Annotated in this window: 48 protein-coding genes and 3 rRNA genes; 11 read left to right on the forward strand and 40 right to left on the reverse strand. The window is 71.4% G+C overall.

Going from position 1 to position 57,671, the window contains the following annotated elements:
• Nucleotides 1-277: 277 nt before the first annotated feature.
• From NI17_RS12550 to NI17_RS12595, 10 genes are all read right to left on the reverse strand, one after another.
• Complete coding sequence (locus tag NI17_RS12550) at nt 278-1,375, reverse strand: glycosyltransferase family 4 protein (RefSeq protein ID WP_234402033.1); 1,098 nt, start codon at nt 1,373-1,375, stop codon at nt 278-280.
• Nucleotides 1,372-2,991: a murein biosynthesis integral membrane protein MurJ gene (gene murJ / locus NI17_RS12555; RefSeq protein ID WP_068692751.1), complete on the reverse strand. Its 1,620-nt coding sequence runs from the start codon at nt 2,989-2,991 to the stop codon at nt 1,372-1,374. Before murJ ends, NI17_RS12550 begins: the two co-directional genes overlap by 4 nt.
• Before the next feature lie 66 nt (nt 2,992-3,057).
• A complete protein-coding gene (locus NI17_RS12560) occupies nt 3,058-4,008 on the reverse strand; it encodes a hypothetical protein (protein WP_068692750.1) in 951 nt (316 codons plus the stop codon).
• 13 nt (nt 4,009-4,021) lie between these two features.
• Nucleotides 4,022-5,059, reverse strand: a complete 1,038-nt coding sequence (locus NI17_RS12565; protein ID WP_068692749.1) for a copper transporter — start codon at nt 5,057-5,059, stop codon at nt 4,022-4,024.
• Nucleotides 5,056-6,261, reverse strand: coding sequence for a putative cytokinetic ring protein SteA (gene steA, locus NI17_RS12570; RefSeq protein WP_199860119.1), 1,206 nt, complete (start codon nt 6,259-6,261; stop codon nt 5,056-5,058). Before steA ends, NI17_RS12565 begins: the two co-directional genes overlap by 4 nt.
• A gap of 100 nt (nt 6,262-6,361) precedes the next feature.
• Entirely contained in the window at nt 6,362-8,059 is a 1,698-nt protein-coding gene (gene recN / locus NI17_RS12575) for a DNA repair protein RecN (protein WP_068692747.1), read from the reverse strand.
• 66 nt (nt 8,060-8,125) lie between these two features.
• Complete coding sequence (locus tag NI17_RS12580; protein ID WP_068692746.1) at nt 8,126-9,097, reverse strand: NAD kinase; 972 nt, start codon at nt 9,095-9,097, stop codon at nt 8,126-8,128.
• 116 nt (nt 9,098-9,213) lie between these two features.
• The gene (locus NI17_RS12585; protein WP_068692745.1) at nt 9,214-10,014 is read right to left on the reverse strand and encodes a TlyA family RNA methyltransferase; all 801 of its coding nucleotides are present in this window, start codon (nt 10,012-10,014) and stop codon (nt 9,214-9,216) included.
• 103 nt (nt 10,015-10,117) lie between these two features.
• A complete protein-coding gene (locus tag NI17_RS12590; RefSeq protein ID WP_199860118.1) occupies nt 10,118-10,291 on the reverse strand; it encodes a hypothetical protein in 174 nt (57 codons plus the stop codon).
• Nucleotides 10,288-11,076, reverse strand: coding sequence for a hypothetical protein (locus NI17_RS12595; RefSeq protein WP_068692744.1), 789 nt, complete (start codon nt 11,074-11,076; stop codon nt 10,288-10,290). Before NI17_RS12595 ends, NI17_RS12590 begins: the two co-directional genes overlap by 4 nt.
• Before the next feature lie 193 nt (nt 11,077-11,269).
• On the opposite strand from NI17_RS12595, the gene NI17_RS12600 reads away from it, so the two are divergent.
• The 3 genes from NI17_RS12600 to NI17_RS12610 are packed head-to-tail and all read left to right on the forward strand — an operon-like array spanning nt 11,270 to nt 14,011.
• Nucleotides 11,270-11,620: an SCP2 sterol-binding domain-containing protein gene (locus tag NI17_RS12600; protein ID WP_068692743.1), complete on the forward strand. Its 351-nt coding sequence runs from the start codon at nt 11,270-11,272 to the stop codon at nt 11,618-11,620.
• Nucleotides 11,621-11,669: 49 nt separating this feature from the next.
• Nucleotides 11,670-13,010, forward strand: coding sequence for a DUF1015 family protein (locus NI17_RS12605; protein ID WP_068692742.1), 1,341 nt, complete (start codon nt 11,670-11,672; stop codon nt 13,008-13,010).
• Nucleotides 13,007-14,011, forward strand: coding sequence for an HAD-IIA family hydrolase (locus NI17_RS12610; protein ID WP_119267830.1), 1,005 nt, complete (start codon nt 13,007-13,009; stop codon nt 14,009-14,011). The genes NI17_RS12605 and NI17_RS12610 overlap by 4 nt, the downstream gene beginning before the upstream one ends.
• Before the next feature lie 8 nt (nt 14,012-14,019).
• On the opposite strand, the gene NI17_RS12615 is transcribed toward NI17_RS12610, so the two are convergent.
• Complete coding sequence (locus NI17_RS12615) at nt 14,020-14,439, reverse strand: single-stranded DNA-binding protein (protein WP_068692740.1); 420 nt, start codon at nt 14,437-14,439, stop codon at nt 14,020-14,022.
• 202 nt (nt 14,440-14,641) lie between these two features.
• Here NI17_RS12615 and NI17_RS12620 point away from each other — a divergent pair, with 202 nt between their 5' ends.
• Together NI17_RS12620 and NI17_RS12625 are read left to right on the forward strand one after the other, a co-directional pair.
• Nucleotides 14,642-15,637 (forward strand): MBL fold metallo-hydrolase, encoded by a 996-nt coding sequence (locus tag NI17_RS12620; protein WP_068692739.1) that lies wholly within the window; start codon nt 14,642-14,644, stop codon nt 15,635-15,637.
• Nucleotides 15,638-15,914: 277 nt separating this feature from the next.
• Nucleotides 15,915-16,892, forward strand: a complete 978-nt coding sequence (locus tag NI17_RS12625; protein WP_170163039.1) for a GNAT family N-acetyltransferase — start codon at nt 15,915-15,917, stop codon at nt 16,890-16,892.
• Here NI17_RS12625 and NI17_RS12630 read toward each other — a convergent pair.
• From NI17_RS12630 to tyrS, 6 genes are all read right to left on the reverse strand, one after another.
• On the reverse strand, nt 16,861-17,292 hold the full coding sequence (locus NI17_RS12630) for an NUDIX domain-containing protein (RefSeq protein WP_068692737.1): 432 nt from the start codon (nt 17,290-17,292) through the stop codon (nt 16,861-16,863). The genes NI17_RS12625 and NI17_RS12630 overlap by 32 nt on opposite strands.
• A 165-nt stretch (nt 17,293-17,457) precedes the next feature.
• The gene (locus NI17_RS12635; RefSeq protein WP_068692736.1) at nt 17,458-18,648 is read right to left on the reverse strand and encodes a tetratricopeptide repeat protein; all 1,191 of its coding nucleotides are present in this window, start codon (nt 18,646-18,648) and stop codon (nt 17,458-17,460) included.
• A 153-nt stretch (nt 18,649-18,801) separates the two neighbouring features.
• Nucleotides 18,802-18,918 (reverse strand): 5S ribosomal RNA (gene rrf, locus NI17_RS12640).
• An 86-nt stretch (nt 18,919-19,004) separates the two neighbouring features.
• Nucleotides 19,005-22,092, reverse strand: a 23S ribosomal RNA gene (locus NI17_RS12645).
• A 370-nt stretch (nt 22,093-22,462) separates the two neighbouring features.
• Nucleotides 22,463-23,996, reverse strand: a 16S ribosomal RNA gene (locus NI17_RS12650).
• Together the 16S, 23S and 5S rRNA genes form the textbook arrangement of a ribosomal RNA operon.
• A 1,227-nt stretch (nt 23,997-25,223) precedes the next feature.
• Complete coding sequence (tyrS, locus tag NI17_RS12655) at nt 25,224-26,522, reverse strand: tyrosine--tRNA ligase (protein ID WP_068689073.1); 1,299 nt, start codon at nt 26,520-26,522, stop codon at nt 25,224-25,226.
• Nucleotides 26,523-26,704: 182 nt separating this feature from the next.
• Between tyrS and NI17_RS12660 the strand changes: the two genes are divergently transcribed.
• Genes NI17_RS12660 through NI17_RS12670 form a run of 3 tightly spaced genes read left to right on the forward strand, consistent with a single transcriptional unit; the run spans nt 26,705 to nt 28,672 of the window.
• The gene (locus NI17_RS12660) at nt 26,705-27,517 is read left to right on the forward strand and encodes an alpha/beta fold hydrolase (RefSeq protein ID WP_068689071.1); all 813 of its coding nucleotides are present in this window, start codon (nt 26,705-26,707) and stop codon (nt 27,515-27,517) included.
• Nucleotides 27,510-28,097, forward strand: a complete 588-nt coding sequence (locus tag NI17_RS12665; RefSeq protein WP_068689069.1) for a TetR/AcrR family transcriptional regulator — start codon at nt 27,510-27,512, stop codon at nt 28,095-28,097. The genes NI17_RS12660 and NI17_RS12665 overlap by 8 nt, the downstream gene beginning before the upstream one ends.
• A complete protein-coding gene (locus tag NI17_RS12670; RefSeq protein WP_068689067.1) occupies nt 28,097-28,672 on the forward strand; it encodes a permease in 576 nt (191 codons plus the stop codon). Before NI17_RS12665 ends, NI17_RS12670 begins: the two co-directional genes overlap by 1 nt.
• Nucleotides 28,673-28,783: 111 nt before the next feature.
• On the opposite strand, the gene NI17_RS12675 is transcribed toward NI17_RS12670, so the two are convergent.
• From NI17_RS12675 to NI17_RS12755, 17 genes are all read right to left on the reverse strand, one after another.
• The gene (locus NI17_RS12675; RefSeq protein ID WP_068689065.1) at nt 28,784-29,134 is read right to left on the reverse strand and encodes a DUF742 domain-containing protein; all 351 of its coding nucleotides are present in this window, start codon (nt 29,132-29,134) and stop codon (nt 28,784-28,786) included.
• Nucleotides 29,131-31,149, reverse strand: coding sequence for a sensor histidine kinase (locus tag NI17_RS12680; protein WP_068689063.1), 2,019 nt, complete (start codon nt 31,147-31,149; stop codon nt 29,131-29,133). Before NI17_RS12680 ends, NI17_RS12675 begins: the two co-directional genes overlap by 4 nt.
• A 104-nt stretch (nt 31,150-31,253) precedes the next feature.
• Nucleotides 31,254-32,186 carry a sirohydrochlorin chelatase gene (locus tag NI17_RS12685; RefSeq protein WP_068689061.1) on the reverse strand — a complete coding sequence of 311 codons (933 nt, stop codon included), beginning with the start codon at nt 32,184-32,186 and terminating at the stop codon, nt 31,254-31,256.
• 94 nt (nt 32,187-32,280) lie between these two features.
• A complete protein-coding gene (locus NI17_RS12690; RefSeq protein WP_068689059.1) occupies nt 32,281-32,913 on the reverse strand; it encodes a GTP-binding protein in 633 nt (210 codons plus the stop codon).
• A complete protein-coding gene (locus NI17_RS12695) occupies nt 32,894-33,277 on the reverse strand; it encodes a DUF742 domain-containing protein (protein ID WP_068689057.1) in 384 nt (127 codons plus the stop codon). Before NI17_RS12695 ends, NI17_RS12690 begins: the two co-directional genes overlap by 20 nt.
• On the reverse strand, nt 33,274-33,696 hold the full coding sequence (locus NI17_RS12700; protein WP_068689180.1) for a roadblock/LC7 domain-containing protein: 423 nt from the start codon (nt 33,694-33,696) through the stop codon (nt 33,274-33,276). Before NI17_RS12700 ends, NI17_RS12695 begins: the two co-directional genes overlap by 4 nt.
• Nucleotides 33,697-33,881: 185 nt before the next feature.
• Nucleotides 33,882-36,230 carry a sensor histidine kinase gene (locus NI17_RS12705; RefSeq protein WP_068689055.1) on the reverse strand — a complete coding sequence of 783 codons (2,349 nt, stop codon included), beginning with the start codon at nt 36,228-36,230 and terminating at the stop codon, nt 33,882-33,884.
• Between the two features lie 449 nt (nt 36,231-36,679).
• A complete protein-coding gene (gene argH / locus NI17_RS12710; RefSeq protein ID WP_119267821.1) occupies nt 36,680-38,110 on the reverse strand; it encodes an argininosuccinate lyase in 1,431 nt (476 codons plus the stop codon).
• 116 nt (nt 38,111-38,226) lie between these two features.
• Nucleotides 38,227-39,426, reverse strand: a complete 1,200-nt coding sequence (locus NI17_RS12715) for an argininosuccinate synthase (protein ID WP_068689053.1) — start codon at nt 39,424-39,426, stop codon at nt 38,227-38,229.
• 66 nt (nt 39,427-39,492) lie between these two features.
• Entirely contained in the window at nt 39,493-40,026 is a 534-nt protein-coding gene (locus tag NI17_RS12720) for an arginine repressor (RefSeq protein ID WP_068689051.1), read from the reverse strand.
• On the reverse strand, nt 40,023-41,234 hold the full coding sequence (locus tag NI17_RS12725) for an acetylornithine transaminase (RefSeq protein WP_068689049.1): 1,212 nt from the start codon (nt 41,232-41,234) through the stop codon (nt 40,023-40,025). The genes NI17_RS12720 and NI17_RS12725 overlap by 4 nt, the downstream gene beginning before the upstream one ends.
• A complete protein-coding gene (argB, locus tag NI17_RS12730; protein WP_068689047.1) occupies nt 41,231-42,139 on the reverse strand; it encodes an acetylglutamate kinase in 909 nt (302 codons plus the stop codon). Before argB ends, NI17_RS12725 begins: the two co-directional genes overlap by 4 nt.
• Nucleotides 42,136-43,287: a bifunctional glutamate N-acetyltransferase/amino-acid acetyltransferase ArgJ gene (argJ, locus tag NI17_RS12735; protein ID WP_068689045.1), complete on the reverse strand. Its 1,152-nt coding sequence runs from the start codon at nt 43,285-43,287 to the stop codon at nt 42,136-42,138. The genes argB and argJ overlap by 4 nt, the downstream gene beginning before the upstream one ends.
• Nucleotides 43,284-44,312: an N-acetyl-gamma-glutamyl-phosphate reductase gene (argC, locus tag NI17_RS12740; RefSeq protein ID WP_068689043.1), complete on the reverse strand. Its 1,029-nt coding sequence runs from the start codon at nt 44,310-44,312 to the stop codon at nt 43,284-43,286. Before argC ends, argJ begins: the two co-directional genes overlap by 4 nt.
• Before the next feature lie 288 nt (nt 44,313-44,600).
• Nucleotides 44,601-46,043, reverse strand: a complete 1,443-nt coding sequence (locus NI17_RS12745; protein WP_119267789.1) for an NAD(P)/FAD-dependent oxidoreductase — start codon at nt 46,041-46,043, stop codon at nt 44,601-44,603.
• Nucleotides 46,044-46,203: 160 nt separating this feature from the next.
• Complete coding sequence (locus NI17_RS12750; protein WP_068689041.1) at nt 46,204-46,698, reverse strand: MarR family winged helix-turn-helix transcriptional regulator; 495 nt, start codon at nt 46,696-46,698, stop codon at nt 46,204-46,206.
• 141 nt (nt 46,699-46,839) lie between these two features.
• The gene (locus tag NI17_RS12755; protein ID WP_068689039.1) at nt 46,840-47,718 is read right to left on the reverse strand and encodes a phytanoyl-CoA dioxygenase family protein; all 879 of its coding nucleotides are present in this window, start codon (nt 47,716-47,718) and stop codon (nt 46,840-46,842) included.
• A gap of 184 nt (nt 47,719-47,902) precedes the next feature.
• Between NI17_RS12755 and NI17_RS12760 the strand changes: the two genes are divergently transcribed.
• From NI17_RS12760 to NI17_RS12770, 3 genes are read left to right on the forward strand one after another with little or no spacing between them, the layout of a single operon-like run.
• Nucleotides 47,903-48,577, forward strand: a complete 675-nt coding sequence (locus NI17_RS12760; protein ID WP_068689038.1) for a response regulator transcription factor — start codon at nt 47,903-47,905, stop codon at nt 48,575-48,577.
• Nucleotides 48,574-50,037, forward strand: a complete 1,464-nt coding sequence (locus NI17_RS12765) for a sensor histidine kinase (RefSeq protein WP_068689036.1) — start codon at nt 48,574-48,576, stop codon at nt 50,035-50,037. The genes NI17_RS12760 and NI17_RS12765 overlap by 4 nt, the downstream gene beginning before the upstream one ends.
• Nucleotides 50,034-50,696 (forward strand): hypothetical protein, encoded by a 663-nt coding sequence (locus tag NI17_RS12770; RefSeq protein WP_068689034.1) that lies wholly within the window; start codon nt 50,034-50,036, stop codon nt 50,694-50,696. The genes NI17_RS12765 and NI17_RS12770 overlap by 4 nt, the downstream gene beginning before the upstream one ends.
• Before the next feature lie 46 nt (nt 50,697-50,742).
• Here the strand turns inward: NI17_RS12770 and pheT are convergent, their stop codons facing one another.
• From pheT to rpmI, 6 genes are all read right to left on the reverse strand, one after another.
• Nucleotides 50,743-53,238, reverse strand: coding sequence for a phenylalanine--tRNA ligase subunit beta (gene pheT / locus NI17_RS12775; RefSeq protein ID WP_068689032.1), 2,496 nt, complete (start codon nt 53,236-53,238; stop codon nt 50,743-50,745).
• Complete coding sequence (pheS, locus tag NI17_RS12780) at nt 53,238-54,356, reverse strand: phenylalanine--tRNA ligase subunit alpha (RefSeq protein WP_068689030.1); 1,119 nt, start codon at nt 54,354-54,356, stop codon at nt 53,238-53,240. Before pheS ends, pheT begins: the two co-directional genes overlap by 1 nt.
• A gap of 121 nt (nt 54,357-54,477) precedes the next feature.
• Nucleotides 54,478-55,569: a sensor histidine kinase gene (locus NI17_RS12785; protein ID WP_068689028.1), complete on the reverse strand. Its 1,092-nt coding sequence runs from the start codon at nt 55,567-55,569 to the stop codon at nt 54,478-54,480.
• A 410-nt stretch (nt 55,570-55,979) separates the two neighbouring features.
• Nucleotides 55,980-56,804, reverse strand: coding sequence for a TrmH family RNA methyltransferase (locus NI17_RS12790; protein WP_068689026.1), 825 nt, complete (start codon nt 56,802-56,804; stop codon nt 55,980-55,982).
• A gap of 18 nt (nt 56,805-56,822) precedes the next feature.
• Nucleotides 56,823-57,200 (reverse strand): 50S ribosomal protein L20, encoded by a 378-nt coding sequence (rplT, locus tag NI17_RS12795; protein ID WP_068689024.1) that lies wholly within the window; start codon nt 57,198-57,200, stop codon nt 56,823-56,825.
• A gap of 201 nt (nt 57,201-57,401) precedes the next feature.
• Nucleotides 57,402-57,593: a 50S ribosomal protein L35 gene (rpmI, locus tag NI17_RS12800; RefSeq protein WP_068689021.1), complete on the reverse strand. Its 192-nt coding sequence runs from the start codon at nt 57,591-57,593 to the stop codon at nt 57,402-57,404.
• Nucleotides 57,594-57,671 lie beyond the last annotated feature (78 nt).

Below are 57,671 nucleotides of genomic sequence, written 5' to 3' on the forward strand. Positions count from 1 at the left end.
GTTGCGGTGGCCGCCCTCACTCGCGCGGACACGACAAGAACCGGAGGTCTCTCCCGCCCACGGGGCACAGGTGTGGGCCGACGGCACCGGGAACGCGCCATTGCGTTCCGTGATGACGACGCCGCCGCGAAGGGATACTCCCCTACCGAACGGTGCAACGAAGCGGAGGCGAGAAAATTCCGTCCACTTTTGACACCGGGTCCATGATGCCACCACCGCGGAGCGCGGAGAACCACCGGTTCCGCCATTTTCGCTTGGAGAGAAGGTGAGGCTGGCCTCACCTGAGCGCTCGCCCGTTGACGAGCTCCGCGTAGTAGCCGATGACCTGGTCGCAGTCCTCCCCCGGCAGGGGCAGCGCGGCTCCCGCCGCGCGTGAGCGGGCCCGCATCCGCGCCGCGAGCGCGCCGTCGTCCAGGATCCGCGACACCGCCCCGGCCAGCGCGGCGGCGTCCCCCCGCGGCACCAGGGCCGCGGCGTCCCCGGTCAGCTCCGCGACGCCCCCCACGTCCGTGGCCACCACGGGGACCCCGGCGCGCAGCGCCTCCTGGACCACCAGCGGCTGCCCCTCCCACACGCTCGCCAGGACGAACACGTCGGCGGCGGAGAGCAGGTCGGCGACGTCGCTGCGCCGCCCCAGCAGCCGCACCGGAAGGCCCTCGGCGGCGATCCGCGCGGCGGTCCGCTCCCGCAGCGGTCCCTCCCCGGCGACCGCCACCAGCGGCGGCGGCGTGCGCCGCGCCCACGACCGGGCCGCGTCCAGCAGCACCGGAAGCCCCTTCTGCTCGGCCAGCCGGGCCACGGTCACCAGCAGCGGCCGTCCCGGCTCCACCCCCAGACCGGCGCGGACCTCGGCCGGGTCCCGTCCGGAGGCGGCCATGGCGGGCGCGGGCACCAGCGCCCGTCCCACCCGGCGCGCGCCCCGGGCGCGCGCCCGTTCCACCAGATCGCCGGAGACCCCCAGGACCAGGTCCGCGCGCCGCGCCAGAACCCGCTCCAGCGCCCCGAACAGCAGGGCGCCGCCACCGGCGGGCGGCGCGTTGTGCAGGGTCGCCACCAGCGGCGCGGCCGGACGGGCCAGCGCCGCCAACGCTCCCGCGCGCACCCCGTGCGCGTGCACCACGTCGGCGCCCGCCAGCAGCGCGCGCAGCCGCAGCAGCGCCGCGGCGTCACCGAGCGGGCGGGGACGGTCCCCCACCTCCAGCGGGGCGAAGCGCACGCCCGCTCCGGTGAAGCCGAACCGCTCCCCGGTGGCCGCCGGGCCGACCACCGCCACCCGGTGGCCCCGCTCGCCCAGCCCGGAGCACAGCGACCGCACGTGGCTGCCCACGCCCCCGCTGCTGGTGGCCAGCGCCAACACGATCCGCAACCCGTTCACTCCGACGTCTCCTCCGTGGTGTCTCGCGCGCCGACACGGCGGGTGAGCGCCGCGCGCAGCGCCGCGGCGTCGACCACCGCCACCGCCGCCCCGTATCCCAGTACCGCCGCGGCCCCGCCGAGCAGCGCCGCGGCCGCGGCGAGCAGCGTCGAACCGGTGGGCAGCAGCGCGGTCGTGCCCGCCCCGCACCCGTATCCCACCGCCGCGCCCAGCGCACAGGCCGCCGTGGTACGGCCGAGAGAGGTGAACGCGGCCCGTCCGCGTACCCGCAGCACCGCCGCTGCCAGCAGCACCGCGCCCACCCCCAACCCCAGCGACGTGCCCGCGCCCAACGCGGCGACCGTCTGCCCGGGCGGCCACAGCGCCACCGCGCCCCCGGCCGCGACCACCGCCACCGCCCACCCGCTCACCTGCGCCACGGCGGCGGCGCGCCCCTGGTGGACGGCGTACAGGGCGCGGCTGAGCAGAGCCGTCATCCCGAAGGCGACGACCCCGGGCGCGTACGCGAGCAGCGCCACCTCCAACGGGTAGGCCCCGTCGTGCGCGAACAGCCGGGCCACCGGTGCGGCCGCCGCGGCGAGCGCGACGGCCGCACCGGTGACGGCGATGAGGCAGGCACGCGTCCCGACCGACAGGACCCGGTCGTAGCCGTCCCGGTCCCGCTCCCCGTGGCGCTCCGCCAGGGCGGTGAACGCACTCGTCGCGATGGGAACGGCGACGATGCCGTAGGGGAGGGTGAACAGTGTCCAGGCGTAGCTGTAGAGGACCCCCGTCCCCCCGCCGCCGCCGTGGTTGGCCAGCCACATCGACACCAGCAGGGTCACCTGCATGGCGGCCAGCGGCAGCAGCGCGGCGACGGCCAGGGAGCGCACCCTGGGCGCGACTCCGGGCGGGAAGGACAGGGCGGGCCGCAGTCCCAGCCGCATCCGCAGCACCGGGACGAGCGCGGTGAGGAACAGCGCGACCACCCCCGCGGTGGTGCCCGCCGACAGGGCGAGTTCGGCCGCGACGGGAAGCGCGCCGACGTCGTCGGCTCCCCCGCTCAACGGGAGGAAGGCGAGGTAGGCGCAGATGACGACGAGACTGGACAGCAGCGGCGCCAGCGCCGGGGCGAGGAAGCGCCGGTGCGCCTGCAGGACGCCGTACAGCACCGCCGCCAGACCGTAGAAGAGGACCTGCGGGGCGAAGACCACCAGGAAGCGCGCGGCGAGCGCGAGAAGTTCGGCGGAGGCACACCCCGGTGTCCCGGCCAGCAGCAGCCGCGCCGCCGTCTCCGAGGCCGCGGCGAGCAGCAGGCTCAGCGGCACGGCGACGACCACCACCCAGGTGACGAGCGCCGACGCGGTGCGGCGCACGTACTCGGCGTCTCCCCGGCGGGCCGCGGCGGCCAGCACCGGCACGACCACCCCCGACAGCGCGCCGCCGATGACGATCTCGTACAGCACCGTCGGCACCTGGTTGGCGGTGACGTAGGCGGTTCCCAGGCAGTTCTCCCCGACCGTGTGCGCGAACACGACGGTGCGGCCGAACCCGGCGATGCGCGCGAAGACCGTGGCGACGCCGATGAGCACCGCGGCTCCCGCCAGGGAGGCCGCTGTTCCCCGTTCCCTGACCACCGCCGGTCCGCTCCCTTCCGTCAGTCGGCCGCACCGGTCACGGGCGTTGCCCGCGGTCCGGCGCGCTCACCCCGGGCGCAGCGCCGGCACGGGCCGGGGGACGGGGACGGGAGGCGGCCTGCGCCCCCACTCGTCGAGGCGGCGCAGCGGCGGAGTCGTCGCGATGACCCTGGTGAAGCTCACGAACTCGCTGGCCGCGGTCAGGCCGACCACTCCGGCGAGCAGTCCGACGCGGACACGCCGCGACAGGCCCGCCGCGGCGGCCACCCCCAGCAGTGCGCCCAGGGCGTTGGCTCCCGCGTCACCGAGCATCGCCCGCTCCCCCAGGTCCTCGGGGAGCAGGGCGGCGGTCGCCCCCAGCGCCGGGGCGGCGACCGCCGCGGCGGCGGGACGGGCCAGCGCCGAGGCTCCCGCCAGCAGCCCCACCTTGGCCGCGCGTCCCGGCCGCAGGTCGAACAGGTTGAGCAGGTTGGCGCTGCCCGCGATGAGCGCGCCGTTGACGAGCACGTCCACGGGGTCGCGGGTCAGTGCCGCGGCGGCGGCCAGTCCGCTCGCGCCGATGCCCGCGATCTTGACCGCCCCGGTGGTCACACGGCCGCGGGCCAGCGCCCGCAGATGCCCCCCAAAGCCCCGGGAGTCCTGCGAGCCGTACAGGTCGTCGTAGGCGCCGAACGCCGCCGCGCCGCATCCGGCGAGCACGGCCGCCGCACGCAGCCCGGGGCGCGCCCCCGGAGTGAGGGCGATCCCCGCGCACGCTCCGGCCGCCAGGGCGGGGCCCTCCAGCAGGGTGACCCGTTCGCCCCGGAAGTTGACGCGGTGCCAGGGGGTGCGGGAGGCGTCGCCTTCCGCACCCCACCGGCCGGTCAGCACCGTGTACAGGCCCCGGGCGGCGACCGCGCCGACGGCCGCGCCCGTCAGGTTCGCGGCCGTGCGCGCCCGTCGGCGCGGCGTGTGGCCGCCCCGCCGCCCGGGACGTGCGCGGTGGGCGGCGGAGAGCGGAGAGAGCAGAGAGGACATGGGTGAGGACTCGCTATGACTCGTTGCCGGTCGAGGAGACGTCGTCGGTCGAGACGCCGCCGACCGACGGCTCGGGGGTCGGGTCGGGACGGGGGGTGGGCAGCGAGGCGGGCAGGAAGCCCTCGACCCCCGCGCCGATCCCGTAGTGGCCGTTGCGGCCCTCGTCGGCCAGCGCCAGCGCCAGCACGGTGACGACGTCGCCCGCGGGGGTGCCCGCCGTGTCCACGGTGGTGAACCGGGCCTCCTCGGCCCGCGCCTGCCGGATGACGCCGGTGGGGCCGTCCGCGTTCGGCGCCCCGGCCAGGACGGTGCCGCCGCCCGCCCGCTCGAGGGCGCGCGCCAGCGCCAGCACCATCGCGTTCGCGGGAGGGGTGGCGTCGCTGTCCTCGCGGCCGTCGGAGAGCGCGAAGGGCTCGGCGGGGGCCAGCAGCAGTGCCGTGTCGGCGCCCGAGGCGGGCTCGCCGTGCACGGCGAGCAGTCCGGCCTCGACGTATTCGTCGATGAGCGCCCGGGGGTCGAACCCGTCCCCCCGCCGCGCGCCCTCGGTGTCCTCTCCCCCGGCGAGCACCGCCCGCGCGATCCCGGCTCCGGCCCGCTCGTAGGGGTTGCCTTCGGCCTCGTCGCCCTCTTCGCTCCACCGGTCGGCGATCTCCTCGACGGCGTCGGACTCGCCGGGGTCGAGGTAGCTGTCGGTGAGGACCAGACGGCCGGTGACCGTTCCGCCGGCGCCGCGCACCAGCTCGGCGATCTCCTCGCGGGAGGCGGCGTCCACCCCGGGGGGCTCCACCACCACGACGCGCACGCCGGTGAGCCGACGGTCGAGCATCGCCTCCGCGTAGGCGGCGACGAGTTCGGCGTTGCCCGCGTTGAGCCGGTCGGCGCGGTCCTTGTCCGTGCGCAGCCGCTCGCTCTGTTCGCGCAGTTGCGAGGTCTCGGCCTTGAGCGTGTGCAGCAGCGGATCCTGCAGCATGGTGGTTCCCAGCACGATGCCGACGGTGAGCGCCAGGAAGATCGCGACGGTGGAGACCAGGTGGTAACGGAAGTCGATCACGCGAAGAGCCCCGTGAGCCAGTAGAGGAACGCGTCCCACCGCACGGCGAGGAAGGTCATGTAGACCTGGCCCGCCGGAGAGCTGTAGGCCGCGACGACGATGGTGAGCAGGCTGGCCGCCACGAGCAGCAGCAGCGTCCACGGTGAGATGCGGCTGCGGTGGAGGCGGCTGACGCCCTTGGCGTCGACGAGCTTGCCGCCGACCCGGAGGCGGGTGAGGAAGGTGCTGGCCATCCCCGCGCGTCCCTTGTCCAGGAACTCCTCGAGGGTGGCGTGGGTTCCGACCGCGACGATGAGCGCGGCTCCGGCGTCGTCGGCGAGCATCATCGCCACGTCCTCACTGGTCCCGGTGGCCGGGAAGACGACGGCCTCGTACCCCAGTTCGGTGAGGCGGCGCAGCCCGGGCGCCCGCCCGTCCCGGTAGGCGTGCACCACCAGTTCCGCGCCGCAGGCCAGTGCCCGGTCGGACACCGAGTCGAAGTCGCCGACGATGATGTCGGGCCGGTAGCCGGCCTCCAGGAGCGCGTCGGCGCCGCCGTCCACCCCGATGATGACGGGCTGGTACTCGCGGATGTAGGGGCGCAGCGCCGCGAGGTCCTCCCGGTAGTGGTAGCCGCGCACCACGATCAGGACGTGCCGTCCCTCGATCTGCGTGGCGAGGTCGGGAACGCCGACCCCCTCCAGCAGCAGGGTCCGCTCGCGTCTGAGGTACTCCATGGTGTTGGCGGCGAACGCCTCCAACTGGACCGCGAGCCCGGCGCGCGCCTCGATCATGGCGGCCTTGACCGATTCGTCGTCCTGTTCGGTGCCCTTGGCCACGACCGTGTCGCCGCGCATCAGGACGCCGCCCTCCAACCGGAGCCGCTCCCCCTCCTCCACCTGGGCGAAGATCTCCGGTCCCACCTCGTCGACCAGGGGGATTCCCGCCTCGACGATGAGCTGCGGGCCGAGGTTGGGGTAGCGGCCGCTGATGCTCCTGGCGGCGTTCACCACCGCCGACACCCCGCACTCCACGAGGGCCTCGGCGCTCACCCGGTCGATGTCGACGTGGTCGATGATCGCGATGTCGCCGGGTCTGAGCCGCTTGGTGAGGTTCTTGGTGCGGCGGTCCGCTCGGACAGGGGCGGTCACGCCGGCCATCCCGGTGGGCTTGGCGCGACGGAGCCTCGGAAGTCGCGCGCTCAGCGCGGTCGGAACCTTCATCGCCCGCATACTGCCACGGAAGGAGTCGGGCAGGTGACACCGCGTCACCGCTCGGCGTGTCGGGGTGCCCGGCGGGCCGCCCGGTCCGCCGGACGCGGGCTCAGGCGCGGTCGGCCGCCGCGAGCGTGAGCAGCTCCTCCGCGTGGGCGCGGCCGAGCTCGGAGTCCTCCATCCCGGCCAGCATGCGGGAGAGCTCCCGCACCCGCCCCGCACGGTCCAGGCGGGTCACCCCGCTCTCGGTGACCATGCCGTCGTTGGACTTCTCCACCACCAGGTGGGCGTCGGCGAAGGCCGCGACCTGCGGCAGGTGGGTGACCACGATGACCTGGGCGCGGCGGGCCAGCCGGGCCAGGCGGCGACCGATCTCGACCGCCGCCTTGCCGCCGACTCCGGCGTCCACCTCGTCGAACACGAAGGTCGGCACGGGATCGGCTCCGGCGAAGACCACCTCGATGGCCAGCATGACCCGGGACAGCTCACCCCCGGAGGCTCCCTTGTGCAGCGGCAGCGCCGGAGCGCTGGGGTGCGGCGCGAGCAGCAGTTCGACGTCGTCGCGGCCGTGCGGCCCGAACCCCTCGCCGGTGCGGATGCGGACCGTGACGCGGGCGTGCGGCATGGCCAGCGCGGTGAGCTCCTCGGTGACCGCCGCCCCGAACCGCTCGGCGGCCGCCGTGCGGGTGGCGGTGAGCTGGTCGGCGAGCTCGGTCATCCGCTCCCGCAGCCGCTCCTCCTCCACGGTGAGCGCCTCGATGCGCTCGTCGTCGCCCTCCAGTTCGGTCAACCGCTTGGCGGCGTCCTCGGCCCAGGCCAGAACGTCCTCGACGGTGTCGCCGTACTTGCGGGTGAGCTGGGCGAGCACCGCGCGGCGCTCCTGCACCGCGGCCAGCCGCATCGGGTCGGCGTCCACGGACTCGGCGTAGGAGGCCAGTTCGGTGGCGGCGTCGCTGATCACGTAGCTGACCTCGTCCAGGCGGTCGGCGAGGGAGGCGAGCGCGGCGTCGTGCTGGCGGACCCCCGACAGTGCCTGGCGCGCTCCCGCCAACAGGGCGGTGACGTCCACCTCCACGTCGCCGGCGGGATCGCCGGCCAGGGCCTGGTGCGCGGTGGTGGCGGCCAGGCGCAGCGCGTCGGCGTGCGCCAGGCGGGTCTCCTCCGCCAGCAGTTCGGCGTCCTCGCCCGGCCTGGGTTCTGCCGCGGCGATCTCCTCCACCCCGAACCGCAGCAGGTCGGCCTCCTGGGCGCGCTCGCGGGCCCGGGTGGTCAGCTCCGCCAACTCCGCCTCGACCTCCTGGTGCTTGCGGTAGGCGGCGGTGTAGGCGGCGAGCGTCGTGCTCAGCCCCTCACCCGCGTAGCGGTCGAGCGCGGCGCGCTGCCGGTCGGTGCGCAGCAGCCGCTGCTGGTCGGACTGGCCGTGCACCGCCACCAGGTCGTCGGCCAGGTAGGCGAGCAGACTGACCGGCGCCGAGCGTCCGCCGAGACTGGCCCGTGAACGCCCCTCCGCGGACACGCTACGCGAGACGATCAGCACACCGTCGTCGAGTTCACCGCCGGCCTCCTCGACGCGCTGGGCGACCCTGCTGCCGGCCTCCACCGTCAGCCGCCCCTCCACGACCGCCCGCTGGGCGCCGGGACGCACCCGCTGCGGGTCGGCCCGCCCGCCGAAGAGCAGCCCCAGACCGGTGACCACCATCGTCTTACCCGCACCGGTCTCGCCGGTGACCACGGTGAATCCTGGAGACAGCTCCAGAACCGCGTCGTCGATCACGCCGAGGCCTTGGATTCGGACTTCTTCGAGCACCGGTCTCTCTCCCGTAACCACCACTGCCGAGACGCCGCGCGGTCCAGCCGCCCACGCCCGGACCGCCTATCCGCCGTCGCGCTCGGCCCGTCCCCGCCAGCCTGCCACCGGAAGGCCGAACTTCGCGACCAGTCGATCGGTGAACGGCGCGTGCTGCAACCGCGCCAAGCGCACCGGCGTGCCCGACCGCGAGATCTCGATCCGCGCTCCGGCCGGCAATTCGACCATACGGCGTCCATCACACCAGAGCACCCCGTCGGTCGTGTCCGGCAGCACCTCGAGTGCGATCACCGCGTCGGGCGAGACCACCAGGGGCCGGGCGAACAGCGCGTGCGCGCTCAACGGCACCACCAGCAGCGCCTCCACGGAAGGCCACACGATGGGGCCGCCCGCGGAGAACGCGTGCGCGGTCGAACCGGTGGGCGTGGCACACACCACCCCGTCGCATCCCCAGCGTGACAGCGGACGCCCGTCGATCTCCAGTACCACTTCCAGCATGCGCCCCGCCTCGAGCTTCTCGGCGGTGGCCTCGTTCAGCGCCCATGTGCGCACCGGCGGCCCCATGCCGCCACGGCCCTCGCCGTAGACCGCGACGTCGATGGTCATGCGCTCCTCCACCGAGTAGTCGCACTCGACCACGCAGCGGACCGTGTCGGACAGGTCGTCGCGTTCGGCCTCGGCGAGGAAGCCCACGTGCCCCAGGTTCACGCCCAGCAGCGGGACTCCGGTGGGGCGGGCGAGTTCGGCGGCGCGCAGCAGGGTCCCGTCACCGCCCAGGACCATGATGAGCTCGGCGCCCAGCGCGGCGTCCACACCGGGCTCGACGATCTCCACCGGGTGCATCCGCGCCCCGGTCTGCTTGATCGCGTCGAACTCGGAGGCGAACATCCGCACCCTCACCCCGGCCCGGGTGAGGCGGTCGTGGACCAGCCTGGCGCTACGCACGGCGGCGGGCCGCCCCGTGTGGGCCAGGAGGAGCACGGTACGGCCGGTCTCCCCGCCCACGTCGACGGACGTGTCCTCACCTGCGCCGGTCATCGGAAAAGGCCCTCCTCGTCGCCGTGCCCGGCCACCGTCTGCGGTGGCGGCCGGATCTGCCGGTGGCCGAGTCACGTTATCCGACCCCCGGGGCCGGACGGACGCGCGGTCCACGACTACTGCGGCCCCTCCGCGATCGCCCCGCGCAGTCGGGCCTCGTCCAGGGGCGGGGCGCCCGAACGCAGCCACAGGAAGTACTCGACGTTGCCGGACGGGCCGGGCAGCGGGCTGGCGGCCACGCCGCACACTCCCAGCCCGAGTGTCCGGGCGTGGTCGGCGACGCCGCGCACCGCCTCGGCACGCAGTTCGGGGTCGCGGACCACGCCGCCGGAGCCGACCCGTTCCCGCCCCACCTCGAACTGGGGTTTGACCATCAGCGCGAAGTCGGCGCCGGGGGTGGCGCAGGCGGCCAGCGGGGCGAGCACCAGCCGCAGGGAGATGAAGGAGAGGTCGCCGACCACCAGGTCGGGGGCGGGCTCTCCGACGTGGGCGGGCGTGAGTTCGCGGACGTTCTGTCGTTCCAGCACCGTCACCCGGGGATCGCACCGCAGCGACCAGGCCAACTGGCCGTAGCCCACGTCGACCGCGATGACGTGGGCGGCTCCGCGCCGCAGCAGCACGTCGGTGAAGCCTCCCGTGGAGGCGCCCGCGTCCAGACAGCGGCGTCCCGCGACATCGATACCGAAGGCGTCGAGCGCGCCGACGAGCTTGTGGGCGCCCCGGGAGACGTAGACCGGTTCGTCGTCGGCCTTCACCACCACGATCGCCTGGTCGGCGCCGACCTGGGTGGCCGCCTTGGTGGCGGTGCCTCCCGCGACGCGGACCAGTCCCGCGTCGATGAGTTCGGCCGCGTGCGCCCGCGAGCGCGCATGGCCGCGCCGTACCAGTTCGGCGTCCAGTCGGCTGCGTCTGGCCATGTTCCGGTGTCCGTCTCCTCCGCCGTCACGGTTGCTGCTCACCCCACCGTACGACTCCGGGGCGGGTGCGGCGTACAGCGGTCCGCCGTGCGCCGCGGCGGGGTCACGGTCGGCGGTCCCGGCCGTGGACGTCGAGGACGGAGAGCACCTCGGAGAGTTCCCGGTGCACCGTCTCGAACACGGCGACGTGCTCGGCGGTGGGGAGCCCGTCGAGGGACTCCAGCCGGCTCCGCACTCCCTCGGCGGTGCGTTCGGCGAGCGCTTCCTCGTCGGTCATGACCTGTTCCCGTTCCTGGTGGAGCCGCGGCGCGCCGCGGACCGCTTGGTCTGGCTCTTGGTCGGGCGCGCGCGCGTGCTCTTGGTCCTGGCGCCGCGGGCGGCGCCCTTGGAATCGGGGGCGTCGGCGGCCTCCTCGGCCGGCTGCGGCCGCTCCGCCGGGGCCGCCGCCTCGCTTTTGTCCGCCGCCTCGCTTTTGTCCGCGGCCTCGGCCGCGTCCTCGGGGGTGTCGGGGAGCTCGGCGGGTCCGGGGGTTCGGGCGGAGGTCCGGGTTTCGGGCTCCGGCGCCGCCTCCGCGGCCGGGGTGTCCCCGGCGGTCGCGGCGTCCTCGGTCTCGGGCGGCTCGGGTGCGGTGGCCGCCGCGGTCCGCGCGGCGTCCTCGGCCGCGCTCCGTCGACGCTGGGCCGCCGTCACCGCGGCCAGGCGCCGCTCCAGTTCCGCGACCCGGCGGGCCAGCCGGTCGTAGTCGTCCCGGGGGACCACGTCGAGACGGTCCAGCAGCCGCGTGACCTCGCCCTCGACGAGGCGGCCGATCGCGGCGCGGTTGCTCCGGTTGGTCTCGATCAGTTCGGTCGCCAACGCCTGGATGCTGGGCCCCACGCGGACGCCGAGCACCGGCGCCTCACCGCTCTCCGCTCCGTTCCCACCGCCGTCGGCGGCGCGGACCGGCGTACGCTCGTCACTCTCCCTGAGCAGGGTCTTGGCCGCCGCGACCGCTCCCTTGCGGGTGAGTTCGGTGAGACCGCTGGCGGCTTCCAGATAGGCGCGTACCACGTCGACGACCATATTGAACGTGCTCCTCGAAGAATCCAGGTGTGCCGGCGGTGCCCGCTGAGAAAAGCCCCGGGAGAAACCTACCCGTATCCTCCCGGCCGCGGGGCCCGACCTCGCAGAACCGCACCTTCCCACACCCTCTGTCCGGCTTGTCACAGATGCGGCTTGACTTCCGAACGCCGCCTGTTGGGGCATGATGGGGGGTATGGCCAACGTGGAAGAATGCCGTTCCGCCATCGACCGGGTGTCCGACCGGATCAACCGGCTCGACGAGGCGCAGCGGCGCGCGCACATCGTGGAGCGGACGGTCAGCCTCACCGTCAGCGACCTGCGGACCGTCTTCACGATGCGACTGACCCCCCAGGGGCTGGTCGACGCCGCCGAGCACCCCCTCGGCTCCGGGGACGGACGCGCCCAGGTGCGCATCACCGTCGCCAGCGACGACCTCGTGGCCCTGGCCGACGACCGCATGGACTTCGCCAAGGCCCTGCTGACCGGCCGAATCAAGGTGAAGGCAAGCCTCGGTGACATGGCACGGCTGCGCAAACTGCTGTAGTCGCCGCGTTCCCCCGGTCCCGGGAGCATCCGACCGGTATCGTTCTGGGGTGTCGGAATCCGCAGCAGACGTCCTCTCCCTCGTGCCGTTCCGCGGGCTGCGCTACGCGTCCCCCGACGCCCGTCCCCTCCTCGAGACTCCCGACCTGGATCCGGCGCTCGCGCTGGCTCCTCCCTACGACGTGTTGACCGCCGACGCCGTCACCGACCTGGTGCGGGCCGATCCCCGCAACGCCGTCCGCCTGACGCTGCCCCCGGCGGCCGACCCCCGAAGCGGCCTGTCCGGTCCCGACCGCTACGCGCGGGCCGCGCGCACGCTGCACCGCTGGATCGCCGAGGGCGTCCTCGTCCGCGACGCCGATCCCGCACTGTACGTGTACGAGCAGACCGGTCCCGACGGCGTCCGCCAACGCGGCCTCATCGGGGCCCTGCGGCTTCCCCCTCCCCGCGGCCGGGCGGTGCGCGGCCACGAGGACGTCCTCGAGTCCTCCGTCGCCGACCGCGTCCGGCTGATGGAGCGGACCCGCGCGAACCTGGAACCGATCTTCCTGCTCTACCGGGGCGGCACGGGACCGTCGAGGGGAGCGGCGACCACGCTGACCGGTGCCGCGTGCCGGGAGACCCCGCTGACCGACACCGTCACCGGTGACGGCACCCGGCACCGGCTGTGGGCGATCACCGATCCGGACCGGCACGCCGCCGTCGCGGCCGACCTGTCCTCCCGGAGCGCGATGATCGCCGACGGCCACCACCGGTACGCCGCCTACCAGAGGCTGCGGGCGAGGCATCCGGGGCGGCGGTCGTGGGCCCACGGACTCGCCCTTCTCGTCGACTCCGACTCCTTCCCCCCTCGCCTCAACGCGATCCACCGCGTGTTCGACGGGGTGGCCGCGCGACGGATGGCGCGTGCGGCCACCGCGCACGCCCGGGTGGACGACCTCACCGGCCTGTCCCTCGCCGAGGCCGCGGCCCGACTGGCCGATGCGGCCCGGCGGGGCCCCGCGCTGCTGCTGGCCGACACCCGGCACGGTTTCCTCGTGCACGAGGTGGACCGCGCCGCGCTGGCCGCCGCCCTTCCGCACCGCTCCGAGCAGTGGCGCTCGCTGCCCACCGCGGTACTGTGCCACGTGCTCCTCCCACGGTGCGGGCTGCGTGACGAGGACGCCCGCCTGGTCCACGACGACGCGGCCGAGGCCGCCGCGGCGGCCGGGAAGGGCCGGGGGACCGCGGTGATCCTGCCCCCTCCGCGGATCGACGACGTCTACGCGGTGGCCGCCCACGGCGAACTGACCCCCCGTAAATCAACGTCCTTCACCCCCAAACCGCGCACCGGTCTGGTGCTGCGTGTCCTCGAACCCGCCGACGACCCGGACAGTGACGGAAGACGATGACTCTGCTGGCCGCATCCCGCCCTCTGCACTCGGTCTACGACACCGCCCTGATCGACCTGGACGGTGTGGTCTACCTCGGTCCCCGAGTGGTTCCCGCCGCCCCCGACGCCGTGGCCAAGGCCCGCGCCCAGGGGATGCGGGTGGCCTTCGTGACCAACAACGCCGCACGCACCCCCGCGGCCATCGCCGAGCGCCTCACCGCGCTGGGGGTCACCGCGGCGGTCGACGAGGTGGTCACCTCCGCACAGGCCGCCGCCCGGCTGATCGCCGAACGGGTCGCCCCGGGCTCGCCGGTGCTGGTGGTCGGTGACACGGGACTGCGTCAGGCGGTGCGCGCCCAGGGGCTGCGCCCGGTGACGACCGTCCACGACCGGCCGGTGGCCGTGGTCCAGGGGTATGCGCCCCGCTCGGGGTTCGACCTGGCGATCGAGGGGGCGCTCGCGGTGGCCGCGGGCGCCCTGTTCGTGGTGAGCAACAACGACGCCACCGCCCCCATGGGCCGCGGCATCCAACCGGGAAACGGGTCCTTCGCCCGGGTGATCGCCCACGCCACCCGGCAGGAGCCGCTCGTGGCGGGCAAACCGGAACCGCCGCTGCACGACGAGGGCGTGCGCCGCACCGGTGCCGTCGACCCGCTGGTGATCGGCGACCGCCTCGACACCGACATCGAGAGCGCGACCCGGCGCGGCGCACACAGTCTGCTGGTGCTGTCGGGGGTGACCACCCCTCTGGAACTCCTGCTGGCTCCGCCCAAGCACCGCCCCTCCTACCTCGCCCACGACATCGGAGGACTCAACGAGACGCACCCGCAGGTCCTGCTGGACGGCGGTCGGGCGCACTGCGGAGGGTGGACCGCCTCGGTGCGCGGGGGTCGACTGGAACTCCGGGGAGCGGGAGAGCGCCTCGACGGCCTCCGGGCGCTGTGCGTGGCCGCGTGGCACAGCGACCACGTGCTCTCCCCCGCCTCGCTTCGGGAGACCACCGGTCTGCTGGGCTGGTGACCGGAGTCTCATGCCCCTGCCCTGACCCGCCACGCGGTCTTGGCCTCGACCTCGAAGACGCTGGCCGCGCCGTTCGCGGAACGCCAGAACCGCCGCCGCAGCGCACCGGTGACCTGGACGGTGTCGCCGATCCGCCAGTCCCGGGTGAGTTCGACCATGTCCTTGTGGAAGCTGACACAGGTGATGGGATCGACCTGCTGGTTGGAGCGCTGCTCCGACGGAGGCCGGGCCACCGCGATGCGCCAGGTCACCAACTGGTCCCCGCTGGGAAGTTCCCGCACCGAGGGTTCGGCGGTGACCCGGCCGGCGAGCAGGATCTCGTTGCGGTGCCCGACGGCCCGCTGGGCTGCCTGCTCGCGGCGGGGCGCGGTCCGCTCCCCGGACGCGGAACCGTTCGGAGAGACGGGGATCGGCGACGGGTTGTGCATGATCGTCCTCTCAGACTGGGGAACCGGTGACTCCCGTGCCGCGGGAGCCTGCCTCCATTCCAGAGTCGCCCGGTTCCCCGGCGTGACGGAAGCCGAATCCGTCGCCTGTGGACAACGGGAGGACAGCCCTGCCACCGCGGCACAGAAGATGTGAACTAGATTCGGATTCGGCCGGCGGAGAGTCGAGGGAGAGGAACAGAGCATGGTGGAGCAGACAGCGGATGCCGTCAACGACGACATCGTCCCGCTCGGTGACGAGACCTTCGCGATCGACACCAGGATGGCGGGCTACCGGGGCATCACGTCCAGCTACCTGATCCGTTCGGAACGCCCGTGCGTCGTGGAGGTCGGCACCGCCGGATCCGCTCCGGTGCTCCGCGACGCGGTGTTCTCCCTGGGCGTGGCGGCGGAGGAGTTGGCCACGGTGGTGGTCACCCACATCCACCTGGACCACGCGGGCGGCACCGGAGAACTCGCCCGGATGTTTCCCAACGCCGAGATCGTGGTGCACGAGCGCGGCGCCCGCCACCTCGCCGACCCGTCCCGCCTGATGCGCAGCGCCCGCATGGTGTGGGGCGACCGCCTCGACGTGCTGTTCGGCGAGATGTCGCCGACCGAGGCGAACCGGATCCGGGCGGTGAACACCGGCGACGCGATCGACCTGGGAGCGGGGCGCACGCTGACCGCCCACTACTCTCCCGGCCACGCCAAGCACCACGTCGGACTGGTGGACTCCGCGACCGGCGACCTGTACGTGGGGGACGCGGCCGGTATGTACAACCCGTACACCGGTGACGTGCGTCCGGCCACCCCGCCACCGGACTTCGACCTGGAGGCGGCTTTGGGCTCGCTGCGGCTGTTCGGCGACATCCGACCGCAACGGCTGATGTTCTCGCATTTCGGAGCGGTCGACGAGGTCGAGACGACCCTGGAGCGCTCGGTCGAGGAACTGCGTGTGTGGGTGGACACCGTGCGGGAGTCCCACAGCACCGGTGGGGACCTGGACCACGCGGTCGCCATGGTGCGCGAGCGTGTGCTGGACCGGTACCGCCCGGTTCCCGAGGAGGTCCCGGAGGGGACACAGGAGATCCTGGAGACTCTCAGCGGCGCGGAGGGCAACGTCTCCGGCATCGTGCACTGGCTCGACCGGCTCCGGGCGGAGCAGGAGGCGGCCGGGCGGCACGGGTCCGCGGACTGACCACCGCGACCCGGGCGGCTCAGGAGAGTCTCGAGGCTGCCTCGGCCTCAGGAGGAGTTCCGGGCGGCCCGGCCCTGGGGGACGTGAAGCATCAGCCCCGGGGGTGCTGACGGCGAAGCGGTCAGGGCGGCCCGGCGCCGAACCGCGAAAGCCCCGCCCCGCAGCCCCGCCTCCGGAGAAGCACCTCGTCGCGCCCGCAATCTCCCGGGCATCGGCCCTGCCGCCGATGCGGGGAGACTCGTCCTGGCTGTCCGGCGTCGGCCGCTAGAGTCGTGTGGTGGGTCTCATTCTGCGTCATTTCCGTCCCGCCGACGCACCGGCCGTCCTCGACCTCAGTCGACACGTCACTCCCCGTCTGGTCGACACCGCCGTGGCGTTTCGGGAACGGGTGGCTCGCCTGTCGAGCGGCGGACAGGCCCGGTTCGTCGTCGCGGAGCTCGACGGAGCCGTCGTGGGCCACGCCGCGGCCGAACCGGACCGGGAGACCCCGCTTCCCGGTCAGGGTGTGGTGAACGTGGTTGTCGCTCCACACCACCGGCGCAGAGGCGTGGGAAGCGCACTGCTGCGCACCGCCGAGAAGCACGTGGTCGACTCCGGCGGTGTCGTGCTGCGCACCGTTGTCCAGGACACGCCGGAATCGGTGCGGTTCGCCGAGCAGCGCGGCTACGCACGCCGTTCCAGCACCCGGTTCCAGGAGCTGGACCTGGCCGCGCTGCCCCCGGTTCCTCCTCCGCCCGAGGGCGCCCGGCTGTGCTCCTACCGGGACTTCCGGTCCGATCCGCGTTCCCTGCACGCCGTCGAGGAGGTCGCGGCGCGGGACGAGCCCTTCGACATCCCCTATGGCAGCCCCTCCTATCCGGAGTGGCTGGCCGCGATCTGGCGGAACCCGCTGCTGGACCTCGACCTGAGCACCGCGGTGGTGGTGGACGACCGTCCGGTGTGCGTCGTCACGCTGCTGGCCGAGGGGCCGGCGGTGTACTCCGTCATGACCGGCACGTCTCCCGGCCACCGCGGCCGTGGACTGGCCAGATACGCCAAGAGCGCCGCCCTGCACCGCGCCAGAGAGCGCGGCTTCCGGGTCGCTCTCACCGGGAACGCCGAGGAGAACGCGCCCATGCTCGCGGTGAACGAGTGGCTGGGCTACCGGACCCACGCGAGGGAGTTCCTGTACACCAAGTCGGTGCGTCCGCCGGGGTCCCGACGGTGGTCCGGAATCCGAGCTCTCAGGGTGCTCCCGGCAGCCCGAGGGCGGTGAGCAGATGCGCGTACAGGCCGTCGGTGAAGGACAGGTCGGGCGGCAGCACGTCGAAGGCCCGCACCTCCACGGTCTCGTGTTCTCCGGTCAGCGGTGCCAGAGCGGCCAGTCGGGCGTGGGTGACCACGGTCGTGTGCCCGCTGGGCAGCACGTAGTGGCCGACGACGCGCAGGTCCGCCAGTTCCGCCCCGGCCTCCTCGCGTGCCTCCCGGCGGGCGGTGGCCTCGATGTCCTCCCCCGCCTCGGCGTGCCCTCCGGGGAACTCCCAGGCGCGGTCACGGTGGCGGACCATGACGGGCCTGCGCCCGGAGAACAGCAGGACGACGACGGAGTCGTGGACGGTCGGCAGGTCTCCGAGGCGGACGGTGGCTCCGTTCAGCGGACGCGGGTCCACGGTCATGGGCGGGGACTGCCTCCCTTCCGGACAGAGGGCCTCTGCTGTCGAGGCCGTGGTTGCTCCCGCTCCGCCCCGGCCGCGGATCCCGTACCGGTGGGGAGGGACCGGTCCGGTCCCGGTACGTTCCGGAACCGGACCGTGTGCGGGAGAGGGCTGGGACGGGCGGAGCTAGCGGTCCTCCTCGGCCGAGCGGCCCCCCGTCTCCGGTGCCGCGGCCCCGCCGTCCCCCTCGGAGAAGTCGTCGAAGTCGGGCTCCTCGGCGTCGCTCCACACCACGTCGTCGCCGACGTCGACGATCTCCAGCCCTTCCAGGACGGCCAGTCGCTCGTCGGCGTCGGTCACGCCCTCCCGGTCCACGGCCGAGGCACGGGAGAAGTACTCGCGGGCCTCCTCCTTGCGTCCCAGCTCCAGGAGGACGTCGGCGTAGGCGTAGAACAGCCGTGCCACCCACGGCCGGGCCCGCCGTTCCTTGAGTTGCGGGCACTGCAGTTCGACCAGGGCGCCCTGGAGGTCGCCCATGTCGCGCCGCGCTCCCGAGGCGACGATGCGCAGTTCGATCTGGTCGGCCATGTCGAGTCTGTCGGTCCCGGGCCCGTGCGCGATCTCCAGGGCGCGCTCCGGGCGTCCGACACCGCGTTCGCAGTCGGCGATCATGGGAAGGTAGGTGTCCTGCCCCGTGATGCGGCGGGCGGCACGCAGCTCCGAGAGCGCCTCCTGCCACCTGCCCACGGTGTAGGCCGCGACACCGGCCGCCTCCCGCACCGCGCCGACGCGGGACGCCCTGCGACGCGCGTAGAGAGCGTGCTGGTAGGCGCGTTCCGGGTCCTGGTCGAGCAGGTCTCCTGCCGCGACCAGGTGCTTGGCGACCAACTCCGCCAGCGACTTGGGCAGAGTCCGCAGTTCGCCGCGGATCTCGGGGTCCAGGCGGTGGACGAGCGCGTCCTCCGGAAGTTCCGGAGCGGCCTCCTTCGGAGTGGCCGTCTCCTCCGCCGGACGGCGGTCCCGTTCCTGGGCACGGTCACGGCCTGAGCGGTCGGAGCGACCTCCACCGGCGCGGGCGGGCTGGCCGCCGCGACGCTGGCCGTACCTGCGCTCTCCTCGGTCCTTCGGGTACTCCCGACGCTCACCGCCCTCGCGGGATTCACCACCGCGGCGCTGCTGGCGCTCGTCACGGCGGCCGTCGTGCTCGGTGTCCCGGTTCCTCCACGAGCGGCGGCTCTGACCGGAGTTCCCCCGACGGCCACTGTGGCCGGACCGGGAGCCGCCCTGTCCTCCCTGACCGTGTCCGCCAGATCGGGAACCTTTCCGGTTTCGGGCTCCGAAGTCGTCGTGCCCTTCCGATCGGCTGTCGTCAGTCATGTTCCGTCCGTAAACAGTCAAAAGCGCTGCCACTTCCCCGTAGCAGCGCGAAGTGATTCCGAAGATGCACCTCAACTCTACGGTATCGGTGAATCTCCCGAGCATACGAAAGAGGGGCCGCCCCTTGCGGGGGCGGCCCCTCTCCAACACTGTGTACGGCGGCGACCTACTCTCCCACCCCACCAAAGAGGCAGTACCATCGGCGCTGGACGGCTTAACTACCGGGTTCGGAAAGGGACCGGGTGGACCCCGCCCGCTATGACCGCCGTAACCCTCACACCCACCCACACACCCAACAAAAGCATGCAAGCAGGAAACCTCAACATGAACAACGTGCGCGAGCACCCAGCATCTGCGGTGGACAAGCCCTCGGCCGATTAGTACCGGTCAGCTCCACCCCTCACAGGGCTTCCACATCCAGCCTATCAACCCCATCATCTCTGGGGAGCCTTACCCACTCGAAGTGGAAGGAGACCTCATCTCGAAGCAAGCTTCCCGCTTAGATGCTTTCAGCGGTTATCTCTCCCGAACGTAGCCAACCAGCCATGCCCCTGGCGGGACAACTGGCACACCAGAGGTTCGTCCATCCCGGTCCTCTCGTACTAGGGACAGCCCTTCTCAAGTCTCCAACGCGCGCAGCGGATAGGGACCGAACTGTCTCACGACGTTCTAAACCCAGCTCGCGTGCCGCTTTAATGGGCGAACAGCCCAACCCTTGGGACCAACTCCAGCCCCAGGATGCGACGAGCCGACATCGAGGTGCCAAACCATCCCGTCGATACGGACTCTTGGGGAAGATCAGCCTGTTATCCCCGGGGTACCTTTTAGCCGTTGAGCGACGCCGCTTCCACACGCCGACGCCGGATCACTAGTCCCTGCTTTCGCACCTGCTCGACACGTCCGTCTCACAGTCAAGCTCCCTTGTGCACTTACACTCACCACCTGATTGCCAACCAGGCCGAGGGAACCTTTGGGCGCCTCCGTTACCCTTTAGGAGGCAACCGCCCCAGTTAAACTACCCACCAGACACTGTCCCCGAACCGGATCACGGCCCCAGGTTAGATGCCCGAAACAGCCAGAGTGGTATTTCACCAACGCCTCCACCCGAACTAGCGTCCGAGCTTCACCGGCTCCCACCTATCCTACACAAACCATCCCAAACACCAATGTCAAGCTGTAGTGAAGGTCCCGGGGTCTTTCCGTCCTGCTGCGCGAAACGAGCATCTTTACTCGTAGTGCAATTTCACCGGGCCCACGGTTGAGACAGCGGGGAAGTCGTTACGCCATTCGTGCAGGTCGGAACTTACCCGACAAGGAATTTCGCTACCTTAGGATGGTTATAGTTACCACCGCCGTTTACCGGCGCTTAGATTCCCAGCCTCGACCCGAAGGTCTAACCGGTCCTCTTAACGTTCCGGCACCGGGCAGGCGTCAGTCCGTATACCGCGTCTTACGACTTCGCACGGACCTGTGTTTTTAGTAAACAGTCGCTTCCCCCTGGCCTCTGCGACCCCACCCAGCTCCGGACGCACAGTCCATCACCAGACAGGGCTCCCCTTCTCCCAAAGTTACGGGGACAATTTGCCGAGTTCCTTAACCATGGTTCACCCGAACGCCTCGGTATTCTCTACCAGACCACCTGCGTCGGTTTCGGGTACGGGCCGCCCACACACTCGCTAGAGGCTTTTCTCGACAGTACGGGATCACTCACTTCGGCTCAACGCCTCGACATCACGCCTCACCCCTGTAACGGAGCACGGATTTACCTGCACTCCGGGCTACACGCTTGACCCGGGACAACCACCGCCCGGTAGAGCTACCCCCCTGCGTCACCCCATCACTTACCTACTACCTCCTCGGACCCCACGCCGACACCCACCATCATCCGAAGACAACAGCAGCGCCGGTGGTGGTTAGCATCAGAAGCCTCGGTATCGGGCGCATGCGGACGGGTACGGGAATATCAACCCGTTATCCATCGACTACGCCTGTCGGCCTCGCCTTAGGCCCCGACTCACCCTGGGCGGATTAACCTGCCCCAGGAACCCTTAGTCAATCGGCGCACACGTTTCTCACGCGTGTTTCGCTACTCATGCCTGCATTCTCACTCCCACGCAGTCCACCCCGGATCACTCCACGGCTTCACCCCACGCAGGACGCTCCCCTACCACACCAGGAAAACCTGGCATCCACGGCTTCGGCGGTGTGCTTAAGCCCCGCTACATTATCGGCGCACAATCACTCGACCAGTGAGCTATTACGCACTCTTTCAAGGATGGCTGCTTCTAAGCCAACCTCCTGGCTGTCTCAGCAACTACACAACCTTTCCCACTTAGCACACGCTTAGGGGCCTTAGCCGATGATCTGGGCTGTTTCCCTCTCGACCACGAAGCTTATCCCCCGCAGTCTCACTGCCACGCTCAACTTCACCGGCATTCGGAGTTTAGCTGACCTCAGTAACCTTGTCGGGCCCATCAGCCAACCAGTCGCTCTACCTCCGGCAAGCACCACGCAACGCTGCACCTAAATGCATTTCGGGGAGAACCAGCTATCACGGAGTTTGATTGGCCTTTCACCCCTACCCACACCTCATCCCCCAGGTTTTCAACCCTGGTGGGTTCGGGCCTCCACGAGGTCTTACCCCCGCTTCACCCTGGACATGGGTAGATCACCCCGCTTCGGGTCCACAGCATGCGACTCAAACGCCCTCTTCAGACTCGCTTTCGCTACGGCTCCCCCACCCGGGTTAACCTCGCCACACACCATGACTCGCAGGCTCATTCTTCAAAAGGCACGCCATCACCCACCCCAAAAGACAGGCTCTGACGGCTTGACAGCACACGGTTTCAGGTACTCTTTCACAACCCCTCACCGGGGCACTTTTCACCTTTCCCTCACGGTACTCGTCCACTATCGGTCACCAGGACGTATTCAGGCTTAGCAGGTGGTCCTGCCAGATTCACACGGAATTCCTCGGGCTCCGCGCTACTCGGGAACACATCCAACACCATGCCGACAGGCTTCGCCTACGGGACTCTCACCCACTCCGGTACCGTTTCCCACCGGTTTCGACTACCCACGACACAAGCGCTCCAGGCCGGCAGACCCAGACAGACACGCCCCACAACCCCACACACGCAACGACTGCCGTCTTTACCACGCATGCGGTTTAGCCACCATCCCCTTTCGCTCACCACTACTCAGGGAATCACTGTTGTTTTCTCTTCCTGCGGGTACTGAGATGTTTCACTTCCCCGCGTCACCACCAACTGCCCTATACATTCAGACAGCGGCGACGTGCCATAACGCACGCCAGGTTTCCCCATTCGGACACCCACGGATCAACGCCCGGTTGACAACTCCCCGTGGACTATCGCGGCCTCCCACGTCCTTCATCGGCGCCTGGTGCCAAGGCATCCACCGTATGCCACTCTCGCTTGGCCACCACAGAAACAAGATGCTCGCGCACACTATCCACAAATCAAAACACACACCACACACCCGACCACCACCGAACCCACAACCAGCAACCCCACCCACACAGGCAGAACCACCAAGCCCGGAGTTCGTCGGGATGGCACCCGCGGAAACAACCACCCAGCACCCCACCCACCCGGGCAGGACACCAAGGAAACACGGTTGCTCCCTCAGACACCCAACAGCGCGCCCCCACACCACCACAGGCAGCACAGGGGAAGTTCGCTCTCACAACCGAGTACCACCCGCCCTCCAGCACCAAGCCAGACGACGAGGGTTCCACTTACGAGCTGGTCGGCCACATCGGAAAAACAACCGACACTCAACAGCTCCTTAGAAAGGAGGTGATCCAGCCGCACCTTCCGGTACGGCTACCTTGTTACGACTTCGTCCCAATCACCAGCCCCACCTTCACACGCTCCCTCCCCGAAGGGTTAGGCCACGCGTTTCGGGTGTTGCCGACTTTCGTGACGTGACGGGCGGTGTGTACAAGGCCCGGGAACGTATTCACCGCGGCGTTGCTGATCCGCGATTACTAGCGACTCCACCTTCATGGGGTCGAGTTGCAGACCCCAATCCGAACTGAGACCGGCTTTAAGAGATTCGCTCCGCCTCACGACATCGCACGCCCTCTGTACCGGCCATTGTAGCATGTTTGCAGCCCAAGACATAAGGGGCATGATGACTTGACGTCATCCCCACCTTCCTCCGAGTTGACCCCGGCAGTCTCCCATGAGTCCCCACCATCACGTGCTGGCAACATGGAACAAGGGTTGCGCTCGTTGCGGGACTTAACCCAACATCTCACGACACGAGCTGACGACAGCCATGCACCACCTGTCACCGATCCCCGAAGGACCCCACATCTCTGCAGGATTACCGGTGATGTCAAACCTTGGTAAGGTTCTTCGCGTTGCGTCGAATTAAGCAACATGCTCCGCCGCTTGTGCGGGCCCCCGTCAATTCCTTTGAGTTTTAGCCTTGCGGCCGTACTCCCCAGGCGGGGCGCTTAATGCGTTAGCTACGGCACGGAAACCGTGGAAAGTCCCCACACCTAGCGCCCAACGTTTACAGCGTGGACTACCAGGGTATCTAATCCTGTTCGCTCCCCACGCTTTCGCTCCTCAGCGTCAGGTAAGGCCCAGAGACCCGCCTTCGCCACCGGTGTTCCTCCTGATATCTGCGCATTTCACCGCTACACCAGGAATTCCAGTCTCCCCTACCTACCTCAAGCCTGCCCGTATCCACTGCACACCCGAAGTTAAGCCCCGGGCTTTCACAGCAGACGCGACAAGCCGCCTACGAGCTCTTTACGCCCAATAATTCCGGACAACGCTCGGACCCTACGTATTACCGCGGCTGCTGGCACGTAGTTAGCCGGTCCTTATTCCCCACCTACCGTCAACCCCCAGAACACTGGAAGCCTACGTCAGTGGTAAAAGAGGTTTACAACCCGAAGGCCGTCATCCCCCACGCGGCGTCGCTGCGTCAGGCTTCCGCCCATTGCGCAATATTCCCCACTGCTGCCTCCCGCAGGAGTCTGGGCCGTGTCTCAGTCCCAGTGTGGCCGGTCGCCCTCTCAGGCCGGCTACCCGTCATCGCCTTGGTAGGCCATCACCCCACCAACAAGCTGATAGGCCGCGAGCCCATCCCCAACCGAAACAACTTTCCACCCCCACCCATGCAGGCAGGAGTCATATCCGGTATTAGACCCGGTTTCCCGGGCTTATCCCAGAGTCAGGGGCAGGTTACTCACGTGTTACTCACCCGTTCGCCGCTCGTGTACCCCCGAAGGGGCCTTACCGCTCGACTTGCATGTGTTAAGCACGCCGCCAGCGTTCGTCCTGAGCCAGGATCAAACTCTCCATCAAAGGCCAAACACCACCCACACCCGCCAGGGCGCAGGCAGCAAACCTGAAACAGAGGCTCATCCCGACCAGACACCCAAACCAGGGTGCCGATCAAAGGAACCCCCACCCCCTCACAACCATGAGGAAGTGGCAGGAGCCAAAATCACAAACTCGGCTGTAAAAACAAACACGCGCTGTTGAGTTCTCAAGAAACAACCGCCGACCGTCCACAAGCCACCAGGCTCTTCCCCAGCCGCGGCATTCCCGCTACACCCCCCAGAAACCAACCGACTCGCGTCAGTCCTTGTTTCCGGGGTGTTTCCACTCTACCCCCTGCCCGAGACTCCTCGGACCACCCGGTTCGGAGTGGAACCAGAACCAGCCCGCCCGCGACCCTCGCCGCGTTCGTTCCGCTCAGTTCACTTCCCAGACTACCCGCTCCGCAGAGTGCTCCGCACAACCACCGAACGGACCCTGGACACGCCACCTCACACCCGGGAAACCCCAGGCCATCGGCGACGCCGAAAGACTCTAGCCGACCCCCGCCCATTTGGCGAACCAGGCCGGGCAAACCAGTACAACAGGCATCAGGCCCAGGCTATTCCCGGCCCCCTCCCGAAGGAGGTACCGCCTGCTGACGGCTCCGACTCGGTCCAACAGGATCAGGTCCGGGGTTATTCCCCGACCCCCTCCTACGGGAGGAGGAGCCACCTGCCGGCCGGTCCTACCCGCTACAACAGGCGCAGGCCCCGGATTGTTCCCGAACCCTCCCGCCTGTCCAGCGGACCGAACCAGTCCAACAGACGCCGGGGCCGGACTATTCCCGGCCCCCTCCCGAAGGAGGTACCGCCTGCTGACAGGCATCCAACAGCCACAGGGCCCCGGCTGTTCCCGGACCTTCCCGACTGCTGGGGACCGACCTGTTCCAACAGGCGCAGGCCCCGGATTGTTCCCGAGTCCTCCAGCCCGTCTGGCGGACAAACAGCCCCAACAGCCACGAAGCCCCGGTTGTTCCCCGGTGCCTCCCCTGGACGGAGGACCGCCTGCCGAACAGGGCCGAACTACTCGAACACGCCGCGGTGGCCGACTGTTCCCGAGCCTTTCCGGACCCTCGCCTCGTCTGCCCGCGAAGCCCGCGGCACACGGATCGCAGCGGAGATCCCGGCCCGACGGACGACGACGCCGCCGGAAACACGGGGCACGCCACGCCGTAGGAATCCCCTCCCCCTCGAGGGAGGGGAACGGAGGTCAGCGCAGGACCACTCCGCCGACGTTGCGCTTGCCCCGACGGAGCACCAGGTAGCGTCCGTGCAGCAGATCCTCCTCGGAGACCCGCGCCTCGATGTCGGTGATCTTGGCGTTGTTCAGGTAGGCCCCGCCCTCCTGCACCGCCCGGCGGGCCGCCGACTTGCTGGGCACCAGCCCGGTGGCCGCCAGCAGGTCCACCACGGGCGGCAGTTCGCCCACCGGTCCCGCGAGTTCGACGTGGGGGACCTCGGCCAGGGCCGCCCCGAGGGTTCCCGGGTTGAGTTCCGCCAGCGTCCCCTGACCGAACAGCGCCCTGCTGGCCTCGATGACGTTGCGGCACTCCTGTTCCCCGTGGACCAGGGTGGTCAGCTCCTCCGCCAGCGCCCGCTGCGCCGCACGCGCGGCGGGCCGCTCGGCGGTCTGCCGCTCCAGCTCCTCGATCTCCTCACGGGAGCGGAAGCTGAAGATGCGCAGGTACCGGGAGACGTCCCGGTCGTCGGAGTTGAACCAGAACTGGTAGAAGGCGTAGGGGCTGGTCAGTTCGGCGTCCAGCCACACCGCGCCGCTCTCGGTCTTGCCGAACTTGGTGCCGTCGGCCTTGGTGAGCAGGTTGGTGGTGAGGGCGTGGGCGGGACCGTGCGGCTCGTTGCCGTCCATCCGGCGGATCAGGTCCAGGCCGGCGGTGATGTTGCCCCACTGGTCGCTGCCGCCGATCTGGAGCGTGCAGCCGTGTCTGCGGTACAGCTCCACGTAGTCGTAGGACTGCAGCAGCACGTAGCTGAACTCGGTGTAGCTCATCCCCACACCGTCGAGTCTGCTCCTGACGGTCTCCCGGGCGAGCATCTGGTTGATGCTGAAGTGTTTGCCGACGTCGCGCAGCAGTTCGATCGCGCCCAGCTTCCCGAGCCATTCGGCGTTGTCCACGAGAACGGCGTCGGTGGGCCGCGGCGTCTCGCCCTCGGGGGTGAAGTCCAGGAACGCCGAGAGCTGGCGTCCCAGGTTCCCGACCCACTCCTGGACGGTCTCCACCGAGTTGAGGGCGCGTTCGGCGTTGGGTTTGGGGTCGCCGATCATGCCGGTGCCACCACCGACCAGAGCGATCGGCCGGTGCCCCGCTCGCTGGAAGCGGGCCAGGGTGAGTGCCTGGGTCAGGTGGCCGACGTGCAGGCTCCCCGCCGTGGGATCGAATCCGCAATAGAGGGTGACCGGGCCATCGGCGAGCGCCTTGCGCAGATCGTCAAGGTCGGTGGTCTGCGCGATGAGTCCGCGCCACTGCAGGTCGTCGATGATGTCGGTCATGAGGTCTTTCCGTAGGACTCTCTGGTTCGGTGGCCGGGACGCCTGAGGGTTCGCCGACCGCCTCTCTACGGTATCGGCTCACCGCGTGGACCGACGCGACGGTTCGTTTCCGCACCCCCTTGCGCTCCGTGGTTAATGCTATTAGCCTTCTGGTTATGGACGTTAACCAAGAGGTTGTGACCATGAGATTCCTGCAACGGCGGCACGGACGCGTCGCCTACGACCTCCGCGGAGCCGACAACACCGGACCGCTCGTGGTGTGCGTGCCCGGCATGGGGTCGGTGCGCGCGAGCTTCCGCTTCCTCGCCCCGGCGCTCGCCGCCCAGAACCACCGGGTGGCCGTGATGGACCTCCGCGGCCACGGCGACAGCGACACCACCTTCGACGACTACGGGGACGAGGCGACGGGATCCGACGTCCTCGCGCTCGTCACCGAACTGGGCGACGCCCCGGCCCTCGTGGTGGGCAACTCGATGGGGGCGGCGGCCGCGGCGTGGGCCGCCGCGGAACGCCCCGACCTGGTCTCCGGACTGGTGCTGGTCGGCCCGTTCCTGCGGGACGCGGCGGGCGGAGCGGCACTGCGGCTCCTCATGCGGCTGATGCTGCTGCGCCCGTGGGGACCGGCCCTGCTCAGGGGCTACCTGACCAAGCTGTACTCGGGACGCGTCCCCGAGGGCCACGCCGCACACGAAGCCGCCGTGCTGGCCGCGCTGCGCCCGCGTGACCGCTACCGCGCGATCACGCGGACCGTCACGGGCACCACCCACGCTCCCGTGACGGCGCGGCTGCCCGAGGTGGCCGCCCCCTCCCTGGTGGTGATGGGCGAGGCCGACCCGGACTGGAAGGACCCCGCGGCCGAGGCCGCGTGGATCCGCGACCGGATCGGCTCCGAGGTGCTCATGGTCCCCGAAGCGGGCCACTACCCGCACGAGCAGCGCCCCGACCTGGTCAACCCGGCGGTGCTGGAGTTCGCCGAACGGGTCTGCCGTGGCTAGGGCGGGGCTGAGCGCCGCCTCCGTGGTCGAGGAGGCGGCGCGGGTCAGCGACGAGGAGGGCTACGCGCAGTTGACCCTGGCCGCGGTGGCCAAACGGCTGGGCGTGACCGTGCCCAGCCTGTACAAGCACGTGGCCGGGCTGGACGGGCTGCGCAGCGGGCTGCGTGTCCGGGCCGCGCGGGAGTTCGCCGAGGTGCTGGGGCGGGCTGTGCTGGGGCGCTCGGGACCGGACGCGCTGCGGTCCATGGCCCGCGCCTACCGCGACTACGCGCGCCGCCACCCCGGCCGGTACGCGGCCCTGCAGCAGGCTCCCGCCCCGGACGACCCGGAGGGGCAGGCCGCGGCGCAGTCGGTGCTGGAGGTGATCATCGCCGCGCTGCGCGGCTTCGACCTGCCGGAGGAAGCGGTGATCGACGCGATCCGGGCGACGCGCAGCGCCCTGCACGGTTTTGTCGCCCTGGAGGCCGACGGCGGCTTCGGTCTCCCGCAGGACGTCGACCACAGCTTCGACGTGATGGTCGAGATGTTCGTCCGGGCCTTTCGGACCTGGAACGCGGATCGGGAAAGGACGGTGTCGTGATGCTGGCCGGACACTTCGGGGTCTCGGGAATGGTGAAGGCGTGGCGGCCGGAACTGCCCATGGGGGTGCTCCTGGTGGCGAGCCAGGCACCCGACATCCTGTTCCTCTCCCTGGCCGCCGCCGGAGTCGAGAGCCTGGAACCGGTGGCGGGGCGCTCCGGCTACGGGTCGCTGCTGATCCACGCGCCCTACTCGCACGCGCTGCTCTCCGCCGTGCTGTTGTCGGCGGTCCTCGGGCTGCTGGTCCACCTGTGGGCCCGGGGCCGGTGGGGACCGGACTCCGGATGGGTGGTGGGAGGGGTGGTGTTCAGCCACTGGCTGCTGGACCTGCTGGTGCACCGGCCGGACATCGCGGTGCTGACGGGAGGCGCGGGCGGCCTCCCGTACCTGGGCCTGGGCCTGTGGGAGTTCCCGCTCCTGGCGGCGCTGGTCGAGGGTGCGCTGGTGGTGGCGGGGACGGTGCTGTACGCGTGGCGGACGCTGCGCGACCATCCCCGCCGCACCAGGGCGGTGCTCTACTCGGTCGGCGTGGCGCTGCTGCTCGTGGGCTCGTTCGTCTGGGACCTTCTGGGCTGAGGCTCACCCGGCGCGCTCCGGCGGTCCTCCCGCGCTGCCGGAGCGCGTCCCCGCCACGGCTCGACCGCCGGTCCCGTCCACCGCCCGGCGCTCCCGGACGGGCGGAGGGGTTCACAGCGCGCGCAGTCCCTCCAGGACCGCCTGGAGCATGGAGTCGGTGGGCTCGGCGTCGGGCGGGGCGCCCACGCGCAGCGCTCCCGCCGCGACCATGTCACTCACCAGGAGCCGGGTCAGGCTCGGCGGAGCGGCCAGCGCGGAGGCGACCTCGGCGATGGACCGCGGGGTCGCGCACAACCGCAGCACGGTGGCCTGCTCGGGGCGGAGTTCGTCCTCCTCCCCCGGTTCCCTGGCGGCCACGACCATGCTCGCCAGGTCCAGCACCGGAGTCGTGTCGCCCGCACCGGCGGTCAGGACGAACGGCCGCAGCAGCCGTCCCGGATCGGCGTCGGAGACCGCGGTCATGACGTGGCTCCGTTGCGCACCGCGGCCGTCTCCTGCTCGGCGGGCCGTGTCCCGGTGTCCTCCTCGGCACCGCTGGCCCCCTCCGTCAGGAGGGAGTGCGGCAGCACCACCCGCGCCAGCGCGCCCCCGTACGGCGACGGTTCCAGCCGGACGGTGACACCGTGCCGGGCCGCCAGGCGTGCCACCACGAACAGCCCGAGGCGGGGCTCGTCGGACAGGGTCATCACGTCGAACTCGGGCGGTTCGGCCAGCCTGCCGTTGGCTTCGGCGTACTGCTCGGCGCTCATTCCCAGTCCCCGGTCCGTCACCTCCACGACCGCACCGGCTCGGACACGCCTGCTGTGGACGTCCACCTGTGCGGGGTCCGGGGAGAAGTGGACGGCGTTCTCCACCAGTTCGGCGATCAGGTGGGTGAGGTCCGCGACCGCGTGCCCACGCACTCCGGCTCTGGCCGCCGACCTCAGCCGCACCCGTTCGTAGTCCTCGATCTCGGAGGTCGCCGCGCGCAGCACGTCCAGCAGCGGCATCGGGTCCTTCCACCGGCGGGCCGTCGCGGCTCCGGCGAGGATGAGGAGGTTGTCGGCGTAGCGGCGTCCCCGGGTGACCAGGTGGTCCAGGCGGAGCAGCCTGCGCAGGCTGTCGGGGTTGTCCTCGGCCGACTCGATCTCGTCGAGGAGCCGGAGTTGGCGCTGGATGAGGGTCTGGTTGCGGTAGGCGATCCCCAGGAAGGCCCGGTTGGCGCCCTCGCGGATCTCGGCCTGTCTGACGGCCGCGGCGGCCGCCGTGCGCTGGGCGGTGTTGAAGGCGTCGGCGACCCTGCCGAGTTCGTCCTGTCCGTGGCGCAGCGTGGGCAGCTCGGCGGTCACGTCCACCCGCAGGCCGGTTCCCGCCCTGGCGACGAGCTCGGGCAGGCGGGAGTCCGCGACCTCCAGTGTCTCGGTGTGCAGGCGGTGCAGTCGTCCGGTCAGTCGCCGGGCGGACCGCAGCGCGTAGACGATGGCGGCGATTCCCGCCAGCAGGATGATCAGGGAGCCCACGACGTTGAAGGCGATGGCTCGCACCGCCGAACTCCACGCGGCGTCGAGTGCCGTCTCGGTCTGGGCGGCGACCAACCGTTGGACCACCGGTTCGGTGTCGCCCATGGCCCGGTCCCACTCCTCGGCGTCGACGGGGATCTCGCTGTTGAACTCGGCCTCGCCCGAGGCGTCGATCACCGGGGGCCGGGAGAGGACGCGCAGACTCAGGTCCTGGAGTCGGATCCAGGAGGGGGACTGGTTCAGTGCCTGGTGCTCGGCGCGGGCCGGTTCGCTCAGGTCGGGCCCGGTCCGGTTGAGGATGTCGCGGTAGGAGGCGGTGAGGTAGGTGAAGTGCGCGGTCTCGGAGTACCCCATGGCCCCCGCCGCCATCGCCCCGGACAGCAGCGCGTCGGCCTGTGTGTAGCGGTCCTGGGCGCGCATGAGTTCCAGGACGGTGAAGCCGTCGGGGCGGGAGTCGCCGTGCAACCGGGCCACGACGGCGTCGTTGACCAGCAGGACGGCCGACAGCAGCGCGGTGTAGTCCTGGAGGGCCGCCTCCCGGTCGGTCTCCCCGTTGTCGACCTTCTTCCGCAGGTCGGGCAGGCCGCCCCAGGCGTCGAAGAAGGCGCGGGCGCGCTCAGTGAGCCCGGTGTCGTCGGAGTCGAGCAGAGCCTCGACCCGCTCCCGTTCCCGGGCGAAGGTCGCGTCGGTGCGTTCCCTGCCGTCGAGAAGCGCGTCCTGGGCCGCCGCGGAACCGGCGCCCAGGAACACCTGGGTCAACTCCCGTTCCGTGCGCAGTTCCGCGGCGATCAGGTCCAACGCCGCCAGTCCGGCCTTCCCCTGCTGGACCGAGGAGGTCAGGCGGAGCGCACCGGTGGTGCCCGCGGCGGTCAGCAGCGCCCACAGCAACAGGAAGCTGACGCTCGGAATGAGCACCATCCGGGTGAGTTGTCCGCGGATGGCGCTTCTTCCAACTGGATTGTGCTTGCACGTGGTCATGGTCTTCCCCCTCAGGGGACGACCGTACCGAAATCCATAGCCCTGAGTCGCCACTTTGTGACAACCGGTCATCGCCGTGTGGAAAACCCCGTGCGGGTGGGGCGTCAGTCCTCCTGCCGGTGCCGGGAACCCACCGGGCGGGGCAGATCCTCCAGCGTCGGCTGCCGCTCCACGCCCAGAGCGTTGAGCATCTCGGCGTAGCGCAGCGCCACGATCTTGGCCGTGATGGTGTTCGCGCCCAGCGGGCCGCCGGAGCGTGCCCCGTGCTTGCTCGCCAGCGCGCTGGTCTCGACCGCCGGGAACTCCTGGCCCACGACACTGGGCGCGATCGCCGGACGGCGGCATCCCGCGGCGGCGAGCTGCGCGAAGGCCTGTTCCATCTGGCCGGGGTCGTCCAGCGGCGCGGGAAGCACCGTCACTCCCAGGCGTGCGGCCAGGAGCACGGCGGTGACGCCCGCCGCGTTGAGCGCGTCGGGGCCGCCGACCGAGCCGACCAGTACGCCGTCGGCCATGGTGTCGCTGGGAGCCACCACGCTGATCAGCCGCATCCGGTCGGCGCGTACGCAGCCGGCCTCGGCCAGACGCAGGTGCAGCGCCTCGGCGAGCATCGGGTGGGGGCCGAGGGCGTCGGTGACGCGGGCGCGCACCCCGGTGGTCCGGACCGCCTCGTCGATCGCGGTCAGGGTGGGCTGGTGCGGTCCGGCCACCATGGGCACGATGACCGCGTCGCACGGGTCGGCGACGGTCTGCTGCTCGTCGTCCCGCCGCGCCGCCAGCTCGGCCAGGACCTCGGACACGCTGTGCGTCTCCCCGTGGGTGTAGGCGAGGTGCAGGGAGGTCTCGGGCCGGTAGGGGCGGACCAGGTCCACCATCTCCGTGGCGAAGTCGGCCCCGTCGGCCGCCCCCTCGGCCGTGCCGAAGGCGACCAGGACGAGTGGCGGCGTGCCGACCCACTTGTCGAAGGACAACGGGTCGCGGTGCCGTCCCGAACGCCGTCTCGGAGTGACACGGGGAGGAAGCCTGTCAGAATTGTGCATACCGTCTGAACTCACGCGAGAGATAGTAACGAGTTGAGGTGCTCAGCCTGCCACGGTCGATTCTCAGCGGTGAAGATCGCGCCGTGGTAACGGATCATCCCATGGTTGTGGCACGCCGGGGTGCCGCGCGCCCCGTTCCGGCGGGGGACCGGCGCCTGATGACGTGCCGTACCAGGGTGATCAGCACCTCCTTGCCGGATTCGCGCCTGCGGGCGTCGGCCTGCACGACGGGGACGTCCGGTTCGACGTCCACGGCCTCACGGAGCTCCTCGGCGGTGTAGGACGGCGTGTCGTCGAAGCGGTTCACCGCCACCACGAAGGGGATGCCGCGGCGTTCGAAGAAGTCCACCGACGGAAAGCAGGACTCCAGGCGGCGGGTGTCGGCGATCACCACCGCCCCCAGTGCGCCCGAGGCCAGTTCGTTCCACATGAACCAGAACCGCTCCTGGCCGGGGGTGCCGAACAGGTAGAGCACCAGTTCGGAGCTGACGGTGATCCGCCCGAAGTCCAGCGCGACGGTGGTGGTGGTCTTGCTCTCCACCCCCGACAGGTCGTCCACGCCGAGACTGGCCTCGGTCATCACCTCCTCGGTGCTGAGCGGGGTGATCTCGCTGACCGAGCCGACCATGGTGGTCTTGCCCGCGCCGAATCCACCCGCGACGAGGATCTTGAGCGCCGCCGGCAGCGGGGCCTCACCCGCGGGCGCGTCAGAGTCTGCGAATGCCATCGAGAACCGCCTGGAGTAGGGTCATCTCGGGTGCCTCGGTCCGGGGCATCGGGGCTCGGGCCAGGACGAAACCTTTGGCGACGAGGTCTCCCAGCAGCACCTTGACCACGGTCATGGGCAGGTCCAGGTGGGCCGCGACCTCGGCCACCGACATCGGGGAGCGGCACAGTCGCAGGATGGAGAGATGCTCGGGCTGCAGCAGCGAGGTGTCCGCCTCGCGCCGCGAGGCGACGACGGTGCTGATCATGTCCAGCCGGGTCTGCCCCGAACGGGTCCGGCCGCCGGTCACCGTGTAGGGGCGTACCAGCGGCCCGGGGGCATCGTCCCACGCGGGGGTCCTGTCGGAGCCGCGGTGGCCGCTCATGAGCCGGTTGGGACGCGGTCGGCGGTTTCGGGGAACCTCGGGGCACTGCTCAGGAACTGACCGACCCGCTTGATGCGGGCGTTCATCTCGTAGGCGATCATCCCCACGTCGGCCTGCTCGTCGGCGAGGACGGCCATGCACGCGCCTTCGCCCGCGGCCGTGACGAACAGGTAGGCGCGCTCCATCTCCACGATGGTCTGCAGCACCGCTCCCCCGTCGAACTGGCTGCTGGTTCCGCGGGCCAGGCTCTGGAACGCCGACGCGACCGCCGACAGGTGCTCGCCCTCCTCGTCGGAGAGGCCGCGGGACCTGCCGATGAGCAGGCCGTCCGCGGACAGCACGATGGCGTGGTCGGCTCCCACGACGCGGTCGACCAGGTCGTCGAGGAGCCAGTTGAGGTTTCCTGGGGCGTTACTCATCCGGTTCTCACCCATTCGTGTCGATTTCTGTGGTTCCGGGCTGTCTGCCGTGATCCGGGCAGCGCGTCTTCGACGTGCCGCGGATGCGCGGACGGTCGCGGGACCGGCGGAGCCCTGCTCCGCGCGCCCCCGGAGACGGATGGCGGTCGGCGAGGCGGCGGACACGTGTCGCCCCATGGGAACGCCTACTCGGACACGGTCTCGGAGACCTGTGTCGGGTCGCTCCGGCGCCCCCTGCGGGTGCCGCTGTGGAAGGCCTCCATCATCCGTCGCGCCTCCTCCGGTGTTCTCCGCGGAGCGGTCGGTTCCGGGACGTCCCCCTCGGGGCCGGTTCCGTCCCGGAGAGGGGGCGCGAGATGGGTCTGCCGGCGGCGTCTGGGAAGCGGGGGGCGGGAGTCCGCGCCGTTCTGTGCCCCGGATCCGGCGGGAGGTCCTCCCCCGGCCGTCGTGTCCGGCCGTTCCTGCGCGGCCGAACGGTCCGGCGGCCCGGGCTCCCGGGCCTCCGGAAGTGCCGGCGCCGCACGCTCGGTGGGGGGGACCTCCTCGGCCGGGGAGCGTCCGGCCCCCTGCCGGTCGTCGGCGGGATCGTCGGCGGGTCCGGTCTCCTCGTCGGCGGCGGTCCGGGAACCGGTCTGGACCACCAGTCCGTTCGGGATCAGCACGACCGCCCGGGTCCCGCCGTAGGGTGCGGCGCACAGCCGCACCTGGATGTCGTACCTGGCGGCCAGACGAGCCACCACGAACAGCCCCAGCCGGGGGTCCTCGTCGAGAGCCACCACGTCGAACTCGGGGACCGTGGCGAGCCGTTCGTTGGCCTCGGCCAGACTCTCCTCGCTCATGCCCAGGCCCTGGTCGCTGATCTCCACCGCCAGTCCCCTGGGCACCACCTCGCTGTGCACCTCGACCCTGGTGTACGGCGGCGAGTAGCGTGCGGCGTTCTCCACGAGTTCGGCGAACAGGTGGATGACGTCGGCGACGACCTCACCGCGGAGCGCCCGGTCCGGTGCCGGGAGCACGGTGATCCTCGCGTACTCCTCGACCTCGGAGACGGCGCTGCGCAGCACGTCGACCAGCGGGATGGGGGACCGCCAGCGCCGCCCCGACCTGCCTCCGGCGAGGATGATGAGGTTCTCGGCGTTGCGCCGCCCCCGGGTCGCCAGGTGGTCCAGGTGGAACAGGTCCTCCAGGAGGTCGGGGTCCTCCTCCTCGCGTTCGATGCGGTCGAGCAGGCGGAGTTGGCGCTGCAGCAGGGACTGGTCGCGGTGGGCCAGGGCCAGGAACACCCGGTTGGCGCCCTCGCGGATCTCGACCTGTCTGACGGCCGCGGCCACCGCCGTGCGCTGGGCGGTGTTGAACGCGTCGGCGACCTGGCCGATCTCGTCGCCGCCGTAGTCGAGGCGACGCGGCTGCACTCCCAGGTCGACGTCCTCTCCCCGTCCGAGGCGGCGGACGATCTCCGGCAGCTCGCCTTCGGCCAGGTCCAGGGTGTCGCGGCGCAGGCGGGACAGCCGGTCGGTGAGCCTGACCGCGGTCTTGGAGGCGATGCCGTAGGCGAGGGCGCCCGCGAACAGGGCCAGGATCGATCCGCCGATCGCGGTGGAGAGCACCTGGGCGCCCGCCGCCTTCGTCGCCTCCACGGTCGCCCGCGCCTGGGTGTTGGTCATCGCGACGAGCATGGTGTTGACGCTGTCGGCGTCGGAGTCCCAGTCGGCCACGGCCGACGGCAGGGTGTCGTCCGGTTCCGCCTCGGGTTCGGTCCGGGGTCCCGCGGTCAGCCGCCAGGAGGTGATCTGTCCCGCGGTGTCGACCATCCGGCTCCACTCGGACGACTCGGCGAGTGCGACGTAGTCGCGGGCCGCGGGTTCGGTCAGCGCCCACCGCAGTTCGTTCAGGCGCCGTTCGAGTTCGCTGATCAGCCCGGAGAACGCGGTCTGGTCTGCCGCGGTGAGCTCGCCCGCCGCCCGCGCGCCCGCCAGCACCGCGTCGGCCTGCGCGAAGGTCTCCTGGGCGCGCATCGTCTGGACGAGGACGCCTCCCACGGCGACGGCGGCGCCGTCGCCGAACTGCCGGCTGTGCGCCGCGTAGTGGTCGATGCCCGCGACGATGATGGCGCTGTAGCGCCTGTGGCTGTCGGTCCGGTCGATCCGCCCGGCGGCCACGTCCTCGCGCAGCGGGCCCCGTTCGGCCAGCGTGGAGCGGAGATCGACCTCGAAGGCGTCCTCGTCGTCCAGTTCCACCTCGGCCAGGGCCTCGTCGACCGCCGCCTGCTGGGCGCGCAGCGCCCCCAGGCTCTCGGCGGACGGAGCGCCCAGGTGCTCCGCGGCGAGTCCACGCTCCCGCTGCAGCTCCACCAGAGCGGAGTAGAGTTGGGCGCCCTCCTCGCTTGTGGCCGCGGCCGTGCGCAGCGTCAGCGCCTGGGCCACCGTGGCCGCGCTCAGCACGACGAACAGGACAAGAAAAGTGACCGCTGGGATCAGCACGATCTTGTTGAGCTGTGCCCTGATACCGCGGTCCGTACCGTCCGGCTCGGTCATGAACCCCTCCCCCACACCGTGATACGCCAGCTACTGATCGTTATGGAGCTCGCACCGACGGTGTCGTGACTGGACGCTACCGGAAACACCCCACAGGTGTGGGAGCTTTGGCCAAACCCGTCTTTAGGGTGATGCCGGGAGGTTGGGGGAGGAGAGCGTCCGGGCGGCCTCGGCCGGGGGGCGGGCGGCACCACCCCGGGAGACGGGCGAGAAGCGTTGCAGGACAGGCCCACCCGAGGGGGTGGGCCGGGGTGCTGTGGTGCGGGCTCACCGGTGGGGTGCGGGAAGGCGGGGGCGCGGGTGGGTCGGCGCCGGGGCGCCTCCCCACTCCAGCGCCACCCCCTGGCGGCCCCCGGGGGCCTGGGTGGAACACCTCACCCGCCCAACCTCCCGGCATTGGTCTCCAGGGTGGTGCCGGGAGGTTGGGGGAGGAGCGCGTCCGGGCGGGTTCAGGAAGCCGAAGTCGCGAACTCGCGGTGTCCGTCGATCGTCGCCCGCAGGTCGGCGAGCTGCTCGGCGACCCTGGCGGGTGCGGTGCCGCCCTTCGCCGCACGCGACCTCAGCGAGCCCTCGACCGTCAGGACCTCACGGACCCGCGGGGACAGGTGCGGCGAGATCCCCGCCAGGTCGGCGTCGCTCAGCTCCGGCAGGTCGATGCCGCGCTCCTCGCAGATCCGCACGCACGCCCCCGCGATCTCGTGGGCCTCGCGGAACGGCACCCGGTGGCGGACCAGCCACTCGGCGATGTCGGTGGCCAGGGAGAACCCCTGCGGCGCCAGCTCGGCCATCCGCTCGCCGTTGACGGTGAGGGTGGCGACCATCCCGGTGAAGGCGGGCAGCAGGACCTCCAGGGTGTCGACGGCGTCGAACACCGGTTCCTTGTCCTCCTGCAGGTCCCGGTTGTAGGCCAGGGGAAGCCCCTTGAGCGTGCCGAGCAGTCCGGTGAGGTCGCCGATGAGGCGTCCGGCCTTGCCGCGCGCGAGTTCGGCGATGTCCGGGTTCTTCTTCTGCGGCATGATCGAGGAGCCGGTGGAGAACGCGTCGTCGAGGGTGACGAACGAGAACTCCTTGGTGGCCCACAGGATGATCTCCTCGGCGAGCCGGGACAGGTCCACCCCGGTCATCGCCGCGACGAAGGCGAACTCGGCCACGACGTCGCGGGCGGCGGTGCCGTCGATGGAGTTGGGCACCGCCCGGGAGAAGCCCAGGTCCGCGGCGACCGCCTCGGGGTCGAGCCCCAGCGAGGAACCGGCCAGCGCACCGGAGCCGTAGGCCGAGGCGTCGGCGCGGCGGTCCCAGTCGCGCAGCCGTTCGACGTCGCGCACCAGCGGCCAGGCGTGCGCCATCAGGTGGTGGGCCAGCAGCACCGGCTGGGCGTGCTGCAGGTGGGTGCGGCCGGGCATGGCCACGTCGATGTTGGCCTCGGCCTGGTCGGCCAGGGCCGCGGCGAGGTCCAGCAGCAGCCCGGCGACGACACGCGCCCGCTCCCGCAGGTACATGCGCACCAGGGTGGCGATCTGGTCGTTGCGGGAGCGTCCGGCACGCAGCCTGCCGCCCAGTTCGGGGCCGACCCGTTCGATGAAGCCCCGTTCCAGCGCGGTGTGCACGTCCTCGTCGGCCGGGGTCGGGGTGAAGGCGCCGGAGGCGACGTCCGCCTCCAGCCGGTCCAGCCCTTCCAGCATCTGGGCGAGTTCGTCCGGCGTGAGCAGGCCGGCCGCGTGCAGGACGCGGGCGTGGGCGCGCGAGCCCTCGATGTCGTGCCGGGCGAGGCGCCAGTCGAAGTGGGTGCTCTGGGAGAGGCGGGCCAGCGCCTCGGAGGGGCCGCCGCTGAAACGGCCGCCCCACAGCCGCACGGCCTGGTCGTCGCGCTCGTTGGCCACGGTGGGTCCTTAACAGTGGATGGGTCGGTGGTCGGAGGGGACGGGACGCGGCGCCCCCGCGCGGTCCGGCCGGACCGCGCGGGGGCGCCGCGTCCGGCGCGGGGGCGTGCTCCCGCTCAGGCGAGCCGCTGGTCGCGCATGCTGGAGATCTTGGCGGGCATGCTCCAGATGTCGATGAAGCCGCGGGCCAGGCTCTGGTCGTAGGCGTCGCCGGTGTCGTAGGTGGCCAGGTCGTACTCGTAGAGGGAGGCCTCGCTGCGGCGGCCGGTGACCACCGCCCGTCCCCCGTGCAGCACCATCCGGATGTCACCGGTGACGTGCTTGTTCGCTTCGAGGACGAAGCTGTCCAGGGCGTTCTTCAGCGGGGAGAACCACAGGCCGTCGTAGACCAGCTCGCCCCACCGCTGGTCCACGCCGCGCTTGAAGCGGGCGAGCTCCCGCTCGACGGTGACGTTCTCCAGTTCCTGGTGCGCGGCGATCAGCGCGATCGCGCCGGGGGCCTCGTAGACCTCGCGGCTCTTGATGCCGACGAGGCGGTCCTCGACCATGTCGATGCGGCCCACGCCCTGGGCTCCGGCGCGCCGGTTCAGCTCCTCGATGATCTGCAGCGGGCTGAGCTCCTTGCCGTCGACGGCGGTGGGCACGCCGGAGGTGAAGGAGATGACAAGCTCGTCGGGTTCCCGCGGTTCGGCCGGGTTCTGGGTGTAGGAGTAGACGTCCTCGATGGGGCCGTTCCAGATGTCCTCCAGGAAGCCGGTCTCCACGGCCCGACCGAACAGGTTCTGGTCGATGGAGTACGGCGACTTCTTGGTGACGTCGATCGGCAGGCCCTTCTCCTCGGCGAAGGCGATGGCCTTGTCGCGGGTCATTCCCGAGTCGCGGACCGGGGCGAGCACCTTCAGCTCGGGGAAGAGCGCGGCCAGCCCCGCCTCGAAACGCACCTGGTCGTTGCCCTTGCCGGTGCAGCCGTGGGCGACCATGGTCGCCCCGTGGTAGCGGGCCGCCTCGGCGAGGTGCTTGACGATCAGCGGCCGCGACAGGGCCGAGACCAGCGGGTAGCGGTCCATGTAGAGCGCGTTGGCCTGGATGGCGGGAACGCAGTATTCGCCGGCGAACTCCTCGCGGGCGTCGGCCACGACGGCCTCGACCGCGCCGCAGGCCAGGGCGCGCTGGCGGACGACCTCCAGGTCCTCGCCGCCCTGGCCGCAGTCGATGGCGACGGCCACGACCTCGGCGCCGGTCTCCTCGGCGATCCATCCGATGGCCACGGAGGTGTCGAGTCCTCCGGAGTATGCGAGTACGACCCGCTCGGTCATGAGTGTCTCTCCTATACAGCGCGGGTGCGTGGTGCACCCGGATCGACGGTGGTCAGTGGGCCCTGGCTAGGGGCGCCGGTTGGCGAGCCGCAGCAACGCCGAAGCGAGTTCCTCGCCTCCCTGGGGGTCGCGGGCGACCACGAGGATGGTGTCGTCGCCCGCGATGGTGCCCAGGATGGCGGGGATGTCGGTGTGGTCGATCGCCGAGGCCAGGTACTGGGCCGCCCCCGGCGGGGTTCGGACGACGACCATGTTGGCCGACGCCTCGGCCGAGACCAGCAGGTCCTCGGCCAGTCTGCTCATGCGTGAATTGGACACGTGCTCCAGTCCGAGGTGGTCGGGACGCGCCCGTGGCAGGCGCTCACCGCCTTCCCCGGGCAGGACGTAGACGAGGCTTCCGTCGACGGTGCGGAGCTTGACCGCGCCCAGCTCGTCCAGGTCACGCGAGAGCGTGGCCTGCGTGACCTGGACGCCCTCCTCGGCCAGCCGGCGGGCCAACTCGCTTTGGGAGCGGACGTCGTACCTGGTCAGCATCTCGGCGATCTTGGCGTGGCGGGCGGCCTTGGTGGGAGGCACGGATCTCGCACCGTCGAGGGTCATCGTCGCTGGTCCTCCTCGGCGTCTCGGGCCGCGGCGGCCAGGATGCCCGGCAGCGCCCCGGTGAATTCGAGGATCTCCTCGCGGGTGACGGTCAGCGGCGGGGCCAGGCGGACCACGTCGGGGGTGACCGCGTTGACCAGGAACCCGGCCTCGGCGGCGCGAGTCTGGACGTGGGCCGCCGCGGGGGTGGCCAACTGGACGCCCCGCCACAGTCCGGCACCGCGCACCCCCGCGAGCAGGGGGTGGTCGACGGCACCGATCTCCGCGGCGAGCAGGTCGCCCAGTTCGGTGACGGAGTCGAGCAGGTTGTCGCTTTCGATGGTGGTGATGACGGCGAGGGCGGCGGCGGCCGCGACCGGGTTGCCGCCGAACGTGGAGCCGTGGTCGCCCTTGGCGAACGCGGTCCCGTACCGTCCGAAGCCGACGCACGCGCCGATGGGCAGTCCCCCGCCGAGGCCCTTGGCGAGGGTGAGCACGTCGGGGCGCACCCCTTCGGCCTGGTGGGCGAACCACCGCCCGGTGCGGCCGACGCCGCTTTGGATCTCGTCGAGCACGAAGGCGGCGCCGGTGTCGTCGCAGACGGCGCGGACCGCGGCGAGGTAGCCCTCGGCGGCCGGCACGACTCCGGCCTCGCCCTGCACGGGTTCGACGAAGACCGCGACGCACTCCTCGGTGACGGCCTGGCGCAGCGCGGCGACGTCGCCGTGCGGGACGAACCGCACCTCCGCCCCGAACGGGCCGAACGGTTCGCGGATGGCGGGTTTGCCGGTCAGGGCCAGCGCTCCGGAGGTGCGGCCGTGGAAGCCCGCGACGGTGGAGACGTAGTAGGTCCGCTCCGCTCCCGCTGCGCGTCGGACGAGTTTGAGCGCCGCCTCGTTGGCCTCGGTTCCGGAGTTGGCGAGGAAGACGCGGGCGGGCGCGCCGAGCAGGTCGACGAGTTTCTCGGCGAGCTCGACCTCCCGTTCGTGCAGGAACAGGTTGCTGGTGTGGGCGAGCGCGGCGGTCTGCTCGGCGACCGCCTTCACCAGGGCCGGGTGGCCGTGGCCCAGCGACGACACCGCGATTCCGGCGATGAGGTCGAGGTAGCGTCTGCCGTCGACGTCGAAGACGTGGCGGCCCTCACCGCGCGCCAGCGCGACGGGCGGGGTGCCGTAATTGGGCATGAGGACCGCGTCGAAGCGCTTCTGCAGCCGTTCGGTGGCGTTCATGCGGCGTCTCCCGTGGCCGGTTCGTCCGGCAGCACCATGGTGCCGACTCCTTCGTCGGTGAAGATCTCCAGCAGCATCGCGTTGGGCACCCGCCCGTCGAGCACGTGCGCCTGCGGCACTCCGCCGCGCACCGCGCGCAGGCAGGCTTCCATCTTGGGCACCATTCCCGACGACAGCCGGGGCAGCAGGCCCTCCAGTTCGGCGGCGGTCAGGTGGCTGATCAGTTCGGAGTTGGTCGGGTAGTCGGCGTAGAGGCCCTCGACGTCGGTGAGCACGATGAGTTTGGTCGCGTCCAGTGCCACGGCCAGGGCCGCGGCGGCGGTGTCGGCGTTGACGTTGTACACGCCGCCCTCCGCGGAGCGGGCGATGCTGGAGATGACGGGGATCCGCCCGTCGTCCAGCAGGCTGCGCACCGCGCCGGGCTGCACGTCGACGACCTCGCCGACCAGGCCGATGTCGACGGGTTCGCCGTCCACGATGGCGGGCTTGCGTTCGGCGGTGAACAGGTGGGCGTCCTCGCCCGACATCCCCACGGCGAAGGGGCCGTGCTCGTTGACCAGCCCGACGATCTCTCGGTTGACCTGGCCGACCAGGACCATGCGGACGACCTCCATCGTCTCGGGCGTGGTGACCCGCAGTCCGCCCGCGAAGGTGCTCTCCACGCCGAGCCGTTCCAGGTGCGCGTTGATCTGGGGACCGCCACCGTGCACGACGACCGGGCGCAGCCCGGCGTAGCGCAGGAACACGATGTTCTCGGCGAACCGCGCCCGCAGTCCGGGGTCGGTCATGGCGTTGCCGCCGTACTTGACGACGACGGTCCTGCCGTGGAGGGCGCTCAGCCACGGAAGCGCCTCGATGAGGGTGTTCGCCTTGTCCAGGGCGGTCTGGTGGATTCTGGAGATCATGTGGAGTAGGCCGAGTTCTCGTGCACGTATTCGACGGTCAGGTCGGTGGTCCACACCGTGGCCGCGGCGGAGCCCGCGGCGAGGTCCACGGTGACGGTGACGTCGCGGGGTTTGAGGTTGACCTTGGACCGGTCGTCGCCGACGGCCCCGCTCCGGCACACCCACACGCCGTTGATGGCGACGTTGAGCTGGTCGGGTTCGAAGACGGCGTCGGTGGTGCCCACCGCGGAGAGCACCCGGCCCCAGTTGGGGTCCTCGCCGTAGATCGCGCACTTGAACAGCGCGTTGCGGGCGACGGCGCGTCCGACGGCGACCGCGTCGGCGGTGCTGGCCGCGCCCACGACCTCGATGGCGATGCTCTTGGTGGCGCCTTCGGCGTCGGCGAGCATCTGGCGGCACAGGTCCTGGCAGACCTCGGTGAGCAGGCGGGAGAACTCGCCTTCGTCGGGGGTGGTGCCGGAGGCTCCGCTGCTCATGAGCAGCACGGTGTCGTTGGTGGAGGTGCAGCCGTCGGCGTCGAGCCGGTCGAAGGTCACCTCGGTGGCGGCGCGCAGCAGGGCGTCGCACTGCTCGGAGGTGAGCACGGCGTCGGTGGTGAGCACCGACAGCATGGTGGCCAGTGACGGGGCGAGCATGCCCGCTCCCTTGGCCATGCCTCCGACGGTGTAGCCGTCGCCGCGCCGGAAGGCGATCTTGGAGACGGTGTCGGTGGTGCGGATGGCGTCGGCCGCGTCCAGGCCGCCGTCGCGGGCGGCCTCGGCCACCGCGGCGTCCACTCCGGCGAGGAGTTTCGGCATGGGCAGGCGTTCGCCGATGAGGCCGGTGGAGCAGACCACCATCTCGGCCGCGGAGTCGTCGAGGGCCGCGGCCAGGTGTTCGGCGGTGGCGTGGGTGTCCTGGAAGCCGGGGGCTCCGGTGCAGGCGTTGGCCCCGCCGGAGTTGAGCACCGCGGCGCGCACCCGGCCGCCCGCGACGACCTGCTGCGACCACAGCACCGGAGCGGCCTTGACCCGGTTGCGGGTGAAGACGGCCGCAGCGGACCTGTGGGGGCCGTCGTTGATAACGACGGCGACGTCACGGTGTTCTCCGCCCTTGATCCCGGCGGCCACCCCCGCCGCCCGGAACCCGAGGGGTGCGGTAACGCTCACGGTGCCACTCCAGTCATGGGGAGTCCGGTGGTTTCGGGGAGGCCGAGGGCGATGTTGGCGCTCTGGATCGCGCCGCCCGCGGTTCCCTTGGTGAGGTTGTCGATGGCGGCGACCGCGACCAGGCGGCCCGCCGCGTCGTCCACGGTGACCTGGACGATCGCGGTGTTGGCGCCCAGGGTCATCGCGGTGGTGGGCCAACTTCCCCCGGGCAGCAGGTGCACGAAGGGTTCGGCGTCGTAGTGGCGCAGGTAGGCGGCGCGCGCCGCGTCCGCGTCGACTCCGGGCCTGAGCGGGGCCGAGCAGGTGGCCAGGATGCCGCGCGGCATCGGCACCAGGACGGGGGTGAAGGACACCCGGACCGGGACGCCCGCCACCGCGGACAGGTTCTGGGTGAACTCGGGGTTGTGCCGGTGGGCGCCGCCGACGCCGTAGACGCTCGCCGAGCCCATGACCTCGCTGGCGATGAGGTGGGGTTTGGCGGCCTTGCCCGCGCCGGAGGTGCCGGAGGCGGCGACCACCACGGCCTCGGGTTCGACCAGCTCTTCGGCGAGGGCCGGGAGCAGGGCGAGGGTTCCGCAGGTCGGGTAGCAGCCGGGGACCGCGATGCGTCTGGTCCGCGCCAGCGCGCCGCGGGCGCCGGGCAGTTCGGGCAGGCCGTAGGGCCAGGTCCCGGCGTGGTCGGAGCCGTAGAACCGCTTCCAGGCCGCGGCGTCGGTGAGCCGGAAGTCCGCGCCGCAGTCCACGACCAGGGTGTCCTCGTCGAGTCGGGCGGCGAGGGCGGCGGACTGGCCGTGCGGCAGCGCCAGGAAGACGATGTCGTGGCCGGACAGCGTCTCGGGGGTGGTCTCGGCGAGCACCCGGTCGGCCAGCGGGACCAGGTGCGGGTGGTGCTGTCCCAGCCGGGTCCCGGCGTTGCCGCCCGCGGTGAGCGCGCCGACCTCGATGTCGGGGTGGGCGAGCAGCAGGCGCAGGAGTTCACCTCCCACGTATCCGCTGGCGCCGGCGACCGCCGCCGTGTAACCCATGCTCAACTCCCCCCTGGGCCGGGTGCGACGTGCACCATCATGCACTGCACTGGAAAGTTATGCAAGCCAGTGTATAGGACCTCACCCCACGGTCGGGCGGGGGGTGCCGGACGGACCCGGCCCGGGGGGACGACGGAGGAGACCCGCCCGGGGAGTGTGCCCCCAACGATGTCCGCCCTCTGCTGGACTGGGGTCACCCACCCCTCCGGGGCCGAGGCCGCCCGGGACGCTCTCCTGGAGCGAGACCGCACCCCCGGGTCCGGGCCGCCCGGAACCGCGGCGGCCCGGTCAGCGTCCCGAGAGCCTGGAGGCCAGCTCGGCGAGCGTCGAGGTCTCGACGGTTCGGGAGGACTCGCGCCGGTCGGCGGTGCGGTAGAGGCCGTAGACGAGGTGCGTGCCGATCCACCGCAGCGGCTCGGGCTCCCAGCCGCGCACCTGGTGGCCCACCCAGGGCAGCCGGGTCAGTTCGGTGCTGCGTTCCAGGACCAGGTCGCACAGGGTGCGCCCGGCCAGGTTGGAGGTGGTGACGCCGCTGCCGACGTACCCTCCGGCCCAGCCCAGTCCCTCGGAGCGGTCCAGGCGCACGGCGGGGCACCAGTCCCGGGGAACCCCCAGGACACCGGACCAGGCGTGCGCCACGGGGGTCTCGGACGCGGCGGGGAACAGCCGGGCCAGCGCCCGCCACAGTTCCGCGATCGCCTGCGGCTGGGTGACGCCGTTGTCGTCGTGGCCGGAACCGAACCGGTAGGGCACCCCCCGTCCGCCGATGGCGATGCGGCCGTCGGCGGTGCGCTGGGCGTAGATGTAGGCGTGTGCGGCGTCGCCGAGGACCTCCCCGCCCTCCCAGCCGATCCGCTTCCACACCTCGGCGCTCAGCGGCTCGGTGACGATCATCGAGGAGTTCATGGGCAGCCACTGGCGGCGGTAGCCGTTGAGTTCGGCGGTGAACCCCTCGGTGGCGCGGATGACGTGGTCGGCGCGGACCGTGCCGTGCTCGGTCACCGCGGCGGGCCGCTGGTCTCCCTTGCGCGGTCGGATCTCGATGACCGCGGTGCTTTCGAAGATGTCCACGCCGAGCGCCTCGACCGCGGCGGCCAGGCCGCGGACGAGCTTGGCCGGTTGGACGCGCGCGGCGTGCGGGCTGAACGCCTCGGCCACCGCGCCGTCCACGCGCAGCCGCGGCTCGTGGTCGGGTCCCAGCAGGTAGTAGTCCTCGGGCCAGTACCCCCACTCCTGCAGGTAGGTGATCTCCTCCAGGAGGCGGGCCTTCTGCGCCTGGTTGGTCGCCACGATGCGCATGCCGCCCTTGACGATGTCGGCGTCGATCCCCTCGGCCTCGGCCACCCCGATGACCTCGTCGACCGAGGCCATCATGGCGCGTTGGAGCGCGATCATCGCTCCCTTGCCGTGCGACTTGGCGTAGCGTTCCCGCGACCCGGCGAACTCGGCCGACAGCCAGCCGCCGTTGCGGCCCGACGCGCCGAAGCCCGCGAACTCCCGTTCCAGGACCGCCACGCGCAGGTCGGGCTGTTCCTTCTTGAGGTAGTAGGCGGTCCACAGGCCGGTGTATCCGGCGCCGACGACGCACACGTCGTAGTCGGCATCGCCGGGCAGGGCGGCACGGCGTTCGGGAACTCCCAGTTCGCGGTACCAGAAGGACACCCCGCCGTTGCGGAACTCCTTCGAGCGGGGAATGGCGCGCATCTCGGCCGCGCTGGCGATGAGTCCCATGTGTGTCTGCCTCCCCCGGACGCTCCGCGGTGGCGCCTACGCCCCCGCTTCAGGCGCACCTCGTGTCGTACGTGGTCTCCCAAACTAGCGGAGGGCGGCTGTGGCGAAGAAGACGCATTCCGGTGAAGGAGTCCCGCCGCTCCCCCGGTGGGCGCCGCCGTCACCTCCGCTCGCCGCCCTCCTCGGTCCGGCGGGAGCTGTCGCGCAGTCTGCGCGCCTGCTCGGCCAGTGCCCGCACCCCCTCGGGACCCAGCGGGGCGAGCACGTGCTCGCGCAGCAGCGCGACGTGCCGGGCCCGGGCCCGTTCGGCGAGGGTGCGGCCCTTCTCGGTGAGGGTGGCGTAGGTGACCCGGCGGTCCGAGGGGCAGGCCTGGCGCGCCAGGTAGCCGTTGCGCTCCAACCGGTCGGCCAGCTTGGTGAACCCGCCGCTGCTCAGGGAGACCTCGCGGGCCAACTGGCTCATCGGCAGGCGGTTCCGGGGGGAGCGCTGCAACCGGATCAGCACCTCGAACCAGGGGCCGGACATGTCCTCGCCGGAGGGGTCGATCCCCCGGAGCAGGAGGGGGGAGGTCACCGAGAGTGCCTCGTGGAACAGTCCCCAGCAGGTGATGAGGTCGTCGTCGGTGATCCTCTCGGCGTCGCTCCTCGTTCCCATGCGGCCCCCCTAACGGCTGCGGTGGCACAGCCGGTCCCAGCATACGCAACAGATATCTTCTCAGTTAACTAATTTCTGCGGAAACCGCACCTCAGGGGCCGTGTCCGAGGAGGGGAGGACTCCCCGGGCACGGCCCGCACCTCAGGGACGCTGGTTGGGGACGGAGAGGTCGAGGAGACCGGCGGCGTCCAACTCCCGGAAGAGCGGGGGCCTCTCGGCGTCACCGCGTCCCCAGTACTGCAGGGGGTCGGCCCCCTCCCCCAGAAGCTGCCTGCGGACCGGCGACAGCCGCTCCAGCAGTTCGGCCGGGGCCTCGGTGTAGTCGTAGGGACGCATCCAACGGTAGGTGTAGGCGACGAAGACCGCCTTGCGGGTCACCTCGGAGTGGTTGTCGGTCCGGGTGTGCCAGATCCGGCGGTCGAAGACGATGGCGTCTCCCGGTTCGGCCGTCAGTTCGACCGCGCCGGGCGGGTCCTCGCCGTAGTCGTCCAGGTTCCGCGGGCGCTGCAGGGTGTTGGTCCGGTGGCTGCCGGGCACCACCATGAAGTTGCCGCGTCCCGGCTCCGAGGCGTCGGAGAGCCAGTAGGAGCACTTCACCGACAGCCGCGGCCGGGTCACCGGCGTCTCCACCTCCAGGTTGATCCGGCCGCCGTCCTGGTGCCAGCGCCATCGGCGCGGCCGCGGCCCCGGCAGGGGCGGGTGCACGTCTGCGTGCGAGTGGAAGCCGAAGATGTTCCACCCGAGCATCCCCCACACGATGGGGAAGGTCGCCGGATGGTCGAGCAGTTCCAGGAACGCCTCGTCCCGGAACAGGCAGGCCAGCAGGTGCATGTTGCCGTCGGCGTCCAGGCGCCCCGCCCGCTCCTCCTCCGCGTGGAGGCGGTCCACGGCCTCGGTGAGCCGCGCGACCTCCTCCTGGCCGAGGGCGCCCTTGACGGTCAGGAACCCGTATGTCTCGAACTGCTCGCGCTGCTGCCTGGTGATCACGTTGTTCCAGTGCGCCACGGTCGTGCCGGTCATCTCACTCCTCGTCTCGGCGTGGTCGGCGGCGCCATGGTCGGCACCACTCCGACACCGTCCACGGTGGCGCTCCCCCTCCAACGCCGTGTCGGCAAAAAGCAACAGATCAGGCACATTGTCCGGATTCTGCAACAGTCGGCCGCCTCTGCGGCTGTCACGTGCGGTGTGCGGCGATAATGTCCCGGTGACCGCGATCCTGTTGGTGGAGGACGACCCCTCCGCGAGAGTGGGCCTGGAACTGGCCCTGACCAGGCTCGGCCACTCGGTGACGGCCCGCGCCACCGGCGAGGAGGCGCTGCAGACGATCCGCTCCCGACGGCCCGAACTGGTCGTGCTGGACATCATGCTGCCCCGGATGGACGGCCTGGAGGTGTGCCGCCGTGTCCGGCACTCCGACGAGCTCCCCATCATCCTGCTCACCGCCCGCAGCGACGACATCGACGTGATCATGGGCCTGGAGGCGGGCGCCGACGACTACGTCGTCAAACCCGTCGAACCGCGCGTGCTGGACGCCCGGATCCGCGCGGTCCTGCGCCGTGCGGAGAACCAGCCGCTCAACCGGTCCGTCTACGGCGACCTGGTCGTGGACCGGGCGGCGCTCCGGGTCACCCGGCACGGCGAGGACCTCCACCTCACCCCCACCGAACTGCGTCTGCTGCTGGAACTGACCCGCCACCCCGGGAAGGCCCTGAGCCGCCAGCAACTGCTGCGCGACGTGTGGGAACACGACTACCTGGGGGACTCCCGCCTCGTCGACGCCTGCATCCAGCGGGTCCGGGCCAAGATCGAGGCCGATCCGGCGTCTCCGGTCCTCATCCAGACCGTCCGGGGCTTCGGCTACCGCTTCTCCCCGCCGTGACCGCGTCCACCCCCCGTCCCCGCGGTCTGTTCTCCCTGCGGCTCCGCCTGATCAGCGCGCTGACCGTGATGGCGCTGGTCTCGACGCTTCTGGCGTCGGGGATCGGCTCCGTCCTCTTCCACCGGGCACTGATGCAGCAGGCCCAGGACACCGCGCTCGAACAGGTCCGCCAGGTGCTGACCCACCAGGTCCCTCCGGCCCTGGTCAACCCGTCACTGGACCCCGAGTCGGTCCCCCAGCAGCCGCTGGAGGAGCTCGCGTTGGAACTGCGCCGCCGCACCCAGGGCCAGGCGCTGATCCTCGTGGAGGACACGGTCCGCGTCTCCAGCGGCGCCCGGATCGAGGACGTTCCCCCGAACCTGCGCGACCTGGCCGAGACGGGCATCGGCTGCCAGCGGGTCACCATCGAGGGCCGCCCCTGGCTGGTCGTGGGCACCCGGGTCCACATCGCCGACGCCGACGGCGGCGCCCGGCAGAGTCCGCTGCGTGTCTTCGTGTTCGTCAGCCTCTCCGCCCAGGAGGCGCAGATCTCCCGGCTCCAGGGCTCGCTGGCGCGGGCGGGCGGCAGCGCGTTCGTGGCGGCCGTGGTCGTCGGCGCCCTGCTGGCCAGCAGTGTGCTGCGGCCGGTGCGCCGCCTGCGGGACGCCGCGCGCCGCCTCGGCGAGGGCCACCTGGACACCCGCATCGAGGCGCGCGGCGGCGACGAGCTCTCCGAACTCGCCCGGACCTTCAACCGCAGCGCCGCGACGCTGCAGGCCAACATGGAGGAGCTGCGCCGACTGGAGAGCCAGGCGCGCCGCTTCGCCGCCGACGTCTCCCACGAGCTGCGCACCCCGCTGACCTCGCTGACCGCCCTGATCGACGTACTGGAGGACGAGGCCCGGCAGATGCCGCCGGACGCGGGCACCGCCGCACGGATCATCGCCGAGGAGACCCGCCGCCTGCGCCGCCTGGTGGAGGACCTTCTGGAGATCAGCCGCCTGGACGCGGGCGTGAGCGCGCTCAACCCCGACGAGATCGCGGTGCGCGAGGCGCTGTGGGAGTGCGTGCGTGCCCGGGGCTGGGCGGAGCGGGTCGAGATCCGCGCCGATCCGGAACTGCGCGCGTCGGTCGACCCGCGCCGCTTCGACGTCATCCTGTCCAACCTGGTGGGCAACGCGCTGCGGCACGGCGCCCCTCCGGTGACGGTGACCGCGCGGCTGGACACGGCCCGGACCCCGCCCGTGCTGGAGGTCCGGGTGCGCGACCGGGGGCCCGGCATCGCTCCGGAACTGCTGACCGACGTCTTCGAACGGTTCGTCAAAGCCGACACCGCCCGCTCCGGCGGCGCGGGCAGCGGCCTGGGACTGTCCATCGCCCACGCCAACGCGGTCCTCCACAAGGGCACGCTGACCGCGCACAACGACAGAGGAGCGGTCTTCACCCTCCTCCTGCCGCAACCCGTGAAGGAGAACCGATGACCACACCGGGACGACGCCGTCCTCGCAGGCCCGCCGCTCCGGGGGGCCGCAGCGCGGCTCCGGGGGCGCTGGCGCTGTGCGTCGCGCTGGCGGCCGGCGGCTGCGGGGTGCGCGACAGCGGCACCATCGACGCCGGTCCGGCTCCCGTCGCCCAGGGAAGCACGGACGCCGGAACACTGGTCTACCTGTTCGACTCCGACGCCCGCCTCACCCCGGTGTGGCGGGACACCGACCCGTCCGACGCCTGGGAGGTGCTCACACTGCTGTGGGACGGGCCCACTCCCGAGGAGCAGGAGCGGGGCCTGTGGAGCGCGCTGGGCCCACCGGCCGTGCTGCGCTGGGCGGAGGTTCTGGACGGCGGTGAACTGCACGTCCACGCCACGGCGGACGACGTGACCGTGTTCGCCACGCCGAGCACCACGCTGGCCCCCGACAACGGCCCCGGCGTGGTGGCCGAGACCCCGGTACCGCAGCAGTCCGGGGCTCCCCTGGCGCTCGACGGCGCACTGCAGGTGGTCTGCACCGGGCTGCGTGTCCACGGAGTGGAGTCGGTGCGCGTGTCCGGAGGCGGCAGGATCCACCGCGACACCGCGGCTCTCGGACCGGAGGACTGCGACGGCGCCGCCCCGCAGGACTGGTCGGAGATCGAACACTGGTGAGGACCGCCGTGCGGCGGTCCCCACCGTGGACGGTTCCGGGACCGCGCTAGCCGCGCAGCACCGCGCCCGTGCGTTCGGCGGCCACCGCCACCGCCGCGTCCCTGACCCGGGTGGCCTCCTCCGCGGTCAGTGTGCGGTCGTCGGCGCGCAGCCGCAGCGAGTAGGCCAGCGACTTGCGTCCCTCGCCGATCTGCGCCCCGGTGTAGACGTCGAACAGGCGGACGCTCTCCAGCAGCTCTCCGGCGCCCTGGCGCAGCGCGGCCTCCACGTCGGCCGCGGGCACCGACTCGTCCACCACGAGCGCGACGTCCTGGGTGGCCACCGGGTAGGTGGAGACGTTCGGGGCGGTCGCGACCGAGGCCGCCGCCTCGACGCGGTCCCAGTCGATCTCCATCGCCGCGACCCGCGGCGGCAGCCCGTAGGCCTTGATCACGCGGGGGTGCAGCTCACCGGCGTGCCCCACGAGCGTCTCGCCGTCGGCGTCCGCCACGTACAGCGCCGCGCAGCGACCCGGGTGCCAGGGCGCGTACCGGGCGGCGCGGACCACGAGCTCCACCCCGGCCACACCCGCCGCCTCGCGCGCGGCCTGGATCGCGTCGGCCCAGGTGGCGGCCTGTCCCTCGCCCCACCATCCGGACCGCTGCCGCTGCCCGGCCAGCACCGCGCCGATCCGGCGCGGCTGCTCGGGAAGCGCCGCCTCCAGCGCGGCGCGCTCCTCGGTGGTGGGCCCCCGGTCGACCGCCAGGATCGGCGCCCTGCCCGGGGAGCCGGGCCTGGGGCGGTAGACCAGCCCCGTCTCGAACAGCGCGACGTCGCCGAACCCGCGTCCCACGTTGCGGACCAGGGTCTTGAGCAGCCCCGGCAGCAGGGTGGTGCGCAGCAGCGGCTCGTCGTCGTTGAGCGGGTTGGCCAGCCGCAGCGCGTCGCGGCGGGCGTCGTCGGCGTCCAGCTGGAGGCCGTCGAGGTCGCGCACCCCGACGAAGGGGTAGTTGAGCACCTCGAAGAACCCGAGGTCGGCGAGCGTCCGCCCCACGGCGCGGCGCAGCCGCTGGCCGCGGGTCAGGCCACGCCCGGCCGGGGCCTGCGGCGGGATCGCCGGAATGTTCTCGTAGCCCTCGTTGCGGATGACCTCCTCGGCCAGGTCGTTGGGGTCGGTGAGGTCGGGGCGCCAGGTCGGGGGGGTGACCGACAGCGTGTCGCCGTCCTGGACGACCTCGCAGCCCACCAGGCGGAGCCGGGCGATCTCGGTCTCGACCGGGTAGTCCACCCCCGCGACCCGGCCCGCGTGGCCCGCCCGGACCACGACGGGCTCGCGGGGAGCCGTCAGGTCGATGTGGGTGAGGCCGTCCTCGACGGTCGCGCCGCCCAGCTCGGCGAGCAGGTGCACCGCGCGGGTCGCCGCGGCCAACTGGACCGCGGAGTCGACGCCGCGCTCGAAGCGGCGGGAGGACTCCGACGACAGCTGGTGGCGGCGCGAGGTGCGCGCGATGTGCGTGTCCGCGAAGTGCGCCGCCTCGATCAGGATGTCGGTGGAGGCCTCGTTGATCTCGGTGTTCAGACCGCCCATGACGCCCGCGATGTTGATCGGCCCCGACTCGTCGGTGATCAGGATGTCGTCGGGGTCCAGGGCGCGCACCACGTGGTCGAGGGTCTCCAGCTTCTCACCCTGCCGGGCCAGCCGGACCTCGATCGGGCCGCGCAGGGTGGCGCGGTCCCAGGCGTGCAGCGGCTGCCCCAGCTCCAGCATCACGTAGTTGGTGACGTCGACCGCCAGCGAGATGGAGCGCACCCCCGCCAGGTGCAGTCGGCGGCGCATCCACATCGGGCTCGGCGCGGCCGGGTCGAACCCGGTGACTCCGCGCAGTACGTAGCGGGAGCAGATCGCCGGGTCGGCGACGGTCGCCGGGTATCCGCCCCCGGTCGCCTCCGGCAGGGGAACGTCGGCGGGGTCGGCGAAGGCGATCCCGTAGGCGGCCGCGGCCTCGCGGGCCACGCCGCGCATCGACAGCGCGTAGCCGCGGTCGGGCGTCACCGCGATGTCCAGGACGGCGTCGCGCAGCCCCAGCAGGTCGTAGGCGTCCGCGCCGGGCTCGGCGGAGCCCTCGGGCAGCACGATGATGCCCGAGTGGTCCTCCCACAGCCCCAGTTCGCTCGCCGAGCAGATCATGCCCGCCGAGACCCTGCCGTAGGTCTTGCGCGCGGAGATCGCGAAGCCGCCGGGCAGCACCGCGCCGGGCAGCGACACCACGACGAGGTCGCCCTCGGCGAAGTTGCGGGCGCCGCACACGATGCCCTGCGGCTCGCCCGTGCCGTTGGCGTCGCCGACGTCCACGGTGCAGAACCGGATGGGCTTCTTGAAACCGGTGAGCTCCTCGATGGTCAGCACCCGGCCCACGGCGATCGGGCCGGTGATGTCGGCGCCCACCTCCTCGACGGTCTCGACCTCCAGTCCCAGGCCGATCAGCTTCTCGGCCAGGGCGCGCGGCGTGGCCTCGGCGGGCAGTTCGACGTACTCGCGCAGCCAGGAAACGGGAACCCGCATCACATCTCCATCCCGAAGGCCGCGGTGAACCGGACGTCACCCTCGACCATGTCGTGCATGTCCTTGACCCCGTGGGCGAACATCAGCGTCCGCTCGATGCCCACTCCGAAGGCCCAGCCGCTGTAGCGTTCGGTGTCGACCCCGGCGGCCGCGAGCACCCGCGGGTTGACCACGCCGCAGCCGCCGATCTCGATCCACCCCTCCGAGGAGCAGGTGCGGCAGGGGGCGTCGGGGTTGCCCACGGACGCGCCCCGGCACACGAAGCACTCCATGTCCACCTCGGCGGACGGCTCGGTGAACGGGAAGTACGACGGGCGCATGCGGGTGCGCAGCCCCTCGCCGAACATCCGCTCGACGAACACCTGGATCGCGCCGCGCAGGTGCGCCAGCGTGATCCCCTCGTCCACGACCAGCCCCTCCAACTGGTGGAAGACCGGGCTGTGCGTGGCGTCCAGTTCGTCGGTGCGGAAGGTGCGTCCGGGCGCGACCACGTAGACGGGAGGCTCGCGGTCCAGCATCGCGCGCACCTGGACCGGCGAGGTGTGCGTGCGCAGCACCATGCCGGAGTCGTCGCCGTCGGGTCCGGCGACGAAGAAGGTGTCCTGCATGGTGCGGGCCGGGTGGTCGGGCAGGAAGTTGAGGGCGTCGAAGTTGTACCACTCGGCTTCGACCTCCGGGCCCTCGGCGATCTCGAAGCCCATTCCGACGAAGATGTCGGCCATCCGCTCGGCGATGGTGGTCAGCGGGTGCCGCGCCCCGCGCGCGACCCGGTCGTAGGGCAGGGTGACGTCGACGGCCTCCTCGACGAGCACGCGGGCGTCGCGCTCGTCCTCCAGTTGGGCCTGGCGCGCCTTGAGCGCCTCGCCGACCTCGCGGCGGGCGCCGCCCACGCGCTTGCCCGCGTCGGCCCTCGCCGCGGGCGGCAGCGCGCCGATCTCCCGGTTGGCCAGCGCCAGCGGGGAGCGGTCGCCGGCGTGCGCGAGCCGGACCTCCTTGAGCTCCTCCAGGGTGGCGGCCCCGGCGATGGCGTCGAGCGCCTCGTTGCGCATGCGTGCGACCTCGTCCGGGTGGAGAACGTTCACCTCGACGGGGTCGTAGGAGTTGTTGGGTGCAGACATATGGGGTTGCCTCACCGTCCCCGCGTGGTCCGCGGGACGGACTGTCACGGCCCACCGCCCGACGGCGGGTGGGCACAAGCCGACTGGGAAGTCCTCGCGAAGCCCGCCGCCGTCGAGTCCGTCAGACGAACTCGGGAGTGCCGGCGGGCACGATAAATCGGAACTCGGCGCCACCACTGGGCGCGCGACCGACCGTGATCGTGCCACCGTGGGCCTCGATCAGGCCCTTGACGATGAACAGCCCCAGGCCGGTGCCCCCGCGGCGCTTGCCGCGCCAGAACTGGCGGAACACGCGCGGAACGGCCTCGGGCCTGATGCCCTCGCCCTCGTCGCGCACCGACACGGCTGCTCCTCCCTCGTACGGCTCGATCACTACCGTGACAGTACCAGCGCCGTGCCGCAATCCGTTTTCCACCAGGTTGGAGATGATCTGGTCGATCTTGTCGACGTCCAGCCACATCTCGGGCAGCGGGCCGCGCACGTCCAACCGGAAGCGGTCCTCCGGGTCGCCTCCGGCGACCCGCCCGGCGATGATCCGGCGGGCCCGCTCTCCCAGGTCGACGAGCTGCCGGTGCACCTCGAGACGGCCGGACTGGATCCGGGACACGTCGAGCAGTTCGGTGATGAGCCTGGTGACCCGGTCCGCGTCGGCGTTGACGGTCTCCAGCATGAAGATCTTCTGCGTGTCGGTGAGCCGGTGCCACTTGGCCAGCATCGTCGCGGTGAACCCCTTGACGCTGGTCAGCGGGGACCGCAACTCGTGGGCGACCGTGGAGACCAGATCGGCGCTGGAGCGTTCCGAGCAGGCCCGGCCGGCGGCCTCGCGCAGGGTCACCACCAGGCGGACCACGTCACCGCACGGTTCCCGGCGCACGTAGCGGGCGGCCATCATGACCTCGCGTCCGTCGGCCAGCCGCACCAGCCGTTCGGGTTGGCGGACCCTGGTGCGCAGCCCCCCGTAGGGGTCGGTGCACTTCCACCAGTCGCGTCCCTCGGGATCGTGGAGCGGGAGCACGTCGCGGAAGTCGCGGCCGAGGGCGCTGTCCGCGGGGACTCCGCTCAGGCGGGCGGCCATCCGGTTGAACGCGACCACCCTGCCCCGGTGGTCGGCGACCAGCACCCCATCGGGAAGGTCCTCGGCCGACAACAGGGCATCACGCCCGTGGCCACCGACTGCCGACTGGTCGCCACCCACGACCGCCTCCCAAGCCATATGCGAACATTCATGCCGCCCTTTCGGGACGGCACAGCCCATGTTGTGCACCATCCAGCGTCCGGGCGGTTCCGGCCGGACACCCGCTCCCGGAAAGATCGTTACCCGCTGGTCGCAACGGCTACGCGCACGCTGTCTCCGTCTCGACCCGCGGAAGAACGCAGCGGACTTCCGCGCGAAGGACCGCGAGGCTCCAGGATGACGAGCGTAGCGGCAACCGTAGGTGAGCGGGCAAGCCGACAACAATCCCGTGGCGCCGGTCGGAGGGGCGCCGACGGCGGCGGCCCGTGACGGCGGTGCCCTCTCAACAGGGGATCAGCGGTCGCGGCCGGACGTTACCCGTATCTGTGGTCGCGACGCGTATGACGCATAACGGGACAGGGGAGGGGGAAGTCGCCTCTTCTGCTCGGTCAGGTGGGAAGGACCGAGGCCCGGCGCTGCTCCCTGGCCGTGGCGTAGAGGCAGACCGCGGCGGCGGTGGCGAGGTTGAGGCTTTCGGCGCTGCCGTAGATGGGAACGCTGACCGCCCCGTCGGTGAGGGCGATGGTCTCCTCCGGCAGTCCCCACGCCTCGTTGCCGAAGACCCACGCCACCGGGCCCACGAGTTCCCCGGAGTCGGTGACGTCGTCCAGACTGCGCTCCCCCCTGCCGTCGGCGGCCAGGATGACGGTGCCGGCCCGGCGCAGGAACCGGGTGACCTCGTCGATCCGCACTCCCACCACGACCGGGAGGTGGAAGAGGCTTCCCGCCGAAGCGCGCACGCACTTGCCGTTGTACGGGTCGACCGAGGCGTCGGTGAAGACGACCGCGTCGGCTCCGGCGGCGTCCGCGGTGCGCAGGACGGTGCCCGCGTTGCCGGGATCGCGGACGTGGGACAGGACGACGACGAGCCGGGCCCGTTCCACCGCGGACAGGGGGACGTCGACGAAGGAGCAGACCGCGAGGAGTCCCTGCGGGGTGACCGTCTGCGCCAGCTCGCCCATCACGTCCAGGGTGACCCGGTGGACCGGGATTCCCGCGTGTTCGGCGGAGCGGACCAGGGACCCGTGCCGCTGCATCGCCTCGGCGGTGGCGTAGAGCTCCCGCACGACCTCCGGCAGGGCGAGCGCCTCGCGCACGGCCTGCGGCCCCTCCGCGAGGAAGCGCCGTTCACGCTGGCGGAAGGCGCGTTTGGCGAGCCGACGAGCCCCCTTGATCCTGGGGGACCGAACACTCGTGAACTCGTGGCTCGCCATAGTCGATCACACCGTCGCTCAGGCCGCGGACCTGGTGGTCGCGGGGATGGCCTTCTTGGCGGTCTCGACCAGCGCCGCGAAGGTGGCGGTGTCGTTGACCGCCAGCTCGGCGAGCATGCGGCGGTCCACCTCGATGCCCGCGGCCTTGAGGCCCTGCATGAAACGGTTGTAGGTCAGACCGTTGGCACGGGAGGCCGCGTTGATGCGCTGGATCCACAGACGACGGAACTGGCCCTTGCGGTCCTTGCGGTCGCGGTAGGCGTACGTCATCGAGTGGAGCATCTGCTCCTTGGCCTTGCGGTAGAGGCGTGACCGCTGGCCACGGTAGCCGCTGGCGCGTTCGAGAACGACCCGGCGCTTCTTCTTTGCGTTGAGAGACCGCTTCACGCGTGCCACTTGTGACTCCTCGATTGAGACTTACGTGCCGGGCGTGTGCCCGACGATGACCGCCAGGAAGTTTTGGCGAGAGTTTTCGGACCGGTGCGGTGGCCTCCGCACGGCCGCTTCCCAGGGGCGGCGCGGCCCGGGACCCGTCCGGTGGATCGTTCCGGGCGTGCGGCCGCTCACCGGCCCGGAGCCCTCCACCGCCCGGGTCTGCTAGCCGAGCAGCTTCTTGATCTTCCTGGCGTCGGCCGAGGACAGCTGCACGTCGGTGCTGAGGCGCCGGGTGCGCTTGCTCGGCTTGTGCTCCAGAAGGTGGTTCTTGTTGGTGCGGCGACGCATGATCTTGCCGGTGCCGGTGACGCGGAAACGCTTGCTGGCCCCACTGTGGGATTTGTTCTTCGGCATGCCGCCGTCGCTCCTTTACTCAGTCGGTGTGCCGCCGTCGCACGGACGGCGTGGACACTTCCGCCGCGCATGAAGAGA

Source organism: Thermobifida halotolerans (genome assembly GCF_003574835.2).
Lineage (GTDB): Bacteria > Actinomycetota > Actinomycetes > Streptosporangiales > Streptosporangiaceae > Thermobifida > Thermobifida halotolerans.

Excerpts from the sequence above, each read along its gene's own strand:
- NI17_RS12560 (WP_068692750.1), bottom strand. The coding sequence starts at position 4,008 with ATGTCCTCTCTGCTCTCTCCGCTCTCCGCCGCCCACCGCGCACGTCCC.
- steA (WP_199860119.1), bottom strand. The coding sequence starts at position 6,261 with ATGAAGGTTCCGACCGCGCTGAGCGCGCGACTTCCGAGGCTCCGTCGC.
- NI17_RS12580 (WP_068692746.1), bottom strand. The coding sequence starts at position 9,097 with ATGACCGGCGCAGGTGAGGACACGTCCGTCGACGTGGGCGGGGAGACC.
- NI17_RS12585 (WP_068692745.1), bottom strand. The coding sequence starts at position 10,014 with ATGGCCAGACGCAGCCGACTGGACGCCGAACTGGTACGGCGCGGCCAT.
- NI17_RS12590 (WP_199860118.1), bottom strand. The coding sequence starts at position 10,291 with ATGACCGACGAGGAAGCGCTCGCCGAACGCACCGCCGAGGGAGTGCGG.
- NI17_RS12595 (WP_068692744.1), bottom strand. The coding sequence starts at position 11,076 with ATGGTCGTCGACGTGGTACGCGCCTATCTGGAAGCCGCCAGCGGTCTC.
- NI17_RS12600 (WP_068692743.1), top strand. The coding sequence starts at position 11,270 with ATGGCCAACGTGGAAGAATGCCGTTCCGCCATCGACCGGGTGTCCGAC.
- NI17_RS12610 (WP_119267830.1), top strand. The coding sequence starts at position 13,007 with ATGACTCTGCTGGCCGCATCCCGCCCTCTGCACTCGGTCTACGACACC.
- NI17_RS12615 (WP_068692740.1), bottom strand. The coding sequence starts at position 14,439 with ATGCACAACCCGTCGCCGATCCCCGTCTCTCCGAACGGTTCCGCGTCC.
- NI17_RS12620 (WP_068692739.1), top strand. The coding sequence starts at position 14,642 with ATGGTGGAGCAGACAGCGGATGCCGTCAACGACGACATCGTCCCGCTC.
- NI17_RS12630 (WP_068692737.1), bottom strand. The coding sequence starts at position 17,292 with ATGACCGTGGACCCGCGTCCGCTGAACGGAGCCACCGTCCGCCTCGGA.
- NI17_RS12635 (WP_068692736.1), bottom strand. The coding sequence starts at position 18,648 with ATGACTGACGACAGCCGATCGGAAGGGCACGACGACTTCGGAGCCCGA.
- tyrS (WP_068689073.1), bottom strand. The coding sequence starts at position 26,522 with ATGACCGACATCATCGACGACCTGCAGTGGCGCGGACTCATCGCGCAG.
- NI17_RS12660 (WP_068689071.1), top strand. The coding sequence starts at position 26,705 with ATGAGATTCCTGCAACGGCGGCACGGACGCGTCGCCTACGACCTCCGC.
- NI17_RS12670 (WP_068689067.1), top strand. The coding sequence starts at position 28,097 with ATGCTGGCCGGACACTTCGGGGTCTCGGGAATGGTGAAGGCGTGGCGG.
- NI17_RS12675 (WP_068689065.1), bottom strand. The coding sequence starts at position 29,134 with ATGACCGCGGTCTCCGACGCCGATCCGGGACGGCTGCTGCGGCCGTTC.
- NI17_RS12680 (WP_068689063.1), bottom strand. The coding sequence starts at position 31,149 with ATGACCACGTGCAAGCACAATCCAGTTGGAAGAAGCGCCATCCGCGGA.
- NI17_RS12685 (WP_068689061.1), bottom strand. The coding sequence starts at position 32,186 with ATGCACAATTCTGACAGGCTTCCTCCCCGTGTCACTCCGAGACGGCGT.
- NI17_RS12690 (WP_068689059.1), bottom strand. The coding sequence starts at position 32,913 with ATGGCATTCGCAGACTCTGACGCGCCCGCGGGTGAGGCCCCGCTGCCG.
- NI17_RS12695 (WP_068689057.1), bottom strand. The coding sequence starts at position 33,277 with ATGAGCGGCCACCGCGGCTCCGACAGGACCCCCGCGTGGGACGATGCC.
- NI17_RS12700 (WP_068689180.1), bottom strand. The coding sequence starts at position 33,696 with ATGAGTAACGCCCCAGGAAACCTCAACTGGCTCCTCGACGACCTGGTC.
- NI17_RS12705 (WP_068689055.1), bottom strand. The coding sequence starts at position 36,230 with ATGACCGAGCCGGACGGTACGGACCGCGGTATCAGGGCACAGCTCAAC.
- NI17_RS12715 (WP_068689053.1), bottom strand. The coding sequence starts at position 39,426 with ATGACCGAGCGGGTCGTACTCGCATACTCCGGAGGACTCGACACCTCC.
- NI17_RS12720 (WP_068689051.1), bottom strand. The coding sequence starts at position 40,026 with ATGACCCTCGACGGTGCGAGATCCGTGCCTCCCACCAAGGCCGCCCGC.
- NI17_RS12725 (WP_068689049.1), bottom strand. The coding sequence starts at position 41,234 with ATGAACGCCACCGAACGGCTGCAGAAGCGCTTCGACGCGGTCCTCATG.
- argB (WP_068689047.1), bottom strand. The coding sequence starts at position 42,139 with ATGATCTCCAGAATCCACCAGACCGCCCTGGACAAGGCGAACACCCTC.
- argC (WP_068689043.1), bottom strand. The coding sequence starts at position 44,312 with ATGGGTTACACGGCGGCGGTCGCCGGCGCCAGCGGATACGTGGGAGGT.
- NI17_RS12745 (WP_119267789.1), bottom strand. The coding sequence starts at position 46,043 with ATGGGACTCATCGCCAGCGCGGCCGAGATGCGCGCCATTCCCCGCTCG.
- NI17_RS12750 (WP_068689041.1), bottom strand. The coding sequence starts at position 46,698 with ATGGGAACGAGGAGCGACGCCGAGAGGATCACCGACGACGACCTCATC.
- NI17_RS12755 (WP_068689039.1), bottom strand. The coding sequence starts at position 47,718 with ATGACCGGCACGACCGTGGCGCACTGGAACAACGTGATCACCAGGCAG.
- NI17_RS12770 (WP_068689034.1), top strand. The coding sequence starts at position 50,034 with ATGACCACACCGGGACGACGCCGTCCTCGCAGGCCCGCCGCTCCGGGG.
- pheT (WP_068689032.1), bottom strand. The coding sequence starts at position 53,238 with ATGCGGGTTCCCGTTTCCTGGCTGCGCGAGTACGTCGAACTGCCCGCC.
- pheS (WP_068689030.1), bottom strand. The coding sequence starts at position 54,356 with ATGTCTGCACCCAACAACTCCTACGACCCCGTCGAGGTGAACGTTCTC.
- NI17_RS12785 (WP_068689028.1), bottom strand. The coding sequence starts at position 55,569 with ATGGCTTGGGAGGCGGTCGTGGGTGGCGACCAGTCGGCAGTCGGTGGC.
- NI17_RS12790 (WP_068689026.1), bottom strand. The coding sequence starts at position 56,804 with ATGGCGAGCCACGAGTTCACGAGTGTTCGGTCCCCCAGGATCAAGGGG.
- rpmI (WP_068689021.1), bottom strand. The coding sequence starts at position 57,593 with ATGCCGAAGAACAAATCCCACAGTGGGGCCAGCAAGCGTTTCCGCGTC.